This is a genomic window from Streptomyces sp. NPDC003032 (assembly GCF_053591415.1).
The window spans coordinates 1-52,351 of record NZ_JBSFTT010000009.1; the positions used below are offsets into that span (position 1 = coordinate 1).

Sequence of the window (52,351 nt, forward strand, 5' to 3'; positions counted from 1 at the left end):
GCCACCATGCACAACCTCGCCCTCGCCGCATGAACCAGCAGACCAGCCGCCCACTTCGCGCTGGGTGACCACGGCCTTCTGCAACACCCTTTAGGTCGTGTTGCGAAAGTCCCGGCGTTCGCCTGGAGGAGCGTGTGCGATCGCGACCCGATAACGCGGATGGCGGTCCCCCCGCGCCGTTCAGGCGTGGGGGAGTGCGTGCCAGGCGGCGCGGGGCAGGCGGGGCTTTCGCAACACAACCTGGTTGCGTCGGTGAGTCCAGTCGCGCTGCCCCGCGAAGTTCACCGCCCCAGGAAGATGGGGTTCGTGAAGGCCGTCAGTGGGCCCGGGAGGCCCGGGGTCGTCGGGGGGTGGCGGACTTCCGCGCGTACGTATGACGCGTACGACGGCGTCGTGCGCCACTCCACCGTGCCCTCGCCGGACGCCGGCAGAGGGGCGCTCGTGTGCAGGACGCCCTGGTCCGTCACGATGCGCACCGTGCCGCCCGGCGCGCCCTTGACGTCCAGGCGGACCGTGACCGGGGTGTCGCGGTCGACGGAGAGGCGTTCGCCGATGCCCGCGTGTCTGCCGCGGCCGCCCGCCGCGGAGAAGGCCAGCTCCACGGATTTCGACTCGGCGATGTAGGAGCGGCCGCGCCGCAGGCCTTCCTGGATGGCCTCGCGGGTCAGGTCGTCCGCGAGGACCACTGTCTGCGGGCCGCCGATCCGGTCGGGGTCGCGGTGCGCGTCACTGTTGCCCATCGCCGGGATCCACGCTCTCCCACCGCGTACGGAGGTCGCGAGCATGCTGTCCCAGTCCGCGAGGGAGACCTCGTCGTCCGGCGTGTACGGGCCGTTCCACACCTCGACTACGTCCGCCTCGCCGAAGCCGAACTTCCAGTTGCAGCCGACGCAGGTGGCGTGCGGGTGGGCGGGGACGACGAGGCCGCCCGTGTCTCGGATCCGGCGGGCGTACCTGCCGAAGCGGTTGTCGCGGGCCCGGTAGCGCCAGTCGATGAACGTGCCGGGGTCCGTGCCGAGGGCGACCAGGTGGCCGTTGCGGGTCGTCACCTCCTCGCCGAGCATGATCAGAAGATCGTCGCCCGCGTGCCCGGCCCAGTGCGCGTGCGCGGAGTGGGTGTTGTGCTCCGAACTGTTGATGAAGTCGAGCCCGGCGGCGCGGGCCAGCGCCGCGATCTCGGTGAGGGTGCGCCTCCCGTCGGAGTACACGGAGTGCAGATGGCAGTCGCCGCGGTACCAGGCGCGGCCGCGGCCCTTCGCGCGGTCCGGCGGATAGACGGGCTTCGGGGTCCTGCCGGGCGCCCCGTAGGTGAGGGTGATCGTCACCTCGTAGGGGAGGCCCTCGGGGGCGACCGTGTACGGGCCGAGCGCGATGTGCCAGGTGCCCGCCCGGACGCGGCCCGGGATGTAGCCGGGGGTCGCCTCGTCGGCGCGGATGAAGAACTCGGTGCGGGCGCCGCCGGACCAGCCGCGGAAGCCCTTGCCGCCGAGGTCGGTGCCGCGCTCGTCGAAGACGCCGATGTCCAGGGCGTTGCCCTGCGTCCCGGCGGGGACGGGCGGCTTCTGGTAGGTGTACGCGACGCGCAGTTCGCTGACCCCGGCCGGGATCTCCACGGGCAGGTACACGAAGTCGGGCGACCCGACGGGCAGCGTGCCGCGGACCGTCCGGGTCTCCTTGCTCCCCGGCGCCCGGCCCGGCGAGGGAGCGCGCCCCTCGGCGCCGCTCGCGAAACTCACGCTGTTCAACGTAAGCGCGGCGGCGGCTCCCGTCACGAACAGTGCGCGCCTGTTCAGTCCCTCGTGTACGGCGTCCTCGCACATGCTGCGGCTCCCCAGGGTGTCGGTGGTGACGTGGGTGGTGCGTGCAACCCTGGTATTGAGCCGTGAACTGTGCGGCAAGGGAAGGCGATTTACGGTTTTCCACCCGATGGCCGGTGGCTGGTGGCCGGTGGCCCGGGAGCGGCTCCTACCGGTCTCAGGGAGCCGTCAGCTCCACGACGACGTCGTACACCGCCGGGTTCGGCGTGACCGGCTGCTTCGTCTGCTCGCGCGCCGCCTGCGTACGGGACGAGAAGTCGGGGTCGGCGGTGGCCGCCTCCCACGCCTCCTGGCTCTCCCAGTGGGAGACGTTGACGAGCTGGAAGCGGGAGCCGGCGGAGCGGGCCCGGTGCATGCGGGAGTCGATGAAACCGGGCTTGTCCCGCATGAGGCGGGCCCGCTGCTCCCACTTCTCCACGAACGCGTCGAGGTCGTCGGCGGCGATCTCGAAGACGTTGATGAACGTGACGGGAGAGCTGTCTGTGGTCATGACCGCAGCCTAGTCACCGGCATGAATCAGCCGTAGCACGGCCTTCGTTGGGGCGGTCGGCCCGGTACTCCGTGAGGAGGACTGGCCGGGGCCCGAACCCGTCCATGAGGAGGAGGCGGTCGCGACCGGTGACCGACGCGCGGGGTGCCGGTGGAGAGAAGGATCGGTCGCGGCCGGTGAGGCTCTCTCACCCCGGCCTCCCTCCCCGGAACGGAGTGTGCTCATGTCGGTGTCCAGGATTCGGCTCACTGCCGGCTTCGCCGCCCTCGGCGTGGTCGCGGCCACCGTCGGCGCCGGCGTCGGCGCCGCCTCCGCGACCACGGACCCGGACCCTGAACGGACCGCCACGGCCGACCCGGTCCACTCCGCCTCGGCCCCGTCCGGACCTCTCACCTCCACCCTCAAGGGCCGGGCCCGCATGGACTACCCCGACCCCGGCCACGACATCCAGGTCACCGTGGACGCCCGCGCCACCTTCAAGGGCGTGGGCTGGTCCAAGCCCGAGGAGGCCTCGGGCACCTTCCGTATCCACCACCGCATGCCGGGCACGGGGGCCGGGCCCGACAAGGTCAACTGGGGGACTTCAAGGTCGACTGCCTCACCACCGGTGGCCCCACCGCCACCGTCACCGGGCGCCTCGTACGCACCGGGGGCAACGTCGGTGCCTGGGACGACTATCTGAAGCGGCACGTCCGCATGGGCGTCAGCTTCTATGTGGGGCACGGCAAGGGTGGTGGGCCCAGCCGCATCGGGATCTCCGGGGGTACCGAGAAGGGCCGGCCCCTGCTGAGCACGTGCATGGCACCGGCCGCCGACTCCAAGGTGGTCAAGGGAGGTTACGTCCTCACGGACAAGGTGCCCACCTACTCCCCCTAGGGCGGGGCGGTCCTAGTCGGTGGCCCCCGCCGCGAGCAGCGCCGCCTCGGTCTCCGGATGCGGGCCGTTGCGCGCCCAGCGCAGGGGGGACCAGCCCGTGCCGCGGTCCTCGCGGAGGTTCGGGTCGGCGCCGTGGGCGAGGAGTTCGCGCACCGCGTCGACGTAGCCCCAGCAGGCGGCCCCGCACAGCGGCGTGCCCTCGGAGCCGTGGCCGCTCTCGGCGTCGGGCGGCGCGCCCGCCGCCAGCAGGAGCCGTACGGCCGCCGCCTCGCCGTTCACCGAGGCGGAGTACAGGGGCGTCGTGCCGTCGGCGTCCGGCAGCCGCGGGTCGACCCCTGAGCGCAGGAGGGAGGCGACGGCGGCGGTGTCGCCGAGCATCGCGGCGAACACCAGGCGTGCGGTGAGCTTCTTCTGCCGTCGTCTGTTCATCGGCGCCAGGGTAATGAGCCCGCGGCCATGGACCAACCGACTTTCCGGGGATAGGAAGGGGCGGAGGAGGCCCCGAAAGAAAAACCGAGCGACGTACCGAACGACGCACCGAAGGAAGCGCCCCGCCACACCCCCACCCCCCGGAGGCCCCGTGCGCATCTCCGCGACGCTGTACATGACCGACACCACCATCGGCCCGGCCCGCCTGGCGAGGGAGTTGGAGGGGCGCGGATTCGACGGCCTGTACATCCCCGAGCACACCCACATCCCCGTGCCCCGCGAGACCCCCTACCCCGGCGGCGAACTGCCGCCCGAGTGCGCCCGTATGCTCAGCCCCTTCGTCGCCCTCGCCCAGGCCGCCGCCGTCACGGAGAGGATCACGCTCGGCACGAACATCGCCCTGGTCGCCCAGCACGACCCCATCGACCTGGCGAAACAGATCGCGACCCTCGACCACCTCTGCGGCGGCCGCGTCACCCTCGGCATCGGCTACGGCTGGAACCGCGAGGAGGCCGAGGACCACGGGGTCCCGTGGCCCCGGCGACGGGCCGTCGTACGGGAGCACATGGCGCTCATGCGGGCGCTGTGGGCCGACCAGCCGACGGCGTACGAGGGTGAGTTCGGGGCGGTGCGTCCCAGCGAGGTCCATCCGAAGCCGCGGCGCGCTCCCCGCAAGCGGCTCGGGAAGGGACCGCTGTACGGACCGCGCACGCTCATCGGCGGGGCCGCAGGGCCGGGGCTCTTCGCGCACATCGCGGAGTACGCCGACGGCTGGATGCCCATCGGCGGCAGCGGACTGCGTGAGGCGCTGCCCGTGCTGCGCACGGCGTGGGCGGACGCGGGGCGCGAGCCGGGCGACCTGTACGTGGCGCTGACGGCCGTGGCCCCCGAGGCGGGCAAGCTCGCGCACTACGCGGAACTGGGCGTCGACGAGGTCATCGTGCAGCTGCCCGCGGCCGGCGACGCGGAGGTGTGCGCGGCGCTCGACGCGGCGCAGAGGCATGTGAACCCGTGAATTCACCGGGAACCGCATGGGGCGGAAGTATCTGTACAGGTCAGGCGTTGTCGCTCGTATGCTCGGAGACATGACCAACAGCGCGCAGCCCCCCGAGGCCGGACGACCCACCGCGAACGCCATGCGGCGCGCGCTCAGGCGGGCCAGGGACGGCGTCGCGCTCGACGTGAGCGAGGCCGCCGTCCTGCTCCAGGCGCGCGGCGAGGATCTCGACGACCTCACGGCGTCCGCGGCGCGGGTGCGCGACGCGGGGCTCGACGCGGCGGGGCGGCCGGGCGTCATCACGTACTCGAAGAGCGTGTTCATCCCCCTCACCCGGCTCTGCCGCGACAAGTGCCACTACTGCACCTTCGCGACCGTGCCCGGCAAGCTGCGCCGCGACGGGCACGGCATGTTCATGTCCCCGGACGAGGTACTCGACATCGCGCGGCGCGGTGCAGAACTGGGCTGCAAGGAAGCCCTGATCACCCTCGGCGACAAGCCGGAGGACCGCTGGCCGGAGGCGCGCGAGTGGCTGGAGGCGGAGGGGTACGACGACACCATCGCGTACGTCCGTGCCATCTCGATCCGCATCCTGGAGGAGACGGGCCTGCTGCCGCACCTCAACCCGGGTGTGATGTCGTGGACGGACTTCCAGCGGCTCAAGCCGGTCGCGCCCAGCATGGGCATGATGCTGGAGACCACCTCCGAGCGGCTGTGGAGCGAGCCGGGACAGCCGCACCACGGCTCGCCCGACAAGGAACCGGCCGTGCGGCTGCGGGTGTTGGAGGACGCCGGGCGTTCGTCCGTGCCGTTCACCAGTGGGCTGCTCATCGGGATCGGCGAGACGTACGAGGAGCGCGCCGAGTCGCTGTTCGCGCTGCGCCGCGTGGCGCGGTCCTACCACGGTATCCAAGAACTCATCATCCAGAACTTCCGCGCCAAGCCGGACACGGCGATGCGCGGCATGCCCGACGCCGAGATCGACGACCTGGTCGCCACGATCGCCGTCGCCCGGCACATCATGGGCCCGGCGGGCAATATCCAGGCCCCGCCGAACCTCATCGCCGGCGAGTACGAGCGGCTGATCGGCGCCGGCATCGACGACTGGGGCGGTGTATCGCCGGTCACGATCGACCACGTCAACCCCGAGAAGCCCTGGCCGCGCCTGGAAGAGCTGGCCGAGCGGTCCGCGGCGGCGGGCTTCACGCTCGCCGAACGCCTCTGCGTCTACCCGGAGTTCGTGCGGCGCGGCGAGCCCTGGCTCGACCCGCGGCTCCAGCCGCACCTGCGGGCGCTCGCCGACCCGGAGACCGGCCTCGCCCGGCCCGACGCGACGGTCGAGGGGCACCCCTGGCAGGAGCCCGACGAGGGGTACGTGGCGTCGTCCGGCCGCACCGATCTGCACCGCACCATCGACACGGACGGCCGCACCTCCGACCGGCGCGACGACTTCGACGAGGTGTACGGCGACTGGGAGGCGCTGCGCGAGCAGGCCGCGCCCGGCATGGTCCCGTCCCGCATCGACGGCGACGTACGCGCGGCCCTCGCCACGGCCGCCGACGACCCGACCAGGCTGACCGACGACGAGGCACTCGTCCTGCTGCACGCGGACGGGCCCGCGCTGGACGCGCTGTGCGGCATCGCGGACGACATCCGCAAGACGGTCAACGGCGACGACGTCACGTACATCGTCACCCGCAACATCAACTTCACCAACGTCTGCTACACCGGCTGCCGCTTCTGCGCCTTCGCGCAGCGCAGGACGGACGCGGACGCGTACACCCTCTCCCTGGACCAGGTCGCCGACCGCGCCGCGCAGGCCTGGGACGTCGGCGCCGTCGAGGTGTGCATGCAGGGCGGCATCCACCCCGACCTGCCGGGCACCGCCTACTTCGACATCGCGCGGGCCGTGAAGGAGCGCGTGCCGGGCATGCACGTGCACGCCTTCTCGCCGATGGAGGTCGTCAACGGCGCGACCCGGACCGGCCTCTCCATCCGCGAGTGGCTCATCGCCGCCAAGGAGGCCGGGCTCGGCTCCATCCCGGGCACGGCCGCCGAGATCCTCGACGACGAGGTGCGCTGGATCCTCACCAAGGGGAAACTGCCGACGGCCACCTGGATCGAGGTCATCAAGACCGCGCACGAGCTGGGCATCCGCTCCTCGTCCACGATGATGTACGGACATGTGGACCAGCCCCGGCACTGGCTCGGCCACTTCCGCACCCTGGCCGGAATCCAGCAGGAGACCGGGGGTTTCACGGAGTTCGTGACGCTGCCCTTCATCCACACGAACGCGCCCGTCTATTTGGCGGGCATCGCCCGGCCCGGACCGACCACCCGCGACAACCGCGCTGTCACGGCCATGGCGCGCGTCCTGCTCCACCCGCACATCCCCAACATCCAGACCAGCTGGGTGAAGCTCGGCCAGGAGGGCGCCGCCGAGATGCTGCGGTCCGGCGCCAACGACCTCGGCGGGACGCTGATGGAGGAGACCATCTCCCGCATGGCGGGCTCCAGTTACGGCTCCTACCGGTCCGTCGAGGACCTCGTCGCCATCGCGGAGTCGGCCGGACGGCCCGCGAAGCCGCGTACGACCTTGTACGGCGAGGTGCCCGAGGAGCGGCAGCTCGCGGCCAGGGCCTCCGACGGGCAGCTGCCCGAGCTGCTGCCGCTGGTGGACTGACGGCGGAGCGGGGCGGTGACGCCCGTGCGCCTCATGGCGTACGGGCGTCACACCGCCGTCAATCGGGGAGGCGCCCTAGCGGGTCAGCCCGCCTCCGAACTCGACGCGGTTCTCCGGCAGTCCGAGCGACTTGGGGCTGAAGGACGTGATGCCCGTGACGGTCAGGCCGCCCGCGGCCCCGCGCAGGTGCCAGGCGGCGCCCGAGTCGGCGTACGTGCCGTCCTCCAGCGGGGCGGTCGCCGTCAGGTCGGCCCTGCCGTCCTTGTTCGTGTCGGACAGCAGGACCTGGCTGCCGAACTTGTCGGCCTTCTCGGAGGCGCCGGGCACGCCCGTCGTGGACTGCTGGAAGGCCTGCGCGCCCGTGCCGGTCAGGCCGGAGCGCGAGCCCTTGAGCAGTACCGTGCTCCCGGAGTCCGCGACCGACTCGATGTCCTCGCCGGGGATGCCGACGGCGATGTCCGCGTAGCCGTCGCCGTTCGCGTCGCCCGCGCTGATCGACGAGCCGAACTCGTCGCCGTCCTCGCCGACGCCGGGCACTCCCGCCGTGTCCTGGGTGATCTTCGCGGTGCGGGTCGTCGACGGACCGGACGCCGTCCCGTACTTGATGAGGACCGTGCCCTTCTGGTACGGCATGTCCTCGTAGTTGTTGCCGATGTCGCGGACCACGAGGTCGCCGTAGCCGTCCTTGTCGACGTCGGCGATGGCCCCGCCGAGGGAGGCCGCGAGCGGCTTGGACGTCGTGCTCACGCCGTCCTTGCCGCCGGCCCAGAACTTGCTGGCGTACGCCTTCTCCTCGAAGCCGTGGCTGGAGACGATGTCGTCGGCGCCGTCACCCGTGAGGTCACCCGTGACGAAACCGGCGGGGCCGAAGACCTGGCTCGTGACGATCGCCTGGGTGCTCGCGGGCTTGCCGTCACGCGTGAAGGGGCCGTACGAGATGGCCATGCCCTGGTTGTCGTTCTCCGGGTCGTCGCTGCTGGGCGGGAGGTCGACCGTGACCAGGTCCCGCTTGCCGTCGCCGTTGAAGTCGCCCGCGGTGACGTGCCCGCCGTTCCAGGGCATCTGGGTGCTGCCCTCGCCGGACAGGCCCGTGGCGGAGCCCCACAGGACGACGGCCTTGCCGTCGGAGCCGCTGACGACGAGGTCGGTGTACTGGTCGCCGTCCAGGTCGGCGGCGGCCGTCTCCTGCCCGAAGCGCCCGCCGTCCTCCGGCTCTCCGGGGACGCCGGCAGTGGCGCGGCCGAAGGTCTTCGCGTGCGCGGTGTCGGGGCCGGACGCCGAGCCGTGTACGACCGTCACCGTGCCGGGCGTCGTGCCCTCGTAACCACCGACCGAGGAGATCGCCAGGTCGGCGTACCCGTCGTGGTCGAAGTCGACGAGCGGGGTGCGGGGCGGTACGGGCGCGGCCGAGGCGGAGCCCGCGGTGGCGACGAGCGCGAGGGGCGTGACGAGCGCGGTGACCGCGATGGCGGCCGTGAGGGAGCGTCGCACTGATCCTCCAGAGGGTGAGGGGTGGATGGCTGGTGTCGGGGGGCGGGTCAGCCGCGCAGCCGCAGGCCGAACCGGGCGTCCTTCTCGGGGGCGCCGAGCTTCACCGGGCTGAGCGTGGTGGCACCCGTGGTGGTCAGGCCGCTCGCGGAGCCGAAGAGGTTCCACAGGGCGCCCGAGTCGGCGTACGTGCCGTCCTCACCGGCAGCCGTGGCGGTCAGGTCGGCCTTGCCGTCCTTGTTCAGATCGGTGAGGGACACCTGGCGGCCGAAGTCGTCACCCGCCTCGGAGGCACCGGGCACCCCGGCCGTCGACTGGTTGTAGGCGATGGCGCCCGCGCCGGTCATGCCGCCGTTCGCCTTGGAGGCGCCCTTGAGGAGGACGACCGCGCCGGTGCCGGTGCTCGCGTCGAGGCTCTCGCCGGGGACGCCGACGGCGACCTCCGCCTTGCCGTCGCCGTCCACGTCACCGGCGCTCAGGGACGCACCGAAGGCGTCGTTCTCCTCGCTGGCTCCGGGGACGCCCGCGGTGGCCTGCGTGATGACCTTCTTGCGCGCGTCGGTGGGGCCGGTGGAGCCGCCGTACTGGATGGTGATGCTGCCCGGCGCGGAGTCGATCACCTCGGTGACGGAGCCGATGTCGCGGGTGATCAGGTCGCCGTACCCGTCGCCGTCGACATCGCCGACGGTGCCGCTGTACGCCGTGCCGAGGGACTTGGCGGTGTGGGAGACGCCGGTCCTGCCGCCCTTCCAGAAGCGGGCGTCGTGCGTCATCTCTTCAAAGCCGTGCGTGGTGACGATGTCGTCGGCGCCGTCGCCCGTCAGGTCGCCCGTGATGAAGGAGGCAAGACCGGAGGGGCCGTCGTCCGTGGTGATGCTGTCCTTGGTGCGGGACTCGCCGTCACGGGTGAACGGGCCGTAGTGGATGGTCATCCCGGACACGTCCGGGTCGTCGCTCGGGTCGTCGTTCACGACGAGGTCGCGCTTGCCGTCGCCGTTGAAGTCGCCCATGGCGAACTCGGAGTACATGTTCGGCAGGAGGGTGTTCTGGCCGGTCAGGCCATCCTTGGAGCCCCAGAGCACGGTGGCCTTGTTACCGTCCCCGTCACCACCGCTCACGAGCAGGTCGGTGTACGAGTCGCCGTCCAGGTCACCGGGGAGCATCTGGTAGCCGAAGGCGTACGTACCTTCGAGCTCGCCGGGGACACCGGGCGTGGCCCGGCTGATGAGCTGGTGGCGCGCCGTGCCGGGGCCCGAGGCGGTGCCGTACACGACGGAGATGTAACCGGTCTTCTCGACACCGTCGACGGTGCCGTGGGGAGCCGCGACCGCGAGGTCGGCGTATCCGTCGTGGTTGAAGTCGGTCACCGGTGTGCGGGGCGGCAGGGGCGCGGCCGCCGCGGAACCGGAGGTGGCGAAGAGCATGGCGGGGGTCGCCAGCGCGGCGACCGCGACGGCGATGATGAGGGTACGGCGGGGCACGGAGCCTCCTGTGAGGTACGTCTGTGACGCAACGGGAGACGGGTTGTCCGAAGAGAAGGTTGTACACCGCAGGAACTCCGTTACGTCATACGGACATTCGACGGGCGTCAGTCCGTGTTCACCCCGCGCCCCGCCCGTATGCGTGAGACTGGCCGACGACCAGCGGGCGCGGCAGGGGCGGGAGGGGCCGGGATGGCGCGGGCGAGGGTGTCGATGCAGGAGCTGATCCGGCGCAGACGGCGGGCGGGCTTCGTGGGCCGGCGTGAGGAACTGCGGCTCTTCCGGGAGAACTTCGAGCTGCCCGTGGACGACGACCGCCACCGCTTCCTCTTCCACGTGCACGGCCCCGCGGGCGTCGGCAAGACCTCGCTCGTACGGGAGCTGGGCCAGCTGGCGAAGGACCGCGGCGCGCTGGTCGCCCACGTCGACGAGGGCGCGGGCGGCATCCCGGAGGTCATCACCGAACTGGCCGCCCAGTTCGCACAGCAGGGGCGGACGGCGAAGCCCCTGGAGCGGGCCCTCGCCACCCATCGGCAGCGCAGCCACGAGGCCGTCGCGGCGGCTCTGCGCGAGCCGGAGCCGGACGCGCCCTCCATGGGCGGTGCCGTGGCGGCCCGCGCCGGGGTCGTCGGCCTCGGCATGGTGCCGGTCGTCGGCGCCTTCGCCGGAGTCGTCGACGCGGAACGCCTCGCGCGCGGCGCCGACCGGCTGCGCGCCCGCTTCCGCACCCAGGAGGACGCTCGCCTCGTCCTGGAACCGGAGCGCGTGCTCACCCCCGTGCTCATCGACGAGCTGGCCGAGGCCGCCGACGCCGCGCCCTGGCTGGCCCTCTTCTTCGACACGTACGAGCGGACGGCGCCGTTCCTCGACCGCTGGCTGCACGACATCATGACGACCGACCGGTACGGCGAACTCCCCGCCAACGTCGTCCTGGTGACCGCCGGGCAGCGCCCCCTCGACCCGGCCCGCTGGGAGGGCGCCGCGGACTTCGCCGCCGAACTGCCGCTGCGGCCCTTCACGGAGAGCGAGGCGCGCGCCCTGCTCACCGCCAAGGGCCTCACCGAGGAGCCGGTCGTCGCGGAGGTCCTGCGCCTCTCGGGCCGTCTGCCCGTGCTCGTCTCCACGCTCGCCGAGAGCGGCCCCGCGCGCCCCGGCGACGTGGGCGACCCGAGCGCCACGGCCGTGGAACGCTTCCTGAAGTGGGAACAGGACCCGGCGCACCGGGCCGCCGCCCTGGCGTGCGCGCTGCCCCGGCGCCTCGACGAGGAGGTCGTACGGGCGGCCACCGGCGAGGCCGGTGAGGGCGGTGAGGGACCGGCGGAGCTGTACGCGTGGCTGCGCGCCATGCCGTTCGTGCGGGCCGACCGCGGGGGCGCGGCCCGCTACCACGGCGTCGTACGCGCCCCGATGCTGCGCCTGCGCCGCAACTCCGCCCCCGAGTGGTGGAGTGCGGGGCACACCCGGCTCGCCGAGCTGTACGAGCGGCGGCGCGTCGCGCTGGAGGAGGACCGGGACGGGCCCGGCCGCCCCTGGACGCGCCCCGCGTGGCGGGCGGTGCGCGTCGAGGAGCTGTACCACCGGCTGTGCGCCCGGCCGCGCGCCGCGCTGCCCGCCGTGCTGCTCGACGGGGTCGAGGCGTGCCGCGTGGACACGGCCGTGGCCCGCGAGTGGGTGCGCGCCGTGTCGGACGCGGCCGACGACACCGGCGCGGAGCACCTGGGGTCCCTGGCCGCCGAGTGCCGGTCCGCCCTCGCCTTCGGACAGGAGGGCCCGCTGCTGGTGCTCGATGTGCTGCTCGGCCGGGCGGAGCTGGACGACGAGGGCAGGGTGGCCGCGTACAACGCGCACGGCCTGCGGCTGTTCCTCCTTGGACGGCTGCGGGACGCCCTCGGCGACCACGAGCGCGCCATCGCCCTGGATCCCTCCGATCCCTGGGGTCACCACGGCCTCGCGGTCACCTACCGGGCGCTGGGCGAGTACGAGGAAGCCCTCCGGCACCTGACCGCCGCGGCCGGTGCCGCCCCGGGCGCCGCCTGGGTGGCGCGGGAGCGCGGCGAGACCTACCGCCGCATGCGCCGCCCGGAGGAGGCCCTGCCCTGGCTGGACCGGGCGCACGCGCTCGACCCCGCGGAGCCGCTGACCCTGGGCAGCCTCGGCCAGGTCAAGTTCGTGCTCGGCCGCCCCCGGGAGGCCCTGGACGACCTGGACCGCGCGGTCGCCCTGTGGCCCGACTACACCTGGGCCCTGACCCGCCGGGCCCGCGTCAGACAGCATCTCGGCGATGTCTCCGGCGCCCTGGCCGACCTCGACCGCGTCCAGGAACTCGCGCCGGACGCCGCGGGCACCCGGGGCGAGCGGGGTGACGTCCTGCGCTTCACGGGCCGCCATGAGGAGGCCGTCGCCGAGTACGAGTCGGCCCTCGCCCTGGACCCCGGCTACGCGTGGGCGTGGGGCAGCAGGGCCCTGTCCCTGGAAGCCCTCGGCCGCGCCGACGAGGCCGTGGCGTCCCTGGACGAGGCGCTGCGGATCGATCCCGGGTACGCGTGGGCGCGGGAGCAGCGGGAGCGCCTGCTGCGCTGCCCGGAACCGGGGATTCCGTAGCAACTGCGAAGCTCTGGTGAACGTCGTTCAAAAGCGACCTCGGGGGCGACTCCTCACATACCACTTGGCGCCTGAATCGAACGTTCCCGATCGATTACAGTGCTGCGAAGTCGCAACCGGTCGAGGCGCGGCGAGGCACGTCGAAGCACGTCAGGGCAGGTCGAGACGCGGAGAGGGAGGTCCCGTGGGCACAGCGGCAGCCACCGGTGTCTGGGGCCGCGCCGAGCAGCAGGACTTCCGCAGCCGGGTGCGCGGCACGCTCCTCGGTGCCGCCCTGGGCGACGCCTTCGGGGCGCCCGTCGACCGCCTCTCCCTCGACGCGATCCGCGAGGAGCACGGCGCCGAAGGCCTCACCGAACCCGTCCCCGCGTACGGCAGGCGCGGCGCGGTCACCGCCGCCACCCAGCTCACCCTCTTCACCGTCGACGGGCTCATACGCGCCCAGGTGCGGCGCGACACCGGCGCCTGGCATCCGCCGACCGACCTGCACCGCGCCTACCGCCGCTGGATCGCCACCCAGAGCGACTGGGGTCCCGACGAGCGGCGCAAGGAGGACGGCTGGCTGGCCCGCGAGGAGTGGCTGTACGCACGCCGAGACCCTCCCCGTGCCTGCCTCCTCGGCCTCGGGAACGTCGTCATGGGCACCCTCGAAACCCCCAAGAACCCCGACGAGCGCGGCCCCGAGGCCGTCGTCAGATCCGCGCCCTTCGGCCTCCTCGTCGGCTGGGAGCCACAGCTCGTGCTCCAGCTCGCCGTCGAGGCCGCCGTCCAGACGCACGGCCACCCCACCGCCTATCTCGCGGCCGGCGCGCACGCCGCCATCGTGCACGGCCTCGCCCGCGGGGAGTCCCTCGACGGCGCGATCCAGCGGACCCTGGCGATGCTCGCCACCCGCCCCGGCCATCAGCCCGTCACCGACGCGCTGCGGCACGCGCTGGGCGCCGTACGGCAGGGCATGCCCACGCCCGCGCGCGTGGCGGAGCTCCTGACGGACGGCACCGCCGAGGGGGCGCTCGCCGCCGCCGTGTACTGCGCCCTGGTCGGTGAGGACATCCGCCACGGCGTGCGGCTCGCCGTCAACCACGGCGGGGCGTCGGCCGCGACGGGCGCGCTGTGCGGGGCGCTGCTGGGCGCGCTGCACGGGGAGACCGCGCTCCCGCCGGGCTGGCTCACGGAGCTGGAGGGCCGCCCCACGATCCTGGAGCTGGCGGACGACTTCGCCATGGAGATGACCCAGGGCCCCGCCCTGCACGGCCCCGCGGCCTCGGCCCCGGGCTGGCTCGCCCGCTATCCGCGCGCCTAGTCCTTCACCGGGGTGGCGACGGCGCCGTCCTTCGGCTCGGCCGGAAGGGGAATGGCGGCCGCGCCCGCCGGGCCGCCGTCGTCATCCGTGTTGATGCGCTCGATGAGCGCGTCCCGCTCCGGGGTGTCCTCCGGCTTCAGGTAACCGATGAGGATGTAGAGGACGAGCGAGACGGCCAGCGGGATCGACACCTGGTACTGGAGGGCGACGCCCCCGTCGATCGCGTCGTTGATCGGGTAGTTGACCAGGTAGAAGGCGAACAGTCCGGCGCCCCAGCTGGTCAGCGCCGCGGTCGGCCCGGACTTGCGGAAGGTGCGCAGCAGGCCCAGCATCATCGGGATCGCGATGGGCCCCATCAGACCGGCGACCCACTTGATGACGACCGTGATGATGTCCTTGAACGCGGGGGAGTTGACCTGCGTCGCGACCGCCATGGACAGGCCCAGGAAGATCACCGTGGTCAGCCGGGCGGCGAGCAGGCCCGTCCGCTCCGACCAGAACTTCGCCCTCGCCGAGAGCACGGGGGCCACGTCCCGGGTGAAGACGGCGGCGATCGCGTTGGCGTCGGAGGAGCACATCGCCATGGTGTGCGAGAAGAAGCCGACGATGACCAGGCCCAGCAGACCGTGCGGCAGCAGCTGCTCGGTCATCAGGGCGTACGCGTCCGAGCCGTCGGGCTTCTCCGCGTCGACGAGCAGCGGCGACATCCACATGGGGAAGAAGAGGACGACCGGCCAGACCAGCCACAGGATCGCGGAGAGCCTCGCGGAACGCGCGGCCTCCTTGGCGTTGGCGGTCGCCATGTAGCGCTGCGCCTGGTTGAGCATGCCGCCGTTGTACTCGAAGAGCTTGATGAAGAGGAACGCCAGCAGGAACACCGTGCCGTACGGCCCGACCAGTGGCTTCCCGTGGCCCGCCAGCTCCGGCTCGTCCCAGACCCCGAAGAAGCCGCCGAACTGACCCAGCTCGGCGACGACGGCCACGAACATCGCGATACCGGCCAGCAGCTGGATGATGAACTGCCCCAGCTCCGTGAGCGCGTCCGCCCACAGTCCGCCGATGGTGCAGTAGATCGCCGTGATGACACCGGTGATGAGGATGCCCTGGTTCAGCGACACACCCGTGAACACGGACAGCAGCGTCGCGATCGCGGCCCACTTGGCGCCCACGTCCACGATCTTCAGGAGCATCCCGGACCAGGCGAGAGCCTGCTGCGTCTTCAGGTTGTAGCGGGTCTTGAGGTATTCGAGCGGCGAGGCGACATGCAGCCTCGATCGGAGCCGGTTGATGCGGGGAGCGAAGAGCCGCGCGCCGATGGCGATGCCGAGTGCGATCGGGAAGGACCAGGTGACGAAGGACGTCACGCCGTAGGTGTACGCGATGCCGGCGTACCCGGTGAACATCACCGCGCTGTAGCCGGACATGTGGTGCGAGATGCCCGACAGCCACCAGGGCATCTTGCCGCCGGCGGTGAAGAAGTCGCTGACGTTGTCGACCCGCTTGTGGGACCACACGCCGATCGCGACCATCACGCCGAAGTAGCCGATGAGCACGGCCCAGTCGAGACTGTTCATATGGCCCTCCAGGGGTCTGCCTGGTGAACTGCGCATAATGGCTCGCACTCCGCCAGTACCGGCCGCTGGAGACATGAACGGCCCGGAAGTGCGTGCTCATCGTGGGTTCGGGCATGCGTCGGCGACAACTGGGGGTAGGGTCAAGAGCATGTAAAATCGTTCGGTTCACTGACCTGTGTTCATATATCTGACCGGCACTGAGACTCGGGCAGGGGCGCGGGGAACTGCGCGACCAGCCATGACGCACCCGCAGTGGACACTTACCGCATCAGTTCCCCCGCATTGACGAGCAGCGACTGCCCCGTGATCGCCCGAGCCCGCTCCGACGCCAGAAAGACCACCGCGTCGGCCACATCCCCGTCCGTGGCCAGATCGGGCAGCGCCATACGCGAGGCGAGCCGCTCCCGGACCTCCGCCTCCGGCACCCCCTCCGCATCCGCCGTGAACCGGACATACGCCTGCACCGGCGGTCCCCACATCCACCCCGGCAGCACCGTATTGACCCGGATGCGATGCGGCCCCAGCTCCCGCGCGAGGGAGTACATGGCGGAGGTCAACGCCCCCTTCGACGCCGCATACGCGGCCTGCCGCACCTGCGAGGGCGCCGCCACCGCCGACTGCGTCCCGATGAAGACCACCGAACCGCCCCGCCGCTCCTTCAGCGCGGGCAGACACGCCCGCGTCATCCGCAGGGTCCCGAGCAGATTGACGTCGACGACCCCGCGCCAGGTCTCGAAGTCCGCGTCCTCCAGGCCGCCGAAGTAGCTGTCCCATGCGGCGACATGGGCGACCGCGTCGATCCCGCCGAACCGCTCGCACGCAAGAGCGGCGAGGGCCCGGCACTGGGCCTCGTCGGTGATGTCCGTGACGCGATGGGCGGTGCGCGTGCCCCCGGGATCGATCTCGGCGGCCGACTTGGCGAGGTTCGCCTCCGTGCGCGCGCCGAGCACGGCGTTGCCCCCGTCCCGTACGACGGCCGCCGCGACCTGGTGGCCGAGCCCCGCGCCGACACCCGATACGACGACGGTCTTTCCCGCGAGCGGTGACGACGACGGCATGGAGCGCCTCCCGGCTCTGGCAGTTTGCCTGACGGCGCGTCAGAGTATGGGCGTCCACCGGAGGACGGAAGAGGGAGACAGGGGAGAGGCATGGCAGAGGACACCCGCAGTGACGTGTACGCCGAGCTGGCCGCCGTCGGGCCCTACGGAGTGCACCCGGGGCACGCCCTGATCACCATGGTCGAGCCGCACCCGGGGCACGAGTTCGCGTACAACCGCTGGTACGAGGACGACCACTACTACGCGGGCGCGATGGCCATGCCCTGGATGTACGCGGGTCGCCGCTGGGTCGCCACACGCGAGCTCCAGCTCCTGCGCCACCCCGACAAGTCCGCGGTCGCCGAGCCGGTCACCGCGGGGTGCTACCTCTCCACGTACTGGGTGACGGACGGTCGCTACGACGACCACATGAAGTGGACCGTCGGCATCAACAAGCGGCTGAACCGCGACGGCCGCGTCCACCGGGAACGCACCCACGTCTTCACCGCCTTCCAGGACCACGAGGCGACCGTCTACCGGGACGGCGCGGCGGGCCCACGCGACTTCCACGCGCTCGACCACCCGTACAAGGGGCTGGTCCTTGAGGTCGTCGACGCGGAAGGGCCGGAGCGGAGAGGCGAGTTGCTGGAGTGGCTGCGGGCCCGGCAGCTGCCGCGCGCGCTCGCCGGGTCGCCGGCCGCGATGGTGACGGTCTTCCGGCCGACCCCGCTGCCCGGCGACCGGATGGCGTACGTGAAGCAGGTCGAGGGCGTGGACACCCGGCTGACGCTGCTGTGGTTCCTCCAGGAGGATCCACGGGAGTGCTGGGAGGCCCACTTCGCCGGGCGGGACGCGGCCGTGGCCGAATCGGGCCTCGGGCACGTGGAGCTGGTCGCGCCCTTCATCCCGACGGTGCCGGGAACGGACCTGTACGTCGATCAGCTGCGCTGACCCAAGGCCGAGCCCCCTCGGCCGGGACGGCGGGCCAGTCGAGAGGGCTCATACGGTGGTGCTTATGCGGTTGTGGTGCTGCGGTTGTCCTTGTGGGCCGGGGTCTCCGGCCGGTGCGCTGTCGCGTCGTCACGCGAGATCGGCAGCCCCCCGGCTCACCTCGGTGACGAACGCGTTCCAGGAGTCGGCGGGGAAGGCGAGGACCGGGCCCTCGACGACCTTGGAGTCCCGCACCGAGATGCCCGCCGTCATCGGGGACTTGACCTCGACGCAGGCACCGTTCCCGGTGGAGTACGAAGACTTGACCCACGTATGCGAGACACCCTGCTGAATTGCCATGTTTCCTCCGGTTGCCCAGTTGTTGAGTTGCTGTCCCGCGTGATCGCGGTGTGCGCCAACACTGCTGCTCGATGGCGTGAACGACGCTACTCGCCAACATCGGCACGTGAAGGGGCCGTTCACTCGACCGGATGGCACATTCCAGGGGGGCCTTCCGTCCCGACGTGGGAAGGGTGTACCGTGCGGCCTTTTTCCGGGAGGGGGCCGGGAGGGGGCGGTTCCGCGGCCCTCGGTCAGCGGGCGTACCCCTTCGCGATCTCCGCGATGAGCTGGCGCGACTGCTCCACGTTCAGCGCCTGGGCCCGCAGATGCTCGTACATGACGCTGTACTGCTGGACGTCGTTCGCCTTCTCCAGGTACAGATCGCTCGTGACGCCCTCGATGTAGACCACGCTGGAGTCGGCGGCGTCGGGGAACTCCAGGATGGCGTACTGACCGTTGAGGCCGGGGTGCGCGCCCAGCTCGAAGGGGATCACCTGGACCGTCACGTGCGGCAGCCGGGACTGCTCCACGAGGTGCTCCAGCTGCTCGCGCATCAGGTGCCGGGAGCCGACCACGCGGCGCAGCGCGGACTCGTCCAGAACGGTCCACAGGCGCAGCGGATTCTCCGGCGCCGCGATGCGGTCCTGGCGGCGCATGCGCACCTGGACGCGCTTCTCGATGTCGGTCGTCGTGGTCTCCGGGAGCGCGCCGGTGATCAGCGCCTCGGCGTAGGCGCGGGTCTGCAGGAGGCCGGGGACGACCTGCGGGTCGTACACGCGCAGGGACGCGGCGTCCGTCTCCAGACCGATGTACACGCTGTACGGGATGTCGCCGAAGGAGTGCCACCAGCCTTGCTGGCGCGAATCCTTGGCCATTTGCATGAGGGAGTCGACGACGCGGTGGTCCTCGACCTCGTAGACACCGCACAGGTCGCGCACATCGCGCTGGCTGATGGAGCGGCGGCCGTTCTCAAGGCGGCTGATCTTCGACTGCGAGACGAGCAGGCGCTCCGCGACCTCCTCGGCCGTCATGCCCTTGAGCTCACGGAGCCGGCGGAGCTCCTGGCCCAACCGGCGTCGCCTGACGGTGGGATTGACATTGGACGCCACGGGACGTGCACCTCCGGCTTGCCTGCCTCGATTTGCGTATCTACTGCTCAGCAGAGTGCCACCAACGTGTGTGGCACCGCTGGGAAACAGCGGATGTGCGAACGTGCGGGCGGACGTATGCGGGTGCGAGCCGTCCTCGCGGCGCCAGAGGGTGTGCGGCCGCGCGGGGTGGCGGTGCCGGGTGTCGTCGTCCGGACGGTCCGGTACCGCTCCCCACGCGGCCCAGCGGCTCCCGGACCGGGTCTGGGGGGACTGCGGTGCGGCGCTGGTGCGGCGGTGCGGTGATGCGGTGGTGCTGAGCGGTTACGTGTGTGCTGCCGAGCGGATGGTGCTGTGCTGGTGATGCCTGTGCTGCTGGTGCCTGTGCTGCTGGTGCTGTGCCGTGCTCAGTGGGCCACGGCGCGTGCCATGGATCCGCGGCGCGGCTGCATCGGGATCCGGTCGGGGTCCATCACCGCCCTGGCCGGCTGCCGGCCGCCAGGACCCGCGGGGCCCGTGGGACCCGCCGGTGCCGCGCTGCGGCGCGGCTGAGCGGCCACGCCGTTCTGGACGTCCATCACGGCGTGCGCCACGAGGCCGCCCATGGGGTCGTGCCTGATGAGGTCCCGGAGCCGGGAGCGCGATGAACGCCCCTCGTTCCCGGGGTACAGATGCTTGCCGAGACCGACCGCGTGGGCCAGCGCGGCGAGCGCCGCGGTCCGCGGGTCCGGCGGTACGCCGGTGCGGATCGCCGAATCCAGCCGGGACCTGATTTCCCGGCTGATGGCCGTCTCCGTCGCTTGGTAGCGAGTCGTCGGCAGCACCCCGCACATCTGGCCCGCCACGGCATGGACCATGCCGCATCGCTCCAGGTGCGAGAGGTACGTCTGGCGCAGCCCCAGGCGGGGCCCGCCGATCCAGTGGACGGCCCGGACCGGGCTGCCGCGCCTGCGCAGCAGCTCCAGTGCGGAGTCCAAGGTCGGATCTCCGGTCGGCCGTGGCATCACCACGGCGATACGATCCCCGTCTGGGGCTATCCGTCCGGCCAGCGCCAGCTCCACTAGCTGTGCTCCGGCCAGACCGAGGTCGAGCGACTGCGGCTGCGCTGTGGTACCCGTGGCCGGGTCCAAAGCGAGCAGCAGAAGCTCCTCCGGAATTGTTCTGCGGCTCCTGCCCATCCATGCCTCCCCGCGTGGATGAGTGACAGGGTGACCCCTCTCACATTGGTCTGTCGAGAGCGCGTGGGCGGGATGTACGGGAACCGGTAGGTATGTCGTTCTCGTCTACCACGGGGGTTAAGCCCTCACACAGGACACTGGTACACGGTTCGGACAGTGGGGTCCGACCGGATTCGGCATACGGCATGGCGTACGAGGAGGCATCGGTGGCGGGCGAGACCCCCGACAGGTCGAAGCAGCGGAAGTCGTCGGGGAACCCGACTGCGGGGAACCCTTCTGTGCCGGCACCGGAGGAACGGGACCCGCGGCTCGCGGTCGCCCGTGAGATCCCCGCCGCACGGGAGGCCGCCGCCGGCGGTTCCACTCCGGACACCCCCGAAACCCCCTCGGGGACCCCGGCCGGCGACGCGCGGCTGCGGGACGCGGTGGCGGCGTGGGTCGCCACGTCGGACGACGACGCCCCGGCGGCCAAGACGCCCGCCGAGAGCGGCGGCGCCGGGACCGGCAGTGACGGTCCTGCGGCAACCGGGGAGGCTGCCCCCGCGGAAAACGCCGCCCCGGCGAGGACGGTTCCAGCCGGACCCGAGCCCGGCGCCGAGTCCGGCGATGGGACCCAGACTGACGCCGAGTCCGACGTCGGGTCCGGCGCGGGGGCTCAGGCTGACGCCGAGCCCGGCGCTGAGGTCCAGGCTGACGCCGAGTCCGAGTCCGGTGCTGAGAACCTGGCTGACGCTGAGTCCGGTGCCGGGTCCGGTGCCCGGACTGAGTCCGGCGTTGGGGCCCAGGCTCAGGCCAACGCCAACGCCAACGCCGAGGCCCAGGCCGAGACGGGCGCCGAGCCCGAGCCTGGCGCCGGGGCTGACCCCGAGTCTGGCGCCGGGTCCGAGGACCAGGCTCAGATCCAAGCCAACGCCAGGTCCGGCGCTGAGGCCCAGGCTGACGACGCCGAGCCCGCGTCCGAGCCCGAGACTCGCGCTGAGTCCGGCGTTGGGGTCCAGACCCAGGCCGACGCCGAGGCCAAGCCCAAGACGGGCGCCGAGCCCGAAGCCCAGGTCCAGGCTCAAACCGGCGCCGAGTCCGGCGCTGGGGCCCAGGCCGGCGCCGAGTCCGGGGTTGGGGCCCGGCCCCAGGCCGACGCCGAGTCCGGCGCCGACGCCAACGCCAAGAGCCCCCGTGCCGCCAAGGGCAACGCCGCTCCCGCCGGCAAGGGCGCCGAGGCCGCGTCCCCCGAGGGTGCCGAGCCGCGCTCCGGCGGCGCCGCCCCGGTCGGCGAGAGTGCCCAGGCCGCGTCCGCCGAGGGCGCCGCGCCCCGCTCCGGCCGCGGCGAGTTCAGCGGCGTGGATCAAGCCACCGCAGTGTTCAAGGCTCCGAAGGTCACGCCCGCGGTGGATCAGCCGACCACCATGCTCAAGCTCGGCGGCGAGGCTCCCGGCAAGGGCGCTGCGAAGGAGTCCGCAAAGGACAGCGCAAAGGACAGCGCAAAGGGGAACGCAAAGGGTGCCGCAGAGCCCGAGCGTGACGTGGAGCGTGACGCCGAGCGGACCAGCAAGTTCGTCGCCCTGAAGCCGCTCGACGGGCCGCCCGCGCCGCAGGCCGGGGGCAGAGCCGAGCCCAAGGCCGCTCCCCGCGAGGTCACCGGCCCCAAGGCGCCCCCGCCAGCAGAACGTACGACACAGCAGCCCCTGCCCCCCAAGCCCCCGCTCGACCTGCTCGCCGAGCTGACCAACACGCCGCCGCCGCCCGAGACCCCGGTCCGCACGGCCGTGCGCAGGTTCAAGATCTGGACGCCGCTGGTGCTGCTCCTGATCGTCGCCTTTGCGGTCGTACAGGCTGTCCGGCCGCTGCCGCCCGCCACGCTCACCCTCACCGCCGAGCAGTCCGTGTCGTTCGAGGGGGACAAGCCGTCCATGCCGTGGCCGGCTCAGGGCCAGGCCGCGATGGACGTCAACGGCATCGGCTCGTTCGGCACGTCCGGCGACCAGAAGCCCGTGCCGATCGCCAGCATCGCCAAGGTCATGACCGTTTATCTGATCCTGCGCGACCATCCGCTGGAGAAGGGCCAGGACGGTCCGAAGATCCCCGTCGACGCCGCCGCGCAGAAGCACTACGAGACGGGCAAGGCGGAGCAGGAGTCCGTCGTCAAGGTCACCGAGGGCCAGAAGATCTCCGAGTACGAGGCGCTGCAAGCGGTCATGCTGCCCTCCGCGAACAACGTCGCGAAGCTGCTCGCCCGCTGGGACACCAAGAGCCACTCCGAGGACGAGTTCGTCGCGAAGATGAACAAGACCGCCAAGGAGCTGGGGATGAGGAACACCCACTACACGGACCCCAGCGGCCTCGACAAGACGACCGTCTCCACCGCCGAGGACCTCGTGAAGCTCGGCCGCGCCGCGATGGAGAACCCGGTCTTCAACGAGATCTCCCGCCAGCCCAGCTACAAGGACCTCAACGGCGACAAGCAGAACAACTTCTTCGGCCTCGTCCCGACCGTCGCCATCGGCATCAAGACCGGCACGACCACGGCCGCGGGCGGCAACATCCTCTTCGCCGCGGAGAAGAAGGTCGGCGGCGAGACGCAGACGATCATCGGCGCCGCCCTCGGCCAGTTCGGCAAGAACGGCGTCGCCAACATCGACGAGGTCACCGGCGTGACCCGCAAGCTCATCGAGGCCGGGCAGGACGCGCTCACCGCCAAGACCATCGTGAAGAAGGGCGATGTCGTCGGCCAGGTGGACGACGGCCTGGGCGGCACGACCCCGGTCGTCGCCACGAAGGACGTCTCCGCGGTGGGCTGGTCCGGCCTGACCGTGAGGCTGCACCTGGAGGAGCGGAAGGGCGAGCCCGTCCCGCACACGGCGAAGGCCGGCACCAAGGTGGGTGTGCTGAGCGTCGGTGACGGCAAGGGCGACGCCGTGGAGGTGCCCGTGGCCCTCCAGAAGGACCTCGCCGAGCCGGGCCTCGGCGCCAAGCTGAAGCGCGTCGGCTGACCGAGCCGCAGCGAGCAGAGCAGCGCTCCCCGCGGGGGGAGGCCCACCCCGGGCCTCCCCCCGCGGGTGCGTGCTAGCGTCACAAGCTCGGGGGGCAGTACGCCGGGGCCGAGTGCGGGGTGTTCCGGGACGGACCCCCGTCGGCTCGACCCGGGGCATACAGGGACGACACGGGGAGAGCCTCCAGTGGCCACAGCGGAGCCGACGCGCGCCGACGACGAAGCCGAGCCGGACAGCAGCGAGGGCGAGAGCCCGGGCACCGGCCCGCGAATACCGCTGCCCTCCGGGCCGCAGGCCCGCGAGGACACCCTCGTCACCCGGCTGACGCGGCGCCTCCAGCGCCTCCAGCGCCACCCGGTGACCACCGCGACGGTCGTCGCCGCCGTGCTGCACGTCGTCTGGTTCTTCACGTTCGCCAACAGCGGCGGCGACCTCGCGGCGCAGGACGCCTGGGCGGAGTTCGTCGGCCGGCACCCCGATTCGGCGTACAACCTCGCCTGGTACGGCGGCATGCACCCGGTGTCGTACAGCGTCGTCTCGCCGTACCTGATGTCGGTGCTCGGCGTGCGGACGACGATGATGATCGCGGGGACGCTCTCCGCCGCGCTGCTCACGATGATCCTGGTCCGCAGCCGGGCGGTGAAGCAGCCCCTGTGGCCCGCCCTCGCGGGCGTCTTCGCCCTCTTCTGCAACGCCGTGTCGGGCCGCGTCACCTACGGCCTCGGGCAGATGTTCGCGCTCATGGCGGTCGCCGCCGTGTTCTGCTGGCCGTACCGCTGGCGCTACAAGCGGTGGGCGAAGGCCCTGGTCGCCGCGCCGTTCGCCGCGCTGGCCACGATGGGCAGCCCGGTGGCCGGTCTCTTCGTCGGGCTCGTCGCCGTCGCGCTCTTCCTCAGCAAGCGCTACCCGGGCGCGTACGCGCTGGGCGTGGCTCCCGCCGTGGTCGTCGGGCTCTCCGCATGGCTCTTCCCCTTCTCCGGCACCCAGCCGATGTCCTTCGGGTCGGCGTCGCTGCCGCTGCTCTTCGCGGTGCTCGTCTACTTCCTCGTGCCGAAGGAGTGGAAGACCGTACGGATCACGACGGCCGTGTACGCGGTGTTCGTGCTCGGCGTCTGGCTGATCAGCTCGCAGATCGGCTCCAACATCACCCGTCTCGCGATGTCCTTCGCGGGCGTCGTACTGCTCGCCGCCCTGCCGTTCACCGTGCCGAAGTCCCGCAAGTGGTACGCGCTCGTGCTGGCCCTCGCCGGGTTCACCGGGTGGGTCGGGTTCAAGGCCGGCGACGACGTGGTGCACACCAGGCCGGTCGCGTCCTGGACGCGGGCGGTCGCGCCGCTGATCGAGGAGTTGCAGGACGTGGGCGCCGCCAAGGGCCGCGTCGAGGTGGTGCCCGCCCGCAGCCACCGCGAGGCGTCCGCGTTCGCCCCGTACTTCCAGCTCGCCCGCGGCTGGAACCGGCAGGCGGACATGGAGCGCAACCCCATCTTCTACGACGACACCCTCAACTCCGCGAACTACCACGAGTGGCTCCAGCGCTGGTCCGTGCATTACGTCGTGCTGCCCGAGGGCGAGCCCGACGGCGACGGGGGCAAGCGCGAGGCGCAGCTCATCGGGAAGGGCCTGCCGTATCTGAAGCAGGTGTGGGTCGACTCCAACTGGCAGCTGTACGAGGTCGTCGACCCGACGCCGCTCGCCGAGCCGCACGCCGTCGTGGAGCGCGCAGAGCCGGGCGAGATGACGCTCCGCGTGAAGGAGCCGGGCCGTGTCCTGATCCGTATCCCGTACTCGCCGTGGCTGAGCGTCGTCGACGCCGAGGGCAAGGGCGTGGAGCGGCCCGAGGAGACCGAGGAGTCGCAGCGGCGGCGCGAGGCGGACGACGGACTCCCCAAGGAGTACGCCAACGTCCACGGCTGTCTGCGGGAGGCGCCGGAGGACCACAACGGCGACAAGTGGGTCGAGCTGATCGCCCCGAAGGCCGGCACCTACCGGCTCGGCTCGCCCTACCAGCTGCCGCGCGGCACGCCCTGCCCGGAGGGGCTGGGGCGCTGAGGCCCGGCGTCAGCCGCCCGGCGCCGCGCAGATCCCGGAGGCGGGCAGACGGCCGGGCCCGGTCTCCGACGCGGCCTCCTCGCGGACCGCGTCGAGCTGTCCGAGTAGCTCGTCGAGCCGTCTGCCCGTCGGGTTCCTGAAGTACTGCAGGACCGCCCGGTGGAACGCGTCGCGCAGCCCCGGCGGCATCACGTCCGAGGCGTCGAAGCAGAGCGTGCGCGCCTTCTCGGTGAGGATGCCGGCGATGCGCCGCCCCGTCGGGTCGGTCGGCTGGGGGTCGGTGGCGTCCGGGAACAGCGGCCGCAGCTCGTCCTTCGCCTCGGAACGCCACAGCGTGCGGGCCGTCCTGCCCGACAGGCGCTCGACGAGGGTGCGGGCCGCCGGGTTGTCGCTGAACACGGCGGCCATGTCGCCCGCCACCTCGTACGCGCCGTCGTACGCGGACCGGCCGCGCAGAAAGCCCGCCGACGGGTCGGCGCGCACCGGGTCGTCCGCGTACACGTACCGGATGAAGGCGCTCTGGTGCTCGTGCGTGCAGCGCGGCGTCAGCGAGTCGAGCAGCCCGCGCGGGCTCCCGCCGCCCTTGGCCGCCGGGTCGGGAGTGCCCACGTACGACATGGTCAGGGACTGGTCGATCGACGCCTTGGAGCGGTCGCCGAGCAGGTCGGCCCAGGTCGTCCACGCCCTTCGTACTCGCGGGTCGCGCCAGCTGAGCCGTCCGGTGGCCCACTCCGTGTAGACGTCCGGGCCCGCCTGGTGGAGCAGGATGTCCTCGACCCAGTCGGTGCCCGGCCAGCCCGACGTGGCCTGCGAGGCGAGCCCCACGCACCACTTCGGGGCGGCGGCCGACTGCCCCTCCTTGCTCCACACCAGGCTCTTCAGGTCGACCTTGAGCGGCACCCAGTAGGTGCGGCGCGTGCCGTCGACGACGAGCGGCGGCGCCCACGGCGGGTAGGCGCGGGCGGCGGCCGTGGCGGTGAGCGGCTTGAGACGGTTGGCGCGGGCGTACTCGGTCAGCTCGCCGACGCTGTTGAGGATCGCCACGTCGGGCGGGTCGTCCGCCTCCAGCTGCGCGACGAGCGTCTCGCGCAGGGAACGGGTCCCCTGGTAGGTGTACGTCTGTCCCGTGCCGGCGTCGAGTTCGTTCAGCATCGCTTCGAACGCCTCGCCCTCGTCGCCCGTCCAGGGGCCGAGGACGACGAGCGTCTCTTCGGGCCGGTCCGCGCAGGCACCGGCGGTGACGGCGAGCAGGCAGGCGGCCAGGAAGGTGCGCAGGAGGCGCAGGGGGGCGGGGGCCGGGCTCATGTGGCGGCTCCGGAGCGGGAGATGAGGACGTACTCGCGGCGGTAGGCGTGCAGCGCGGTGTAGACGAGGCCCGCGTCGAGCAGTCCCACCGGCCCCACCCAGGGCGCGGCGCCGTCGAGCGAGGAGAGGCGGCCCTCGGCGAGGGCGCGGTCGGCGCGGGCGTCCAGGGAGGCGATCAGGCGGGGGTGCGGGCGGCCGAAGGGCCGCGAGTCGACGGTGGACTCGATCGCCGGTGACGTCGCGCGGGACAGCTCGCCCGCCGTGGCCGCGACCCGCTGCTGGGCGCGGTGGGCGAGCACCGCGTCGGCCGTCAGGAACGGTAGGGCGAGCAGCGGCAGCGCGGCCACGAGCAGCGGGACGCTGACGCGCAGATGGAAGCGGTGGTGGAGGAAGACCTGGGTGCGCCACAGCCCGGCGGTGAGGAGCACGAGGGCGGTCGCGGCGACGACGGCCGCGGCGATCACGCCACCCCCGAGGGCCGCCCGTCCCGCGAGCCTGCCGCGCAGGCTCTCCTCCAGCGCGGAGATGCGGTCCACCACGGCGGTCGCGTCGGAGCCGGTGCGGGGTTCGCACGGCGGATAGCCGCCGGGGCCCGTCTTGCGCGGGGGCACGGCGGGCGTGCAGAGCATGCTGCGGGCGTACGAGAGTCCGGCGTCCCGCAGCGCCGGGTCGCCGACGTTGTTCTGCGCGTAGGCGATCCAGGTGCCGTAGTCGACGACGAGACCGGAGACCACGTCGAGCTCCTGGCGCTCGGCGGTGGTCAGGGCGCCGCTGCGGGCCACCTGGTTGAGGCTCTGCGCGGCCCGTTTCGTACGCGTGAGGTAACGGTTGCCGATCCCGGAGAGCCGCACCGACTCCCCGGCACCGAGGCTCTTCTCCGCCTCGCGGTCGGCGATGCGGAGGGACATCTCCGCGTCGGCCAGATCACCGAGCGCGGGCAGATAGCTGCCGCGCAGCGCAGCGGAGTCCGCGCGGATCTCCGCGTACGCCCACCCGAACGCGACGGACGCGACGACGGCGAGCAGCGGCAGGGCGATCATCCGCTCGCGCAAATAGGCACGGTTGCGCGGCCGCTCGGTCAGCGGGGCGGCCCACAGGTGACGCCACAGGCGACGCAGCACGTCGGCGACGACGAGACCGACCGGGCGCCAGGAGGAGGTCATCGGAGGCCCCCGGGCGGGCGGCCGCCGGGCAGGACGGTCGTGCTCGACCGGACGCGGGCCGCCTCGGCGCGGTCGCGGGGCCGTTCGGTGAGGGGGGCGGTGGGCCGGAAGTGGTTCATCGGGGGCCGCCAGGGGAGCGGGCGCCCGGCAGGACCGTCAGGCTTGACTGGATGCGGGCCGCCTCTACGTCGAACTTGGCGATGCGGTCCAGGAGTCGCACCGTGCCGCGCTCCGGGTCGCGGACGCGGACGAGGCGGCGCAGATGGTCCCGCATCGCCGTGTCGCCCGTCTCGCCCGCGAGCCGCCAGGCCGTGCCGAGGAGCGCCTCGGCCGCGTCCCGCGCGCCCCGCTTCAGCTCGGCGCAGGCCCGCTCGAAGGTGCGGTGCAGCTCCTCCTCGTGCTGGTAGTGGGCGACCTGGGGGTCGAGGCGGCTGTAGAGGTCGGCGTCGTCGGTCCAGCGGACCAGGACCGGCCGCGCGGCGGGGAGTTCCAGCTCCTCCGGATGGTCGTCGGCGTCGATCTCCACCTCCGTCAGGAGGAGTTCCTTGCCGAGCTGCGCCGGGTCGTAGGGCGCGCCGACGCAGAGCAGATAGGCGCGGGTCTCCTCACCGCACGGACTCAGCTCGTACTCCTCGACGGGCCCGGCCGCGCCCGCGCCGACGCCGGACAGGTCGACGCGGGCGGGGGCGAGCGCGGTCCGCACCGGGTGGACCTGCTCGAAGGAGTGCGGGCGCACCCCGGCCCGGTGGTAGAGGCGCAGGCGCAGGCCGGTCACGTCGCGTTCGGCGGCCCTCCCGGTGAGCGCGGCCAGCTCGCCGGGCAGCCGCGTCAGATCCTCCACGGCACGCGTACGGCCGCCCAACGCGCCCGCGATCAGCAGCAGTTCCTCCGTCTCCCAGGCGTCCCCGATGCCCACGACATCGCAGTCGAAGGCTTGCGCGCACCTTTCGACGCGTGCGCGCAGATCCTCGCGCGACTCGTATCCGGGCTCGTTCTTGCCGTCGGTGAGCAGCAGCGCGTGGCGTACGTAACCACTGGACCCGGCGCCGGGCAGATCGCGGAAGAGGAGCCTGGCCCGCTCCAGCCAGGTGCCCATCGCGGTGCCGCCGCCCGGTGTGCAGTCGTACAGGGCGGCTTCGGCGGCGGCCCGCGACTCGGCGTGCGCGACGGCGAGCCCGGACCGCCTCGGGTAGATCATCGCGGTCTTGTCACCCCCGGCGACCAGGGCGAACAGCGCGCCGTCGGGAATCCTGGCCAGTGCGCTGACGGCGGCGGCGCGGGCGGCGGCGAGACGGCTCGGCGGGATCACCATCGAGGAGGAGTGGTCGATGAGCAGCACCTCCGCGAGCCTGGGCCGTGGCCGGGGCGCCCCGGCGGCCGTGTCAGGCGTGTCGGGCGTGTCCGGCGCGGGGGCGCCGGGTCTGCGGACCGTCACCGTGAGGACCGCGTACATCCGCGCCGGTTCCTCCGTCCCCGGCGGACGGAGGCGGGGGCGGGGCAGCTCGACGACCTGGCTCACCTCAAGGCCGACGCGGGCGCGCGGCCCGGCGCCGGCGCCGGCCCCGGCTCCGGACGGGCTCAACCGCCCTGCTGCGTAGGAGTGCTGTTCCTGATCCAGTTCCTGATCTTCTTGCCCGGCCATGGGGTGTCCCTGTGGTGTCGTAAGGCGAAGGGGCGTACCGCGTAGGCGCGGTCCAGGAGGAGTTCGGCGAGCGGCACCTCTGTGTCGCGGGGCGGCGCGTCGCGGGCGGCCTGGAGGGCCAGACCACGGTAGAAGCGGGACAGGTCCTTGCACAGCTTCCGCTCGTCGGCGGGGAAGTCGAGCAGCGGGTCGGCCCTCGCGGCGACGCCCCGCAGCTCGGCGCCGGTCATCCGCGGGGTGCCCGCGGGCGGGTCGAGCAGGCGGTGGGCGACGCCCCACACCTCCGCCTTCATCCGCACGCGGGCCTGCTCGTCGGTGAGGCCGTGCGCGGAGAAGAGACCGGCGAGGCCCCGCAGGGCCGTGCCGAGGCCGTCCGGGTCCCGCGCGTGGTCGGCGCGGATGCGCACGGCGGCGGTGCGGGCGGCGGTGCGGTGCCGGGAGTGCTGGGGTACCGCGTCCAGCGCGGCGATCGCGTCGGCGAGGGCGTCGGGGCCGCCGAGGGAGAGCCGTGCGCGGGCGGCGCCGAAGGCCGCGCTGCCCAGCGACGGGTTGCGCAGCCGTACGGCCTCGTAGAACGTCAGGGCCTCGTGCGGTCGCCGAAGGTGCTCGGCGCAGTGCCCGAGGGCGAGCTTGGGCGCGTACTCGCCGGGGATCGCGCCGTAGACCCGGTCGAAGTGGTCGCGGGCCTCGGCGACGCGGGAGCGGGCGAGCGCGAGCAGCCCGCGGTGCCAGTCGAGCCGCCAGTCGTACGGGGCTCTCGCGGGCCCTATGGCGCCCTCGGCCAGGGCGAGCGCGGTCTCGGCGGCGGACAGGGCGTCGGCGTCGCTGTGCGGCTCCACCCGCAGCCGCAGCCGGCAGCGCAGCAGATGCACCTCGGGGGAGTCCCGCCAGTCGCCGGTGTGCTGGAGCAGCGCGGCCGGGTCGTCGTCGCTGAGCCTGCTCAGCTCGCCGTGGTGGTCGTCGTCCGGGTCGGGGCGCGGCACCGGCAGGCGCCGTGCCACCTCGGGCGGGCCGGGAGCGGGATAGCGGGGCGCGGACGGCGGGGCGGCCCAGCGCGAGACCTCGGGGGCGGCGCCGAGCCCGCCGTCCAGGGCGTACGCGGACTGGAGGAAGAGAGGCGAGGGCTCGAAGGTCTCCACACCGGTCCGCAGCGACCGCAACTCCCGGAACACGCCCCGCAGTTGCTCCTCCATCTCCCTGGCGGTGGCGAAGCGGTCGGCGCGCCGGGTGCGGGTGGCGCGGCGCAGGGCACGGGCGAGGGAGACCAGGCCGAGCCCGCGGTGCCCGGCGGACGCGTCGTCCAGCGGGCCGAGCGCGGCCAGGTCCGCCAGGTCGTGGCGGGTCGCGCCGAGGCCGCACAGGGTGCGCAGCGTCTCGCCGAGGCTGAACAGGTCGTCCTGCGGCTCGGACTCGCCGTGGTCGCCGACGCTGGGGGCGCGGTAGAGGGACGTGGTGAGGCCGGGCGCGCCCGCGCGGCGCACGCTTCCCACGTCGATGAGCTTGGTGGTGGAGCCGTCGTGCATGACGTTGGGCGGCTTCAGGTCTCCGTAGACCTTGCCGCGTTCGGGGGCGTGCAGATAGGCGAGCCCGGCCAGGATGCGCACCCCGTAGGCGAGAGCGAACTCCCGGAAGCGCTCGTGGCCGAACTCCTCGGGGTGCTCGCGGGCGCGGGCCCGCACCTCTTCGAGGTTGAGCCCGTCGACGTACTGAAGGACCAGGAAGTCCCCGACACCCGGGTGGTGCCCGTAGTTGAACACCCGGATGAACCCGTCGTGGTTGAGCTCGACCAGCTCCCTGCGCTCGCCCTTGAGGAGGCTGTACGAGTCCGCGGCGAGGTCCGCGTGCAGCATCTTGATGGCGACGGCGCGGTCGTCGACCTTGGTGTCGTGGGCGAGGCAGACCTCGCCCATCCCGCCGTAGCCGAGGGGCCGCTCCAGACGGTACTGGCCCGCGAGCAGCGTGCCGGGCGGCAGCGGGAGGCCACTGGGGCCGGTGAGGTCGGGGCCCCCGCTGTCCGCGCGGTCCCGGAGGGTGATCTCCGGCAGGACCGTGGGGTCGGGGTTCTCGGCGGGGAGTGTGACGCGGGCGGGGCGTGGCGGGGGAGCGGCGGCGAGGCCCGGGTCGACGATCCAGTGCTGGGAGGACTCGTGGTCGGCGGAGGAGTACGAGGGCCACTCGCGCTCGGAAGAGGCCGGGCCGGGCGTCGGTGCCGGCGTGTCCGACGCGGTCTGCGCGGTCTCCGCCGAGTGCAGCCCGGTCCGCGGGTCCACGCGCTCCCCGCTGGCGAGGCAGTACCCGGTGGGGGTGACGGTGCCCGAACAGCCCGGGTGCGGGCAGGACTTGACGGGCGTCACGCGTCACCGTCCGCCTCGGCCAGGCGCCGCACCACCCGTGCGAACGCCTCCACCGCCCGCTCCGCGTCGGCGAGCGGACACGGCCCCGCCATCAGGAGCCGCTGCGCCTCGCGGTAGGGGCGGACCGCGTCGGGGTGCTCGGCGAGGCCGCGCCGGGCGAGGCGGGCCAGGTGGTCGCGGAGGAGCGCGCGCAGGCGCAGATGCTCGTCCAGGACGTCACGGAGCGCGGTCTCGGCGGCCGTGGCGCGCACCAGATAGGTCTCCACGGCCTGCTCGGCGTACGAGAGCTTCTCCAGGAAGCGCGGCCCGGCCCGCCCGGTGAGCGGCCGCAGCTCATCGCTGAGCTGCACCGTCCACAGCGCGGCCCGCGCCGCGTATCCGGTGGCGACCGGGGGGTCCACGACGTGCGGCTCCACGCGGTGGAAGAGGCGCCGGGCGCGCCGCTCGGTGTCGGCGAGGTCGTCGACACGGGCGCCGATCCGCTGCAGCCACTGGGCGGCCCGTTCGGCGGGCAGCAGACGCTCTCCCATGGCATAGGCGAAGCCGTGCGAGCCGTCGCGCACGACGAGCAGCAACCGGGCGCCGCCTTCGGCGAGTTCCCGCAGAATCCGCACCGCGGTGGTCGGCTCGGTCGGAGACCGGTCGGCGTACAACACGGCGACGGCGGGCCGCCGCCCCGGCACCGCACGCCGCCGCCCGGCATGCCGCAACTCGTGCCGCAACACGGCGAGCGCCTCGCGCAACTCGCTCTCCCCGGGGTCGTCGAGGGCGGCACCCTCCACATCGAGAACAAGCCCGAGGCTGCCGCCACGGGGGGCGATACCGGCACGGGAGAGGTGGGGGGCGCCGCCGGTGGTGTCGGGGGGTGCGGGGCCGGCTCCGGCTCGCGGCCCGGGGCGGGGCCCGGCTGCCGGGAGGCCGGGCTCCAAGGGGCTGACCGCCAGGTGTGGGGCCTGCTCCCGGTCGGCCATGTTCAGGACGACGTACAGCGCCTGCCGGGCCCGCTCGTCGTCATCGGCGATGAACAGGACCTCCGTGTCCCAGGCGTCGGCGTCGGCGTTCAGCCAGCGGGTGACCGTGCGCTGGAGGCCGTGCGGGCGGGCCGCGCGGGTGGCCTCGGCGGAGACGATCCGGTGGCCGGGGACGGCATGCGGGCCCGTCACGTACCGCTCGGCGAACCGGCGGAAGTACCTGGCGACCGTGGCCGCCGGAATCATGTACCCGTGCTCGCCGCTCTCGTCGGCCTGCGCGACGATCCCGAGCAACCGGTCGCCGCCCTCCTCCAGCACCCCCGAGCCACTGAACCCGCCCCGCAGCCTCCCCGCCCCCGTGAGGTCGATCTGCACCCGCTCGTCGCCCTCCCCGCCGGGGCCCATGCAGGCGCCCGTCAGCCACTGCCCGCCCGACTGGTACTCGGGGAAGCCGTCGATGAGGACCGGCGCGCCCCGGTAGTCGAGCGTGCGGTGCAGCGTGACCGGCGACGGCACGGGCGCCGGCTCGTCCAGGACGAGCACCGCCAGGTCACCCTGCGCCTTGCCGAAGGCGGGCACCCAGTGCCCCGCCGCGACGCTCGCGGTACGGCACGGGGTGCGGGTCAGGCCCTGGAGCAGCGGGAACTCGACCTGGACGCGGTCGGGCCGCAGCCCGGTCGCCGGATCGCGCACGACATGGGCGCAGGTCAGTACGCGGTCACTGCCGAACAGCACGCCGGCGCCGAGGACATCACCGCTTCCCGACGCGGCCCACCGCCGCAGCCGCACGCGCCAACTTCCGTGGTCGGCCAGGGGTTTGACGTCCCCGGCCGTCGCTCCCCGCTCTCGGTCCCCGTCCCCCATGCTTCCTCAGGATAGGCGCGGGGGAGGGCAATGACGCCTGGGCTGCATGGGGAGGTATGGGGAGGTAGTGAGAGAACTCCGCGCGGGTCCCCTCACCCGGCCGAGACCGGGAACGCCACGTCGCACACCTCGTCCTCGGGCCCGCTCTGGTTCCAGTCGGCGAAGTACACCTCGCGGCACGGCCCCGCCAGGGCGAGCCCGCGCTCGGCGGCCCAGGCCTCCACGGCGTCGTAGGCCGCGATGATCTGCGGGTAGGCGACCTGCGCCTTGGTGATCCGCGTGCAGGCGAGCCGGCGCGCGGGCTCCACCCGTACCACCGCACCGCTCGCCCGCCCCTGCCCGGCCGCCCACGCACGCGCGGCCGCGGCGTCCACGACCGGCACGCACGACTCGGCGGGCCCGTCGCTCTCCTCGGTCACGTCCGCGTGGTAGACGACGAAGTGCGGGGCGGCCATGCCGCCGCACTCGCTCTCCGCGGCGCGCTCCAGGCGCTCCGCGGAGGAAGCGATCCAGGCGGACAGCTCCCCGGCGCTCACATGGCGGGTCTCACTGAGGACGTGCGTCTCCGGTACGTCCACGGTCTTCACTTCGAATGTCGCGTACAACTCGGCGTTCCTTCCCGACAGTCGTCCACGGAGGTACCGCGCGAGCGTCCGCTGCTCGGCGAAGCGCTCCTCGACCGCCGCCCAGTAGGCGTCGAGCGAGTGCGCCGCCCGCTCCCCGTCGAGCCGCACCGTCTCCGCGATGCCGGCCAGCGGCATGTCGAGCCGGCGCAGCAGCGCGACCGTGCGGGCGCGCTCGATCTGGCCGACCCGGTAGTAGCGGTAGCCGCTGGCCTCGTCGACGTGCGCGGGTTCGAGCAGCCCGAGCCGGTCGTAGAGCCGCAGCGCCTTCGGCGAGAGCCGCGCGCGGGCGGCGAACACGCCGATGGAGAGCAGCTCGTCCTCGGGTTCCGCGTTCACGTTCGTATCTACGTTCGTATCTACGTTCGTATCCACGTCTGCTTCGAAGTTCGCGTTAGCGTTCACGGGGCAATCCTCCGTCACCGGGCCGGTCGGCCCGGTGAAGCAGACTCTGAGGTCTGCCCCAGGGGCAAGGTCAACGCCGCCCGCCGGCCAGCGGCCATCAGCCCCGACCAGCAGCCGTCAGCCCCGACCCGCGTACTCACCCCAGATCCGCGGCGGCAGCACGGTCCCCCGCCGCGACTTCTCCCCGCCGACGCCCGACATCGGCAGCAGCCCCGGCTCGCCGGGACGGACCCGGAACAGGGTCACCGCTGTCGACAGATCCTTCGTGAACCCCGTGAACCAGGCCGTCCGCAGCCGGTCCTGGTCACCGGTGCGGCCCGCCGCGACACCCGGCCCGAGACCCTTGCCGCCCGCGCGCAGGGCGTCGGTGACCTCGCGGGCCACCCCCGCGTCCATCGCGCGCCCCGGGGCGGTCCGCTCCAGGCCGGGCAGCGCCGTGCCGTCCTTGACGACCTCGGTCACCGAGTAGGGGTCGTGCCGCAGCCCGCCGCTCGCGAAGGTGCCGTACGCGGTGGCCATCCGGATCGCGCTGGGCGTCGACGTGCCGATGGAGAAGGTCGGCTCCAGGCGGGCCATGCTCTGCGGCAGCAGCCCCGCGGCGACGGCGGTCCGGCGGACCTGCGCCAGGCCGACGTCCTTGCCGAGGCGTACGTACGTCGCGTTGCCGCCGGGGAACAGCGCCGTGCCGAGGGTGGGCCGGTCGGGGTCCGGCTCGCCGTCGGACGGGCTCAGGGTGCCGTCGGGGGAGTACTGGCTGTCGGCCACGACGCTCTGGCGCGGCGCGGGCGCGGCCGCCTTGTGGCCGGCCCCGGCGATCGGCACATCCCGTACGGAGACGCCGTGCTGGAGCGCGGCGGCGAGCACGAACGGCTTGAAGGCGGAGCCGACCGGGACACCGGACGTGTCCGCGTTGTTGGTGAAGTGCTCGGTGGCGTCGGGCCCGCCGTACAGCGCCACCACCGCCCCGTCGGACGGACGTACGGACGCGGCGCCGACCTGTACGTACCGGTCGTCCGCGCGGGTCCTCGGCGCGAGGTCGCGCTCCATGACGCGGTGCACGGCGCGCTCCAGGCGGCGCACCTTGTCCTTGTCGAAGGTGGTGTGGACGCGGTGGCCGCCGCGGGCCAGCTCCTCGTCGGTGATGCCTGTGCGCTGCTTGACGTACTTGTTGGCGACGTCGACGAGGTAGCCGGTCTGGCCGCCGAGGCTGGTGGAGCGCGACTGCTTGCGCGGCTCGGGGAAGGTGCGGTACTTCGCCCGCTCCTTCTTCGTCATCAGGCCCACGTCGACCTGCCGGTCCAGAATCCACGCCCAGCGCTCGCGGGCCCGCCGGTGGTTGCCCGCGCTGGTCGCCGGGTCGTACAGCTCGGCGCCCTTCAGCAGGGCGGCGAGCATGGCGCCCTGGCTGGGGTCCAGCTTCTTGGCGGGGATGCCGTAGTAGGCGTGGGCGGCCGCCTCGATGCCGTTGGCGCCGCGCCCGAACCAGCTGGTGTTGAGGTATCCCTTGAGGATCTCGTCCTTGCTCTTCTTGCGGTCCACCTTCAGCGCGATGACGAACTCCTTGACCTTCCGCGTGACGGTCTGGTCCTGGGAGAGGTAGGTGTTCTTCACGTACTGCTGGGTGATGGTGGAGCCGCCCTGCGTCTCCTGCCCGCGGACCATGTTGACGGCCGCCCTGGCCAGGCCCGACGGGGAGACACCGGAGTCGTCGTAGAACGTCTCGTTCTCGGCGGCGATCACGGCGTTCACGGCGGACGGGGCGATCTGGTCCAGCTCCACGTTCTGCCGGTTGACCTCGCCGGTGCTCACCATCTGGGTCCCGTCGGACCAGTAGTAGACGTTGGCCTCGCGGCGGGCCGCCGCGTTCTCGTCGGGGATGTCCACGCTGACGTACACGGCGATGAAGAGCGCCACGACGGCGAGCGAGAAGATGCCGCTGGTGCCGAGCGACTGCCGCCAGGAGGGCAACCAGCGACGGACGCCCGTGCGGCCGGAGCGGGGGTAGTCCAGAAGACGCCGACGACGACGGGTTCGGCGCGGGGGGCGCGGACGGTCCGCGCGGTCCGCGGGGGCGGGGTGCCCTCTGCGGCTGGGGCGCTCCGCACGGGCGGGCCGCTCCGCACGGTTCGCAGGGCCCAGACGGCCCAGACGGCCCAGACGGCCCAGACGGCCCAGACGGCCGAGAAGCCCGAGAAGACGGAGACGGCCGAGAAGCCCGGGAAGCCCGAGACGCCTCAGTCGCCCTGGGCGCCCGAGACGGCCGAAACGGCCAGGACCGTGCCGGCCGCGGCGGAGCGGCTTCTTCCCCTGAGCATGAGACCCCATGTCGTGGGAGAGTGCCCCGCGCGCGGCCGGGTTGGTCCGGATTCCGTTTTTCTCGTGGTGCGAGACGGCCGGGCCGGGCCGGATTCAGCGGGTCGGCGCCGGACCCGGCGGACCGCGGACCGGACTCAGCGGATCTTCGTCAGCTCGCCCTCGTCCTTGAGGACGGCGACACCGAGGGCCCAGATGCTGTCGACGCGCTGCCGCTCCTGCGCGTTGGGCTGGGCGTTGGTGCAGGACGGGCCGGGGCCACCGCCCGACATCAGCTCGCTGCACGGGCCCGAGTAGTGGTCGGGGAGGCCGAGGACGTGGCCCGTCTCGTGGGCCGTCACACGCGTGGAGTTGTACTGCTGGTTCTGCCGGTAGTCCAGGAAGATGTAGCCGTGCCCGCGCCCGTCGGTGTAGGCGTAGGAGCCCCGCGAGTCATTGCCCTCGCGGTACTCGAAGTCGGTTCCGGAACTGGCCTCCTGGAGCTTCACGTTGTTCACGGAGGAGTTCCATATCTGGGTGCTCCGCGCTATCTGACTGCGGAAGCTGGGCGCCCGGCGCGTGTTGTAGGTGACGGTGACGGCCTGGATGCCGGGCTTCGCCGCCTGCTTCTTCAGCGCCGACTTCATGACGGCTTCGAAGAACTGCCGGTTGGCGGCCTGGTCTTCACCCGAGTACGACGACGAGCTGTAGGACGATGAGTTGTACGTCGATGCCTTGTACGCCGACGCGCCCTGGTCGGCGGCCGGTGCCTGGGCCGGAGCGGGGGCCGCGAACGCCGTGGGGGCGGTCAGGGTGGCCACGAGCGCCGCGGTGCCGAGGGCGGCGAAGACGCCGGTTCTGCTTCTGTGCATGGGGGTGTGTCCCTTCCGGGATGGAGGCCTGCGGGTGCGGCCTCCGGTCGGGACGAGTATCGGGAGCGCGGGCGGAATTGAGCCGATGCCATTAGGTGATAGCGCGAGGGCATCAAGCCCCGTACGCCAGTAAGCGCGTACGCGAGTGAGCGCGTACGCAAGTAAGGGCGTACGTAGGCTCACAACCGTCTATTGCACGCGGCGGATCCGATGGACGTCGCGTACGCAGAGGTTGAGGACGGTGGCCGCCACGATGACCGCGGCACACACCAGAAGCAGGGACCGGTCGGCGTACGCGTGCGAGAACACCGCGACGACAAGGTAACCGACGGGAATGGCGAGCCGCTCGCCGACCTGGTTGAAGCAGCTCATACGGCCCAACTCCGCGTCCGGTACGTGCCGTTGGAAGGCGGTGACCCAGGTGACCCCCGCGATGTCCAGGCAGACGCCCGCCAGCGCGGCGCAGAGCAGCAGCCAGGGAAGCCCCAGTCCGAGCGCCAACGCGGTCAGGGGCAGTGTGAGCCCGGAGCCGGCGGCCACGGCGAGCAGCCGGCGCGGCTTCCACCGCAGACAGACGACCGCGCCCGCGAGGAGCCCGAAGGAGAACGCGCCCTGGATCAGCCCCCAGGTGCGGGCCCCCGCGTAGTGCTCCTCGGTGACCACCGGGCCGAGCAGCTGGTAGCCGGCCAGGAAGGCGGCGACGCCGCAGCCCGAGCAGGAGCAGGGCGGCGACGAGGAACGTGAGCGCGTCGGAGCCGAGCGCCCACGCGGGCCCGCCGGCGGCGACGACCAGGCCGCCGAGGACCGGCCCGGCCACCTTGACGGCGTTGGTGGGCAGCCGGAGCAGGGCGTTGGCCTGCTGGAGCTGATGCGGCGCGACGAGTTGGGTGACCATGCCCTGCGCGGCGGGCGTGGTGAAGGCCACCGCGACGCCCAAGACGAAGCCGCAGACCGCGATCGGACCCGTGCCCGCGTGCCCGGTGGCCACCACCAGGGCGAGGGCGCCCTGCGCGGCCGCGGCGAGGAGATTGCCGCCGAAGAGCAGGCGGCTGCGGGAGAGCCGGTCGGCGAGGACGCCACCGACCAGCAGGAAGACCACGGTCGGCACGGTGTTGGTGGCCGGCACGACTCCGAGCGCCCCGGCCCCGCCGCCCGCGCCGATCACCGCGTACGCGAGGGCGAGCGGGGCCATCGCGGACCCGGCGCGGCGGAGACGAGCTGAGCGAGGAGGAACCGCCGGAGGATCGACCCGGCGGGAAGCATAGGGCTACGTAATCGAGCGTTGCCCGGCGTCGTTGTCCGGCGTTGCCCGGCGTCACCTTGCGTCGCCCAGCGTCAGGAACGGGTAAGAGCGGGCAAGAGAGGACGTGAAGAGAGGACGTGAAGAGAGGACGTGAAGGAACCGTGGTGCCCGCCGAACGCACCATGGCATTCTGGCGCTGGCCCCCCTAGCCCCCGGAGGCGATGTGACGTCACCAGACGTGGATCCGGTAGGACGACCGGACGAGCCGGAGAACCCGGCCAAGCAAGGCGAGAAGGTCGTCGAGCTGCAACGCAAGGTCAGCCAGTTGGAGCAGGCTGTCGAATCCCACGCCACGGTGGACCAGGCGATCGGCATCGTCGTCGCGGTGGGCAGGCTGACCCCGGACCAGGGCTGGACGGTGCTCAGGGAGACCTCGCAGCACACCAACATCAAGCTGAGCCGCGTCGCGGACCTGATAGTCACCTGGGGCTGCGCCGGCGACCTGCCGGAAGAGGTCCGCAGAGCGTTGGACGCGAGCTTGTCCCGGGCTCGGGCGACGTCCGAGTGCACGGAGCCGTCGGCGTAACGGGACGGGACGGGCAGGTGGAGGGAAGGACAGTTCAGTTCAAGGGGCTGAAAGGGCAGCTCTCCACGCTGCCTTTCCAACGAGGAGAGCCTGGCGCGGAAGGCACCCGGGCGCCTCCTGCGCGTGACACCCCGAGTACCCGTGCCGCCCCCGCCGAACCGTCCGGAACGCGGCTATTCGGGGCGCTTCTTCTCGATGGACGGAGAGTAACTGGCGGGTCCCTTGACTGTGGCGTTACGTATATGACGCCTGGGAGGCCTGTACTCATCGCTGGACGACGAGAAAGAACCACGGCCTACGTCACAGCCCGGCTCCCCGCTGGGTGACGACCATACGAATGTCGTCGTCGGCCCAGAGGACGAACCGCTCGACCGGCGTCACCACGTGCCCCGGCGCGGGCGTGAACCGGAACCGCTTGAGCAGTACGGCAAGCACCAGCTGGGCCTCCACCATGGCCAGACCGGCCCCCTCACAGCTGCGCGGCCCGATCCCGAAGGGTACGTAGGCGAGTCTCGGCCGCTTGGCCACTTCTTCCGGGGCGAACCGCTCGGGCCGGAAGACCCCGGGCTCGGGCCAGTGGAGGGAATTCATATGGATGGCCCAGAAGGGATAGAAGACAGCAGTCCCACCCGGAACCGCGTACTCGTACCCATCCCCCCGAAGGACAAGAGCCTCGGTGGTCTCCCGCGCACCGTACGGCCCGGGCGGGAAGAGCCGCATCGACTCCTTGAGGACCATGTCCAGATAGGTGAGTCGCCGCAGATCGGCGAAGTCGGGCACCGCACGGTCACCGAGCACGCGATCGAGCTCGCCGGCGACGCGCTCGGCCGCTTCGGGGTGCAGCCCCAGCAGATGAAGGGTCCAAGAGACGGCGACCCCGGTGGTGTGATGAGCGGCCAGCATCGTCACCATGACGGTGTCGCGAATCCGGGCGGGCCGCTCGCCGGCCTCGACGAGCGCGCCGATCAGATCGCTCCGGTCGGTGCGCCCGAGGGAACGATGAGCGGCGATCACGCGGTCGACGGTGGCACGCAAATAACCAAGGGCGTCGGCGGCCGGCTCCCCCCGCCCCTCCCCAGGTGTCCGATGGGGCCGCCCCAGATACTCGGTGAGCACCTCCTCGAACGCGGCGGTGACCCGATCCGGATCCACGATGTCGGAGCCGACGCCCCCAAGCGCGTACTCACAGATCATGCGCAACGACAGCGAGGTCAGATCCTTCTGCAACGCGACGGCCCCGCGTCCGGCCTGCTCGGCCCCGAGACCGGCCTGCTCGGCCCACCGATCGGCGAGCTCGACCACCAGCGCGCTGAACGGCAAGAAGTGCCGCTCGTGCGACGGCCGCCCGGCCAGCACGGACAGCAACAACCGCCGCCAGGGCCCATGTTCATCGGCGTCCAACACCTGCAAGTTCCCGGCTTCGCACAGAGGCGCCAGAAACTCGAAAAGCCGCGCGGGCCGCTTGTCGACATGGGCGGTGGCCTCCAACAGCACAGGATCGGCAACCGACACGACATCCCCGGCCCCGGGAAGCTGAAACCGCACGACGGGCCCGTACCGCTCATGCAGCCGTAACTGGTAAAGATGCAGCCCACCCGCCGCGGCAACGGCCCCTACCCCACCGTCGTCCTGCCACTCGGGCCCAGGAATACGCGTACGCATGGCTGTACCTCCTCGCTCGGGGGGCAGGCGCTCCAGCCCACCATGACAGGGGCGGCAGACGTCCGCCGGACGGGATGTGGTGTACGACCACCGCGGCCCCCGCAAGTCCGACCAGGACGGCCCGGCATGACCGCCGCCTGGCGCGCACTCGCCCATGCGGCATCCTGGAAGCCCATGCTGAGCAGGATGCGCGCCGGGTCAGACCCGGTTATCCCCATCGACTCCGGTAATGAGGCAGCGCGAGGCTGTCCCAAGGCGTAGCCAGAGTGCACAAGACGAAGGCCCAGGGCCGGATTCAGCATCCGTGACCTGGGCCTTAGCCGTTCTGACCTGGTGCCCCCGGCAGGATTCGAACCTGCGACACCCGCTTTAGGAGAGCGGTGCTCTATCCCCTGAGCTACGAAGGCCGGGCATGGTGGCGCGAGTCCGGACGGACCGCGGCACCGCCGTCAGTGTAGCGGGTGGTCGTTTCGGGGTCGGGGGGTTGTTCGGAGGGGGGCTCTGGCGTGGGGTTACTCGATGACCAGTTCCACCGGGATGTTGCCCCGCGTCGCCTTCGAGTAGGGGCAGAACTCGTGGGTCTTCTTCAGGAGGTCCTCGCCCGCGGGGCCCTGCAAGTGGTCGGGGAGTTCCGCGCGCATGACCACGGCGAGGCCGAAGCCTCCGTCGGTGTCCTTGCCGATGCTGACCTCGGCGGTCACCGAGACGTCCGAGACGTCGATCTTCTCCTGGCGCGCGATGTTGCCCATCGCGCTGGCGAAGCAGGCCGCGTAGCCCGCGGCGAAGAGCTGCTCGGGGTTGGTGCCCTTGCCGTTGCCTCCGAGGGCGGCGGGGAAGCCGAGGGGGAGGTCGATCTGGCCGTCGGAGCTGACGGCGCGGCCTTCTCGGCCGTTGGCGGTGGCCACAGCGGTGTACAGCGCGTCCATGGGGTCTCCTCTTCCTGTCCGGTCTTGTCCGGTCCTGTCCTCTGTGCGGTTGCCAGCCGGTGGCTGCTGGAGCGCCGCCTGCCGTCCAGTATGAGTAGAGCACGCTATTTAGTTGTGGGCAACTTAATTGGGTGCGGCGGGGTCGTTGTAGTGTGAGGGTATGGAGAACGACGCGAACTACGGGGCTCTGAGCGGTGTGCCCCGTGACGAGGACGACGACTTTCTGCGGCTTGATTCTCAGATCTGCTTCTCGTTGCACGCCGCCGCCCGCGCCTTCAACGGGGTCTACCGTGCCGCGCTCAAGGACCTGGGGCTCACCTATCCCCAGTACCTCGTGATGCTCGTACTCTGGGAGCACGGCGAACTGCCCGTCAAGAAGATCGGGGAGCGGCTGCGGCTGGACTCCGGGACGTTGTCGCCGCTGCTCAAGCGGCTGGAGGCCGCCGGGCACGTGGAGCGGCGGCGGAGTGTCGAGGATGAGCGGTCCGTCGGGGTGCGGCTCACCGGGCAGGGGGCGGCGCTGCGGGAGAGGGCTCTTGCCGTGCCTCGTGCCATTGCCACGTCCACCGGGCTCTCGCTGGACGAGGTGCGGGATCTGCGGGCCCGGCTCAACGCGTTGACCGCCGCGCTCGACGGGGCCGAGGCCGGAGAAGGGGGCGTGAGGGACTGTGTCCGTTGATGTTGGCGTTCACGTTCACCGGAGTGCCGTGGCGGCCGAGAGCGAACGGTTCGTGGCCCTTCTGGAAGGGGCGGATCTCTCCGCCCCCGTGCCCGCGTGTCCGGGGTGGACCCTGCTTGACCTTGTGCGGCATATCGGAAGCGTGCAGCGGTGGTTCTGTGTGCTTCTGCGGGAGCGTGTGCGGGAGCCGCCCAGGACGCGGGCGGTGGAGTTGGAGCTGCCGGAGTCCCACGACGCGTACGCCGCTTGGCTCGCCGCCAGTGCGGACCTCGCCGCGCGCGCCTTCGCCGAGGTCGATCCCGACGCCCCCATGTGGGTCTGGGGCGCCGACCCGCACGCCCGGTTCTGGGTGCGGCGCATGCTGTACGAGACGCTCGTGCACCGCACCGACGCGGAGGCCGCCCTCGGGGTGCCGACCGTGATCGACCCGGCGTTGGCCGCCGACGGCGTGGACGAGTTCCTCGTCAACCTGCCCTTCGCCACGCCGTATGCCCCCGGAGTCGCCCAGTTGCGCGGCCAGGGTGAAGTCATTCGCTTTCGGGCTACTGACGTTGGTCAGGAATGGCTCGTTCAGCTGCGCGCCGATGGGTTCGGCCTCGTCGAGCGAGGGCAGCCGGACGCGGACGCCTCGGTGGACGCCTCCGTACACGCTCGCGCCGCCGATCTGCTTCTGCTCATCTATGGGCGGCTCGCGTGGGACTCCGGTGCCTACGAAGTCGGCGGCGACGCGGGGCTGCTTGGCCGGTGGTTCGGCAACTCCGCCTTCTGACACCGCCTTCCGGGCTACGCCCCCCGCGTCAGTACCGGCACCCACTTCTCCAGCGCCGGCTCCTCCGCCAGGTCCGCGAAGGACGCCGTCACGCCGTGGTCGCGGCGCCAGCGGCCGAGCAGGGTCATGAGGCGTACGGAGTCGAGACCGTAGTCGACGAGGTTCTCGTCGGCCGGGATGTCCGCGGGGTCCTCGCCGAGGACGTCGGCCACGTCCGCGCGCAGCTGGTCGAGGGTCAGAGGGGGAGGGGTTGTGGTCATGGTCGTGGTCCCTGCCTTCACGCTTCGGTGGTGGTGGTGGTGACGGCGGCGGTGGTGGCGGTAGGGGCCGTGGTGCCGCCGAGGTCGGGCGTCGTTCCCGCGCGGCCCGCGTGGCCTCCGTCTCCGAAGACCGCCCCCGTCGTCGTGACCACCGCGCACCTGCCCGCCGCCCAGCGCAGCGCCATCGCGTGGTCGTCCGCCGAGAAGTCGGCCACCGCGTCGGCGACCACGAACGCCTGGATGTCCCGCATCCACGCGTCGCACGCCGTCATCAGGACGCCGATGTGGGCGTAGATCCCGGTGATGACCAGCTGGTCGCGGCCCTGTTCGCGCAGCCGTTCCAGGAGGTCCGTGCGGACGAAGCCGCTGTACTTCCACTTGGTGAGGACCGTCTCGGGGGGCGCCGGGCCGATCTCCGGGGCGATCGCCGCCGCCTGCGCGTCGTCCGGCAGGCCCGGACCCCAGAAGTCCTGCTGGAGGCCGCGCTCCTCGGGGGTCTGGCCGCCGGGCTGCGCGGTGTGCAGGACCGGTACGCCGAGCCGGTCGGCCTGTCGCTTCAAGCCGGCCACGTTCGCGAGGAGTTCCGGCACGGGCGAGGCGTCGCGGTCGTACGCCGACAGGAAGTAGTTCTGCAGGTCGTGGACGAGGAGCACGGCGCGGGACGGGTCGACCTTCCAGTCGACGCGGTTGGCGGGCAGCTCGTCGCCCGACGGCATCGGGTACGGGGTGATGGCGGGGAGGGCCATGGTGGTGAGTAGTTCCGTTCAGGCTTGCGTGGGCGGGGTGGGAGTGGTGGACCCCGTGGGGACAGGCTGCGCCGACGCCGCCGCCCGTAGGTCCTTCTTGGAGATCTTTCCTACGCCCGTCTGAGGGAAGGCGTCCACGAACTCCACACGGTCCGGCACCTTGTACGCCGCCAGGCCCCGCCCCCGTACGAACTTCTTGACCGCGACCGGCTTCAGCGGCTCGGCGTCGGCGCGCAGGATGACGTACGCGCACGTGCGCTCGCCCAGGTAGGGGTCGGGCTCGGCGACGACGTTCGCGTCGTGCACGGACGGGTGGGCGAGGATGTGGTTCTCGACCTCCTCGGCCGCGATCTTCTCGCCGCCGCGGTTGATCTGGTCCTTCGCGCGGCCCTCGACGACCAGGTGGCCGGTCTCGGTGAGGCGGACCACGTCGCCGGTGCGGTAGAAGCCGTCGGCGGTGAAGGAGCGGGCGTTGTGCTCGGGCGCCTTCCAGTACCCGCGGATCGTGTACGGGCCGCGGGTCAGCAGGTGGCCGGTCGCGCCCGCGGGCAGGTCGTTGTCCTCGTCGTCGACGATCCGGATCTCGTCGTCGGGGGAGATCGGGCGGCCCTGCGTGGTCACGATCGTCTCGTCGGGGTCGTCCAGGCGCGTGTAGTTGACGAGGCCCTCCGCCATGCCGAAGACCTGCTGGAGCGTACAGCCCAGCGCGGGCCGCACGCGGCGCGCCGCCTCCTCGCTGAACTTCGCGCCGCCGACCAGGAGCACCTCCAGGCTGGACAGGTCGTACGTCGATGAAGGCGCCGCCTCCGTCCAGACCAGGGCGAGCGGCGGGACGAGGCCCGTGATGGTGACGCCCTCGGACTCGATGAGCGGGAAGGCGGCCTCGGGGCTCGGCTGCGGGCAGAGGACGACGCGGGCGCCCGCGTGGAGCGCGCCGAGCGAACCGGGCGAGGAGAGCGGGAAGTTGTGGGCCGCGGGGAGGGCGACCAGATACACGGAGTCCGCGTCGACCGCGCACAGCTCGTTGGAGCCGCGCAGCGAGTAGATGTAGTCGTCGTGCGTGCGGGGGATCAGTTTCGGTACGCCCGTCGAGCCGCCGGAGAGCTGGAGGAACGCCAGGTCGGAGGAGGCGGGCGGGTCTGGGACGGTCACCGGGTCGACGGGTACGTCGGACAGGGCCTCGAAGGCGCCCGGGTCGCCGGCGGCCACGAAGACGTGCCGCAGGGTCGGGACGTCCGCGAGGACCTTCGCCGCCAGGTCGCGGTAGTCGAAGCCGCCGTGCTCGGCGGGGATGACGTACGCGGCGGCCTCGGTGAACTCGCAGAAGTAGCGGATCTCCGTCTCGCGGTGCGCGGGCAGCGCGAAGACCGGCAGCGCGCCGATCCGGAACAGCGCGAAGACGGTCTCGAAGAACTCCGCGATGTTGGGGAGTTGGACGACGACCTTGTCGCCCTTGGCGATGCCCCGGGCGAGCAGGCCCGCGGCCAGGCGGTCGGCCCGGTGGTCCAGTTCACCGTAGGTCCAGCGGCGGTCCCCGGCGGGGTCGACGATCGCGATCCGGTCGGGGTGTTCGGCCGCGCGGTCGCGCAGCATCCCGCCGAAGGTCTCGCCGCGCCACCAGCCCGCGGCGCGGTAGCGGGCGGCGAACTCCTCGGGCCACATCGGGGCTTCCAGGGCGGCGCTCACAGCTCCGCCCCCACCGCGTTCAGGAACGTACGGAACTTCGCGCCCGTCTCCGCGGTCTCCGCCGCCGGGTCCGAGGCGGCGACGACGCCCGCGCCCGCGTACAGCCGCAGGGAGCGCTCCTCGGCCTCGGCGCAGCGGATCGTCACGACCCACTCGCCGTCGCCGTTGGCGTCGCCCCAGCCGATCATGCCGGTGAAGAAACCGCGGTCGAACGGCTCCGTCCCGCGGATCACCTCGCGCGCCGTGGCCGTGGGGGTGCCGCAGACCGCGGGGGTGGGGTGCAGCGCGCAGGCCAGTTCGAGGGCGGACGCGTCGGGGGACGCGAGGGTGCCGGTGACCGTGGTGGACAGGTGCCACATGGTCGCCGTGCGGATGAGGGTGGGGCGGGCCGGGACGGTCAGGTCCGTGCAGAAGGAGGCGAGCGCCTGGTGCACGGCGTCGACCACGACCGCGTGCTCGTGCAGGTCCTTGGCGGACTCCAGGAGCGCGGCGGCGCGGCGCACGTCCTCGGCGAGGTCGTCGCTGCGGGGCGTCGAACCGGCGAGGGGGTTGGCGACGACCTGGCGGCCCCGGCGCGATACGAGCAGCTCGGGGCTGGCGCCGATCAGGGTGCGGCCGGGGGCCGTCGGCAGCGCGAAGGTGTAGCCGGAGGGGTCGCGGCGGGCCAGGCGCTGGAGCATCAACGGGATGTTCAGCGGGGCGGGCGCGGTCAGTTCGAGGGTGCGGGCGAGGACGACCTTGCTGAAGTCGCCGCGCCACATCCGCTCGACGGCGGCGGCCACTCCGGCGCCGTACTCCTCGGGGGCCGGTACCGGGCGGATCCGCCAGTCGGTGGCGTCCGGTGTCTCGGCGGGCAGCGCGATCAGCGGGTCCGCGGTCAACGGCGGCGCGGTGCGCAGCGCTTCGGGGACGGCGAGGGCGGCGGGCGCGGTGTGGTCGAAGGGGACGGCGCCGACGACGTACGGCTTGGTGATCCCGGACCGGCGGGCGTCGGCCAGGGTGGCGGCGACGCGCTGCGGCAGGGGTCTCTCGTCGTGCGGGACGTGGGCGTGGACGCCGCCCTCGGTGAGCAGGGTGCGGGTCGGCGTCGCGAGGAAGCGTTCGCCGGGCGTGTAGGCGTCGAGGAGGGCGGTGGCCGCTCCTACGGCGGGGTGGGCCTGCTCGGCCGTCGTGACGTGCGTGGCGACTTCGGGTGCCGTCGACACGGGGGGCTCCATTTCTTGGGGGCGGTGACCCCTGGTTGCTGGGCGGCTCGGCGGGGCCGGGTGTTCCTACGGGGGGGGCCATAACGCGGGGCGCACGGGTGGGAGGGTGGGAAAGCATCCGCCGCGAAGCGGCGGGCCAGTACACCGCGCGAAGCTCAGCGCAGCGTCGCGCCCCCGTCCACATAAAGCTCCTGCAAGGTCACATGCCGAGCCCGGTCCGAGGCGAGGAAGAGCACCGCTTCCGCGATGTCCTGAGGGGCCGCGATCCGCCCGAGAGGGATACCCGTGCGGTACGTCGCCGGGTCACCGTCGATGACGCTGAGCGGCACCTCCGCCTGCCCCTCGGGCCACAGGGCCCGCTGCATCGCCGTATCCGTGGAGCCCGGCGCGACGACGTTGCAGCGCACCCCGCTGCGGGCGATCTCAAGCCCGAGGCACTTGGTGAACATCGTGGCCGCCGCCTTGGAAGCGGCGTACGCGGCCATGCCGGTCCGGGGGATCCCGGCGGCGTTGGAGGCGACGGTGACGATGCAGCCGGAGCCGCGCGCCGTCATGTGGGAGGCGGCGGCGCGCGAGGTGTGGAAGACGCCGGTGGTGTTCACGGCGAAGGTGTCGGCCCAGTCGGCGTCGGTCAGTTCGGCGACGGGCGCGGCGCGCAGGATGCCCGCGACGTTCACGAGGAGGTCGAGGGCGCCGTACTCGCGTACGACGTCGTCGATGACGGCGGTGACGGCGGCGGGGTCCGTGACGTCCATGACGCGCGGCGTGACCGTGCCGGCCGAGCCCCGGGAGGCGGCGGCCAGTTCGTCGACGCCGTGCGCCGAGCGGTCGGTGGCGACGACGTGCGCGCCGCGGGCGGCGAGCGCGGTGGCGACCGCGGCGCCGATGCCCTGGCCCGCGCCGGTCACCAGAGCCGTACGCCCGGCGAACTCGCCCTCGGCGTGCGACTCGTACGGTATGTGCTCAGGCATGTGTGAGCGACCTCCCCCTGCTTTTTAGGTAAGCCTAACCTAACGTATAACTACTGCCCAGAGGTCGCAACGCCGTCGACATAGTTAGGCTAGCCTCACCTTATGCGCATGCCGACCGTGGGCACCACACCGCGAGCACCTCAACCATCCGAAGCGCCGGGCGACTTGGCCGAAAAGGACGCCCCCGGACCGGTCATCGACGGCCCCGGACCGGTCAACCACGGCCCAGGACAGGCGCCCGAGCGCCGCGCCGCGCGCCGCACCGTCGGTCTCGCCATCGCCGGATTCACCCTCGCCCTGCTGCTGCTCGCGGTCCTCTCACTCTGCGTCGGCGCGGGCGAGGTCGGCCCGGGCGGAGTCCTCGACTACCTCCTGAACCGGGGCGGCGCGCGCGGCGATTCACGCCTCGATCTCGTCGTCGGCGACCTGCGTATCCCGCGTACGCTCACCGCGCTGCTCGTCGGCGGCGCCCTCGGCGTCGCCGGGTGCCTGCTGCAGGCGGTCACCCGCAACCCGCTCGCCGAGACCGGCCTGCTCGGCGTCAACGCCGGTGCCTCACTGGGTGTCGTCGCGGGCATCGCGCTGCTCGGATTCGATTCCGGTTACGCCTATCTGGTCTGCGCGTTCGTGGGCGCCGTGGTCGCGAGCGGGCTTGTGCTGCTCATCGCGGGACGCAAGGGCGGCGGCTCTCCCATGCGGCTCGTCCTCGCCGGATCGGCGCTCGGCGCCACTTTCGGCGGGCTCACCAGCGTCATCGTCGTCAACTCCGCGGAGACCTACGACAAGTTCCGCTTCTGGGTGCTCGGCTCGCTCGCCGGAGTCGAGGGGTACGGCGAGCTCGGGCGGCTCGCGCCGGTCCTCGCGGCCGGGTTTCTGGTGGCGCTGCTGGTCGCCCGGCCGCTGTCCGCCCTCGCCCTCGGCGACGACCTCGCCCGCAGCCTCGGCCACCGGCCGCCCCTGATCCGTACCGTCGTCGCCGTCGCCGTCACCCTGCTCACGGCCGCCGCCGTCGCGCTCGCCGGACCCATCTCCTTCCTCGGCCTGCTCGCCGGCTTCCTCGCCCGCGCCATCGCGGGCACCCGTCTGCCCGCCCGGCTCCTCCTCGCGGGCCTCGTCGGCGCCTGCGTCCTGACCGTCTCGGACGTCGCGGCCCGCGTCGTCTCGCGCCCGTACGAGGCGCCGGTCTCCGTCATCGTGGCGCTGATCGGCGCCCCCGTACTGATCCTCATCGTCCGCTCCAAGCAGCTCGCCACGATGGGCATGACGGAACCGGCGACGGAGGAGGCCGCTCCGTCCAAGTCCCGCCGGCTGCTGGGCCTGCGCCTCCCGAAGCGCGCCACCCCGCGACTGCCGAAGAAGCGCACCCTCCGAACCCCAGCCCCCCGCCTCCGCCCCGCCGACACCTACGTCCTGCGCCGCGGCCCCCTCTCCTTCCTCGTCACCCGCCGCGCGACCCTCGCCTCGCTGCTGCTCGCCGCGCTGCTCCTGGTCGCCGTCGTGTTCTCCGCGTACGCCGGGCAGAGCGACATGGGCGTCAGCCGCACCTTCCGCGCCGTCTTCGGCTACGGCGACCACTTCGACGTACTCCTCGTACAGAAGTTCCGCCTCGGCCGCATCGTCGCCGGGCTCACCGCGGGCGCCGCTCTCGGCCTCGCCGGGTGCCTGACCCAGACCCTCGCCCGCAACCGCCTCGCCACCCCCGAACTCCTCGGCGTCAACGACGGCGCCACGGCCGCGGTCCTGATCTCCGTCACCTTCAGCGCCTCCGGGTCCTTCGGCGCCTGGTGGGCGGGCCCGATCGGCGCGCTCGTCGCGGTCGTCGTCGTCACGCTCGTCTCCGGCGGGCTCGGGCAGCGCGGCTACCGCGTGCTCGTCGTCGGCCTCGCCATGTCCGCGCTCGCCTCCGCCGCCACGCAGGTCGTCCTCTCGCGCCGCTCCCTCAACTCGGCCAGCTCGCTGTACGTATGGACCTCCGGGAGCCTCAACGGCCGCGGCTACTCCGTCGCCGTCCCCGTCCTCATCGGCCTGGCCGTCCTCGTCCCGCTCGCCCTCGCCGTCGCCCGCCACCTGGGCGTACTCCGCTTCGACGACGACACCGCCGCGTCGCTCGGCTCCAACGCCGGGCGCACCCGCCTGATCTGCCTCCTCCTCGCCGTCGCCCTCGCCGGCCTCGCGGTCGGCATCTGCGGGCCCGTCGGCTTCGTCGCCCTCGCCTCGCCCGTCATCGCCTCCCGCCTCGCGGGCCCGCTGCGGGTGCCGCTGGTCGGCTCGATGCTGACCGGCGCGGCCCTCGTGGTCGTCGCCGACACGCTCGGCCGCATCGCCTTCGACGGTTCGGAGCTGCCGGTCGGCATCGTCACGACGGTCCTCGGCGGGCCGTTCCTGCTGTGGGTGCTGCTCGGCCGCTCGGCGGCGACGCGCGTCTGAGCCGTATGAGCCCCCGAACTCCGAGAGAGGTCCCCGCTGTGCTGCGCAGTCCCCTGCTTCGTACGCTCCTCCAGGCCGTACGAGCCCGCATACCCGGCGCCGAACGGGACTTCTGGAACCGGATCGAGACCACGGGGGCGCCCCTCGTCGAACCGGACCCGGCAGGCGACCCGGCGTACCGCCTCGTCACTTTCCTCTGGCGGGACGACTCCGCGCACTCCGCGCACCCCGCGCACCCCGCCACGGACGTCCTCGCCCTGCTCCACACCGTCACTGACAAGGACCGCCACGCGGGCGACCTCACCCCGCACCTCATGGAGCGGCTGCCCGGCACGGACGTCTGGGCGCTCGGCCACCGGCTGCGGGCCGACCACCGGGCCTCGTACCAGTTCTACGTCGCCCACGGCACCCGGCAGGACACCCTCCGCACCGACCGCGAGGCGTGGCTGCGTGTCCTCGACGAGGCCGTGCCGGACCCGCTCAACGGAGACCCGCGGCTGCCCGCCCGCGACGGCCGCAGTCCCGCCTCCGTGATGTCGCTCCCGGACGCGCCGCCCCAGCCGTACGTGAACCGCCGTGCCAAGGCGGCCGGGAAGTCCGTCGAGGCCGAGGTGGACGGCAGGCGCGTCACCCTCCACCTGCCGCAGGAGCCGCCCCGCGCTCTGGCGGTACTCCTGGACGGCGAGATGTGGGGCCCGGTCCTGCGCGTCGGCGACACGCTCGACGCGCTGCACGCCGAGGGTGCCGTGCCGCCCACGGCCGCGGTCCTCGTCGACACGATGGGCCGGCGCATGGAGGATCTGAGCTGTAGCGGCGACTTCGTGGACTGGCTGGCGGACGTGCTGCTGCCGTGGGCGGCGACCGCGTACGACGTGACCGCGCCCCCGGAACGCACGCTCATCGCAGGCCAGAGCGCGGGCGGCCTCACGGCGGCGTACGCGGCCCACCGCCGCCCGGACCGCTTCGGCCGCGCGCTCAGCCAGTCGGGCTCCTTCTGGTGGCCCGACGAGAACGCCCCGGACGGCGCGGGCCCGGAGTGGCTCACTCGCCAGTACGCCCGGACCCCGCACCGCCCGGTCCGCCTCCACCTGGAGGTGGGCGCCCAGGAGTGGATGCTCCTCGCCGAAAACCGCCGCCTGCGCAACGTCCTGCGGGCCCGCGGCTACGACGTCACGTACGAGGAGTTCAACGGCGGCCACGATTACGCCTGCTGGCGGGGCGGCCTGGCGGCGGGGCTGGCGAAGTTGCTGGGGGGCTGATCTCGCGGGTGGGGGGGCTGTTCTCCCCGGTGGGGGCTGACTCGCGCCTGGGCGGTGGCCGACTCTCGTCCGGGCGGGGGCTGATCTCTCC

At 72.5% G+C, this 52,351-nt stretch carries 39 protein-coding genes, 1 tRNA gene and 1 pseudogene; 14 read left to right on the forward strand and 27 right to left on the reverse strand.

The window, feature by feature from the left end; genetic code table 11:
• Positions 1-281 precede the first annotated feature (281 nt).
• A complete protein-coding gene (locus tag ACWDZ7_RS14755) occupies positions 282-1,820 on the reverse strand; it encodes a CehA/McbA family metallohydrolase (RefSeq protein ID WP_451797111.1) in 1,539 nt (512 codons plus the stop codon).
• Between the two features lie 154 nt (positions 1,821-1,974).
• Positions 1,975-2,307 carry an antibiotic biosynthesis monooxygenase family protein gene (locus ACWDZ7_RS14760; RefSeq protein ID WP_451797113.1) on the reverse strand — a complete coding sequence of 111 codons (333 nt, stop codon included), beginning with the start codon at positions 2,305-2,307 and terminating at the stop codon, positions 1,975-1,977.
• Between the two features lie 223 nt (positions 2,308-2,530).
• Between ACWDZ7_RS14760 and ACWDZ7_RS14765 the strand changes: the two genes are divergently transcribed.
• Together ACWDZ7_RS14765 and ACWDZ7_RS14770 are read left to right on the forward strand one after the other, a co-directional pair.
• Entirely contained in the window at positions 2,531-2,989 is a 459-nt protein-coding gene (locus ACWDZ7_RS14765; RefSeq protein WP_451797115.1) for a hypothetical protein, read from the forward strand.
• A gap of 14 nt (positions 2,990-3,003) precedes the next feature.
• Positions 3,004-3,183 carry a hypothetical protein gene (locus ACWDZ7_RS14770; protein WP_451797116.1) on the forward strand — a complete coding sequence of 60 codons (180 nt, stop codon included), beginning with the start codon at positions 3,004-3,006 and terminating at the stop codon, positions 3,181-3,183.
• Between the two features lie 12 nt (positions 3,184-3,195).
• Here the strand turns inward: ACWDZ7_RS14770 and ACWDZ7_RS14775 are convergent, their stop codons facing one another.
• Positions 3,196-3,612, reverse strand: a complete 417-nt coding sequence (locus tag ACWDZ7_RS14775) for an ankyrin repeat domain-containing protein (RefSeq protein ID WP_451797118.1) — start codon at positions 3,610-3,612, stop codon at positions 3,196-3,198.
• A gap of 151 nt (positions 3,613-3,763) precedes the next feature.
• On the opposite strand from ACWDZ7_RS14775, the gene ACWDZ7_RS14780 reads away from it, so the two are divergent.
• Together ACWDZ7_RS14780 and ACWDZ7_RS14785 are read left to right on the forward strand one after the other, a co-directional pair.
• Entirely contained in the window at positions 3,764-4,627 is an 864-nt protein-coding gene (locus ACWDZ7_RS14780) for an LLM class F420-dependent oxidoreductase (RefSeq protein WP_451797119.1), read from the forward strand.
• Positions 4,628-4,697: 70 nt separating this feature from the next.
• Entirely contained in the window at positions 4,698-7,292 is a 2,595-nt protein-coding gene (locus tag ACWDZ7_RS14785) for a bifunctional FO biosynthesis protein CofGH (protein ID WP_451797121.1), read from the forward strand.
• Between the two features lie 75 nt (positions 7,293-7,367).
• On the opposite strand, the gene ACWDZ7_RS14790 is transcribed toward ACWDZ7_RS14785, so the two are convergent.
• Together ACWDZ7_RS14790 and ACWDZ7_RS14795 are read right to left on the reverse strand one after the other, a co-directional pair.
• Positions 7,368-8,783: an FG-GAP and VCBS repeat-containing protein gene (locus ACWDZ7_RS14790; protein WP_451797123.1), complete on the reverse strand. Its 1,416-nt coding sequence runs from the start codon at positions 8,781-8,783 to the stop codon at positions 7,368-7,370.
• Positions 8,784-8,830: 47 nt separating this feature from the next.
• Entirely contained in the window at positions 8,831-10,261 is a 1,431-nt protein-coding gene (locus tag ACWDZ7_RS14795; protein WP_451797124.1) for an FG-GAP-like repeat-containing protein, read from the reverse strand.
• 192 nt (positions 10,262-10,453) lie between these two features.
• On the opposite strand from ACWDZ7_RS14795, the gene ACWDZ7_RS14800 reads away from it, so the two are divergent.
• The gene (locus ACWDZ7_RS14800) at positions 10,454-12,862 is read left to right on the forward strand and encodes a tetratricopeptide repeat protein (protein ID WP_451797125.1); all 2,409 of its coding nucleotides are present in this window, start codon (positions 10,454-10,456) and stop codon (positions 12,860-12,862) included.
• A gap of 184 nt (positions 12,863-13,046) precedes the next feature.
• Positions 13,047-14,165, forward strand: a complete 1,119-nt coding sequence (locus tag ACWDZ7_RS14805; protein WP_451797126.1) for an ADP-ribosylglycohydrolase family protein — start codon at positions 13,047-13,049, stop codon at positions 14,163-14,165.
• On the opposite strand, the gene ACWDZ7_RS14810 is transcribed toward ACWDZ7_RS14805, so the two are convergent.
• Together ACWDZ7_RS14810 and ACWDZ7_RS14815 are read right to left on the reverse strand one after the other, a co-directional pair.
• The gene (locus tag ACWDZ7_RS14810) at positions 14,162-15,739 is read right to left on the reverse strand and encodes a sodium:solute symporter family protein (RefSeq protein WP_451797127.1); all 1,578 of its coding nucleotides are present in this window, start codon (positions 15,737-15,739) and stop codon (positions 14,162-14,164) included. The two genes, ACWDZ7_RS14805 and ACWDZ7_RS14810, sit on opposite strands and share 4 nt — an antisense overlap.
• 260 nt (positions 15,740-15,999) lie before the next feature.
• Complete coding sequence (locus ACWDZ7_RS14815) at positions 16,000-16,797, reverse strand: SDR family oxidoreductase (protein ID WP_451797129.1); 798 nt, start codon at positions 16,795-16,797, stop codon at positions 16,000-16,002.
• A 90-nt stretch (positions 16,798-16,887) separates the two neighbouring features.
• Between ACWDZ7_RS14815 and ACWDZ7_RS14820 the strand changes: the two genes are divergently transcribed.
• Positions 16,888-17,727 (forward strand): hypothetical protein, encoded by an 840-nt coding sequence (locus ACWDZ7_RS14820; RefSeq protein ID WP_451797131.1) that lies wholly within the window; start codon positions 16,888-16,890, stop codon positions 17,725-17,727.
• A gap of 129 nt (positions 17,728-17,856) precedes the next feature.
• Here ACWDZ7_RS14820 and ACWDZ7_RS14825 read toward each other — a convergent pair whose 3' ends face one another.
• From ACWDZ7_RS14825 to ACWDZ7_RS14835, 3 genes are all read right to left on the reverse strand, one after another.
• Positions 17,857-18,066: a DUF397 domain-containing protein gene (locus ACWDZ7_RS14825; RefSeq protein ID WP_451797133.1), complete on the reverse strand. Its 210-nt coding sequence runs from the start codon at positions 18,064-18,066 to the stop codon at positions 17,857-17,859.
• Between the two features lie 233 nt (positions 18,067-18,299).
• Entirely contained in the window at positions 18,300-19,157 is an 858-nt protein-coding gene (locus ACWDZ7_RS14830; protein WP_451797134.1) for a helix-turn-helix domain-containing protein, read from the reverse strand.
• 386 nt (positions 19,158-19,543) lie between these two features.
• Entirely contained in the window at positions 19,544-20,314 is a 771-nt protein-coding gene (locus tag ACWDZ7_RS14835; RefSeq protein WP_451797136.1) for a GOLPH3/VPS74 family protein, read from the reverse strand.
• A gap of 278 nt (positions 20,315-20,592) precedes the next feature.
• Between ACWDZ7_RS14835 and ACWDZ7_RS14840 the strand changes: the two genes are divergently transcribed.
• Both ACWDZ7_RS14840 and ACWDZ7_RS14845 read left to right on the forward strand, forming a co-directional pair.
• Positions 20,593-23,301 (forward strand): D-alanyl-D-alanine carboxypeptidase, encoded by a 2,709-nt coding sequence (locus tag ACWDZ7_RS14840; RefSeq protein WP_451797138.1) that lies wholly within the window; start codon positions 20,593-20,595, stop codon positions 23,299-23,301.
• 186 nt (positions 23,302-23,487) lie between these two features.
• Positions 23,488-25,350 (forward strand): MFS transporter, encoded by a 1,863-nt coding sequence (locus ACWDZ7_RS14845; protein ID WP_451797139.1) that lies wholly within the window; start codon positions 23,488-23,490, stop codon positions 25,348-25,350.
• Between the two features lie 9 nt (positions 25,351-25,359).
• Here ACWDZ7_RS14845 and ACWDZ7_RS14850 read toward each other — a convergent pair whose 3' ends face one another.
• The 9 genes and pseudogenes from ACWDZ7_RS14850 to ACWDZ7_RS14890 form a co-directional block, all read right to left on the reverse strand.
• Entirely contained in the window at positions 25,360-26,655 is a 1,296-nt protein-coding gene (locus tag ACWDZ7_RS14850; RefSeq protein ID WP_451797140.1) for an extracellular solute-binding protein, read from the reverse strand.
• Entirely contained in the window at positions 26,652-27,818 is a 1,167-nt protein-coding gene (locus tag ACWDZ7_RS14855) for a hypothetical protein (RefSeq protein WP_451797142.1), read from the reverse strand. The genes ACWDZ7_RS14850 and ACWDZ7_RS14855 overlap by 4 nt, the downstream gene beginning before the upstream one ends.
• A gap of 115 nt (positions 27,819-27,933) precedes the next feature.
• Complete coding sequence (locus ACWDZ7_RS14860; protein ID WP_451797143.1) at positions 27,934-29,460, reverse strand: hypothetical protein; 1,527 nt, start codon at positions 29,458-29,460, stop codon at positions 27,934-27,936.
• A complete protein-coding gene (locus ACWDZ7_RS14865; protein ID WP_451797145.1) occupies positions 29,397-31,814 on the reverse strand; it encodes a tetratricopeptide repeat protein in 2,418 nt (805 codons plus the stop codon). The genes ACWDZ7_RS14860 and ACWDZ7_RS14865 overlap by 64 nt, the downstream gene beginning before the upstream one ends.
• Positions 31,811-33,649 carry a trypsin-like serine peptidase gene (locus ACWDZ7_RS14870; RefSeq protein WP_451797147.1) on the reverse strand — a complete coding sequence of 613 codons (1,839 nt, stop codon included), beginning with the start codon at positions 33,647-33,649 and terminating at the stop codon, positions 31,811-31,813. The genes ACWDZ7_RS14865 and ACWDZ7_RS14870 overlap by 4 nt, the downstream gene beginning before the upstream one ends.
• A gap of 92 nt (positions 33,650-33,741) precedes the next feature.
• Positions 33,742-34,647 carry a MerR family transcriptional regulator gene (locus tag ACWDZ7_RS14875; protein ID WP_451797442.1) on the reverse strand — a complete coding sequence of 302 codons (906 nt, stop codon included), beginning with the start codon at positions 34,645-34,647 and terminating at the stop codon, positions 33,742-33,744.
• 147 nt (positions 34,648-34,794) lie between these two features.
• Positions 34,795-36,645 carry a transglycosylase domain-containing protein gene (locus ACWDZ7_RS14880; protein ID WP_451797149.1) on the reverse strand — a complete coding sequence of 617 codons (1,851 nt, stop codon included), beginning with the start codon at positions 36,643-36,645 and terminating at the stop codon, positions 34,795-34,797.
• Between the two features lie 482 nt (positions 36,646-37,127).
• Positions 37,128-37,841: a snapalysin gene (gene snpA / locus ACWDZ7_RS14885; protein ID WP_451797151.1), complete on the reverse strand. Its 714-nt coding sequence runs from the start codon at positions 37,839-37,841 to the stop codon at positions 37,128-37,130.
• 189 nt (positions 37,842-38,030) lie between these two features.
• Positions 38,031-39,104 (reverse strand): annotated as a pseudogene (locus tag ACWDZ7_RS14890) (MFS transporter).
• A gap of 203 nt (positions 39,105-39,307) precedes the next feature.
• Here ACWDZ7_RS14890 and ACWDZ7_RS14895 point away from each other — a divergent pair.
• Entirely contained in the window at positions 39,308-39,670 is a 363-nt protein-coding gene (locus tag ACWDZ7_RS14895; RefSeq protein ID WP_451797152.1) for an ANTAR domain-containing protein, read from the forward strand.
• A 300-nt stretch (positions 39,671-39,970) separates the two neighbouring features.
• Here the strand turns inward: ACWDZ7_RS14895 and ACWDZ7_RS14900 are convergent, their stop codons facing one another.
• The 3 genes from ACWDZ7_RS14900 to ACWDZ7_RS14910 form a co-directional block, all read right to left on the reverse strand.
• Positions 39,971-41,332: a cytochrome P450 gene (locus tag ACWDZ7_RS14900; protein WP_451797154.1), complete on the reverse strand. Its 1,362-nt coding sequence runs from the start codon at positions 41,330-41,332 to the stop codon at positions 39,971-39,973.
• Between the two features lie 331 nt (positions 41,333-41,663).
• Positions 41,664-41,739, reverse strand: a tRNA-Arg gene (locus ACWDZ7_RS14905).
• A gap of 105 nt (positions 41,740-41,844) precedes the next feature.
• Positions 41,845-42,258, reverse strand: a complete 414-nt coding sequence (locus ACWDZ7_RS14910) for an organic hydroperoxide resistance protein (RefSeq protein WP_451517429.1) — start codon at positions 42,256-42,258, stop codon at positions 41,845-41,847.
• Between the two features lie 160 nt (positions 42,259-42,418).
• Here ACWDZ7_RS14910 and ACWDZ7_RS14915 point away from each other — a divergent pair, with 160 nt between their 5' ends.
• Together ACWDZ7_RS14915 and ACWDZ7_RS14920 are read left to right on the forward strand one after the other, a co-directional pair.
• Positions 42,419-42,937, forward strand: a complete 519-nt coding sequence (locus ACWDZ7_RS14915; protein ID WP_451797156.1) for a MarR family winged helix-turn-helix transcriptional regulator — start codon at positions 42,419-42,421, stop codon at positions 42,935-42,937.
• Between the two features lie 28 nt (positions 42,938-42,965).
• Positions 42,966-43,706, forward strand: coding sequence for a maleylpyruvate isomerase family mycothiol-dependent enzyme (locus ACWDZ7_RS14920; RefSeq protein WP_451797158.1), 741 nt, complete (start codon positions 42,966-42,968; stop codon positions 43,704-43,706).
• 14 nt (positions 43,707-43,720) lie between these two features.
• On the opposite strand, the gene ACWDZ7_RS14925 is transcribed toward ACWDZ7_RS14920, so the two are convergent.
• The 5 genes from ACWDZ7_RS14925 to ACWDZ7_RS14945 all read right to left on the reverse strand — a co-directional run bounded on the left by ACWDZ7_RS14925 (position 43,721) and on the right by ACWDZ7_RS14945 (position 48,574).
• The gene (locus ACWDZ7_RS14925) at positions 43,721-43,966 is read right to left on the reverse strand and encodes a phosphopantetheine-binding protein (RefSeq protein WP_451797159.1); all 246 of its coding nucleotides are present in this window, start codon (positions 43,964-43,966) and stop codon (positions 43,721-43,723) included.
• A gap of 17 nt (positions 43,967-43,983) precedes the next feature.
• Entirely contained in the window at positions 43,984-44,712 is a 729-nt protein-coding gene (locus tag ACWDZ7_RS14930) for an isochorismatase family protein (protein ID WP_451797161.1), read from the reverse strand.
• 18 nt (positions 44,713-44,730) lie between these two features.
• Positions 44,731-46,374, reverse strand: a complete 1,644-nt coding sequence (locus ACWDZ7_RS14935) for a (2,3-dihydroxybenzoyl)adenylate synthase (RefSeq protein ID WP_451797444.1) — start codon at positions 46,372-46,374, stop codon at positions 44,731-44,733.
• A gap of 20 nt (positions 46,375-46,394) precedes the next feature.
• Positions 46,395-47,603, reverse strand: a complete 1,209-nt coding sequence (gene dhbC / locus ACWDZ7_RS14940; protein ID WP_451797163.1) for an isochorismate synthase DhbC — start codon at positions 47,601-47,603, stop codon at positions 46,395-46,397.
• Positions 47,604-47,758: 155 nt separating this feature from the next.
• The gene (locus ACWDZ7_RS14945) at positions 47,759-48,574 is read right to left on the reverse strand and encodes a 2,3-dihydro-2,3-dihydroxybenzoate dehydrogenase (protein ID WP_451797165.1); all 816 of its coding nucleotides are present in this window, start codon (positions 48,572-48,574) and stop codon (positions 47,759-47,761) included.
• Between the two features lie 102 nt (positions 48,575-48,676).
• On the opposite strand from ACWDZ7_RS14945, the gene fhuB reads away from it, so the two are divergent.
• Together fhuB and fes are read left to right on the forward strand one after the other, a co-directional pair.
• Entirely contained in the window at positions 48,677-51,001 is a 2,325-nt protein-coding gene (gene fhuB, locus ACWDZ7_RS14950) for a Fe(3+)-hydroxamate ABC transporter permease FhuB (RefSeq protein ID WP_451797166.1), read from the forward strand.
• Positions 51,002-51,006: 5 nt separating this feature from the next.
• Positions 51,007-52,260, forward strand: a complete 1,254-nt coding sequence (gene fes, locus ACWDZ7_RS14955; RefSeq protein WP_451797167.1) for an enterochelin esterase — start codon at positions 51,007-51,009, stop codon at positions 52,258-52,260.
• The last annotated feature ends 91 nt before the right edge of the window (positions 52,261-52,351 follow it).

Coding starts and splice junctions, on each gene's coding strand:
- ACWDZ7_RS14935 (WP_451797444.1), bottom strand. CDS start 46,374: ATGTGGCCCGAGGAGTTCGCCGCCCGCTACCGCGCCGCGGGCTGGTGG.
- ACWDZ7_RS14775 (WP_451797118.1), bottom strand. CDS start 3,612: ATGAACAGACGACGGCAGAAGAAGCTCACCGCACGCCTGGTGTTCGCC.
- ACWDZ7_RS14820 (WP_451797131.1), top strand. CDS start 16,888: ATGGCAGAGGACACCCGCAGTGACGTGTACGCCGAGCTGGCCGCCGTC.
- fhuB (WP_451797166.1), top strand. CDS start 48,677: ATGCGCATGCCGACCGTGGGCACCACACCGCGAGCACCTCAACCATCC.
- ACWDZ7_RS14925 (WP_451797159.1), bottom strand. CDS start 43,966: ATGACCACAACCCCTCCCCCTCTGACCCTCGACCAGCTGCGCGCGGAC.
- ACWDZ7_RS14810 (WP_451797127.1), bottom strand. CDS start 15,739: ATGAACAGTCTCGACTGGGCCGTGCTCATCGGCTACTTCGGCGTGATG.
- ACWDZ7_RS14870 (WP_451797147.1), bottom strand. CDS start 33,649: ATGGGGGACGGGGACCGAGAGCGGGGAGCGACGGCCGGGGACGTCAAA.
- ACWDZ7_RS14785 (WP_451797121.1), top strand. CDS start 4,698: ATGACCAACAGCGCGCAGCCCCCCGAGGCCGGACGACCCACCGCGAAC.
- ACWDZ7_RS14770 (WP_451797116.1), top strand. CDS start 3,004: ATGGGCGTCAGCTTCTATGTGGGGCACGGCAAGGGTGGTGGGCCCAGC.
- ACWDZ7_RS14755 (WP_451797111.1), bottom strand. CDS start 1,820: ATGTGCGAGGACGCCGTACACGAGGGACTGAACAGGCGCGCACTGTTC.
- fes (WP_451797167.1), top strand. CDS start 51,007: ATGAGCCCCCGAACTCCGAGAGAGGTCCCCGCTGTGCTGCGCAGTCCC.
- ACWDZ7_RS14900 (WP_451797154.1), bottom strand. CDS start 41,332: ATGCGTACGCGTATTCCTGGGCCCGAGTGGCAGGACGACGGTGGGGTA.
- ACWDZ7_RS14860 (WP_451797143.1), bottom strand. CDS start 29,460: ATGGCCGGGCAAGAAGATCAGGAACTGGATCAGGAACAGCACTCCTAC.
- ACWDZ7_RS14930 (WP_451797161.1), bottom strand. CDS start 44,712: ATGGCCCTCCCCGCCATCACCCCGTACCCGATGCCGTCGGGCGACGAG.
- ACWDZ7_RS14855 (WP_451797142.1), bottom strand. CDS start 27,818: ATGACCTCCTCCTGGCGCCCGGTCGGTCTCGTCGTCGCCGACGTGCTG.
- snpA (WP_451797151.1), bottom strand. CDS start 37,841: ATGCACAGAAGCAGAACCGGCGTCTTCGCCGCCCTCGGCACCGCGGCG.
- ACWDZ7_RS14850 (WP_451797140.1), bottom strand. CDS start 26,655: ATGAGCCCGGCCCCCGCCCCCCTGCGCCTCCTGCGCACCTTCCTGGCC.
- ACWDZ7_RS14915 (WP_451797156.1), top strand. CDS start 42,419: ATGGAGAACGACGCGAACTACGGGGCTCTGAGCGGTGTGCCCCGTGAC.
- ACWDZ7_RS14825 (WP_451797133.1), bottom strand. CDS start 18,066: ATGGCAATTCAGCAGGGTGTCTCGCATACGTGGGTCAAGTCTTCGTAC.
- ACWDZ7_RS14910 (WP_451517429.1), bottom strand. CDS start 42,258: ATGGACGCGCTGTACACCGCTGTGGCCACCGCCAACGGCCGAGAAGGC.
- ACWDZ7_RS14760 (WP_451797113.1), bottom strand. CDS start 2,307: ATGACCACAGACAGCTCTCCCGTCACGTTCATCAACGTCTTCGAGATC.
- ACWDZ7_RS14945 (WP_451797165.1), bottom strand. CDS start 48,574: ATGCCTGAGCACATACCGTACGAGTCGCACGCCGAGGGCGAGTTCGCC.
- ACWDZ7_RS14835 (WP_451797136.1), bottom strand. CDS start 20,314: ATGGGCAGGAGCCGCAGAACAATTCCGGAGGAGCTTCTGCTGCTCGCT.
- ACWDZ7_RS14800 (WP_451797125.1), top strand. CDS start 10,454: ATGGCGCGGGCGAGGGTGTCGATGCAGGAGCTGATCCGGCGCAGACGG.
- ACWDZ7_RS14815 (WP_451797129.1), bottom strand. CDS start 16,797: ATGCCGTCGTCGTCACCGCTCGCGGGAAAGACCGTCGTCGTATCGGGT.
- ACWDZ7_RS14765 (WP_451797115.1), top strand. CDS start 2,531: ATGTCGGTGTCCAGGATTCGGCTCACTGCCGGCTTCGCCGCCCTCGGC.